The sequence below is a fragment of the Geminisphaera colitermitum TAV2 genome (assembly GCF_000171235.2).
Taxonomy (GTDB): domain Bacteria; phylum Verrucomicrobiota; class Verrucomicrobiia; order Opitutales; family Opitutaceae; genus Geminisphaera; species Geminisphaera colitermitum.
Genome location: NZ_ABEA03000161.1, coordinates 1 through 57671, shown reverse-complemented (window position 1 = coordinate 57671; position 57671 = coordinate 1). Strand labels below are relative to the sequence as shown.

Annotated in this window: 50 protein-coding genes, 1 tRNA gene and 1 pseudogene (1 of these 52 running past the window's edge); 21 read left to right on the top strand and 31 right to left on the bottom strand. The window is 62.1% G+C overall.

Translation table 11 applies throughout. From position 1 onward, the window contains the following. The 13 genes from OBACDRAFT_RS18195 to OBACDRAFT_RS18135 form a co-directional block, all read right to left on the bottom strand. A protein-coding gene (locus OBACDRAFT_RS18195; RefSeq protein WP_043588093.1) for an InlB B-repeat-containing protein crosses the window boundary here: on the bottom strand, positions 1-1412 show its 5' portion. It extends 1750 nt beyond the left edge of the window; only the first 1412 of its 3162 coding nucleotides appear in the window; its start codon is at positions 1410-1412; its stop codon lies beyond the left edge, outside the window. 13 nt (positions 1413-1425) lie between these two features. Continuing rightward, positions 1426-2382, bottom strand: a complete 957-nt coding sequence (locus OBACDRAFT_RS30870) for a hypothetical protein (protein ID WP_043588092.1) — start codon at positions 2380-2382, stop codon at positions 1426-1428. Then, positions 2382-2627: a hypothetical protein gene (locus OBACDRAFT_RS18185; RefSeq protein WP_043588091.1), complete on the bottom strand. Its 246-nt coding sequence runs from the start codon at positions 2625-2627 to the stop codon at positions 2382-2384. The genes OBACDRAFT_RS30870 and OBACDRAFT_RS18185 overlap by 1 nt, the downstream gene beginning before the upstream one ends. Then, entirely contained in the window at positions 2624-2911 is a 288-nt protein-coding gene (locus OBACDRAFT_RS18180) for a hypothetical protein (RefSeq protein WP_043588090.1), read from the bottom strand. Before OBACDRAFT_RS18180 ends, OBACDRAFT_RS18185 begins: the two co-directional genes overlap by 4 nt. A 135-nt stretch (positions 2912-3046) precedes the next feature. Continuing rightward, entirely contained in the window at positions 3047-3286 is a 240-nt protein-coding gene (locus OBACDRAFT_RS18175; RefSeq protein ID WP_043588089.1) for a hypothetical protein, read from the bottom strand. Positions 3287-3385: 99 nt separating this feature from the next. After that, positions 3386-3622 carry a hypothetical protein gene (locus OBACDRAFT_RS18170; RefSeq protein WP_043588088.1) on the bottom strand — a complete coding sequence of 79 codons (237 nt, stop codon included), beginning with the start codon at positions 3620-3622 and terminating at the stop codon, positions 3386-3388. Positions 3623-3675: 53 nt separating this feature from the next. Next, the gene (locus OBACDRAFT_RS18165; protein WP_043588086.1) at positions 3676-3897 is read right to left on the bottom strand and encodes a hypothetical protein; all 222 of its coding nucleotides are present in this window, start codon (positions 3895-3897) and stop codon (positions 3676-3678) included. Positions 3898-3968: 71 nt separating this feature from the next. Then, positions 3969-4535: a hypothetical protein gene (locus OBACDRAFT_RS18160; RefSeq protein WP_052362217.1), complete on the bottom strand. Its 567-nt coding sequence runs from the start codon at positions 4533-4535 to the stop codon at positions 3969-3971. 2 nt (positions 4536-4537) lie between these two features. Continuing rightward, complete coding sequence (locus OBACDRAFT_RS18155; RefSeq protein WP_043588085.1) at positions 4538-5314, bottom strand: hypothetical protein; 777 nt, start codon at positions 5312-5314, stop codon at positions 4538-4540. A gap of 49 nt (positions 5315-5363) precedes the next feature. After that, a complete protein-coding gene (locus tag OBACDRAFT_RS18150; RefSeq protein ID WP_043588084.1) occupies positions 5364-6194 on the bottom strand; it encodes a hypothetical protein in 831 nt (276 codons plus the stop codon). 2 nt (positions 6195-6196) lie between these two features. Continuing rightward, complete coding sequence (locus OBACDRAFT_RS18145; RefSeq protein WP_043588083.1) at positions 6197-6562, bottom strand: hypothetical protein; 366 nt, start codon at positions 6560-6562, stop codon at positions 6197-6199. Between the two features lie 3 nt (positions 6563-6565). Beyond that, the gene (locus tag OBACDRAFT_RS28475; RefSeq protein WP_157837167.1) at positions 6566-6841 is read right to left on the bottom strand and encodes a BTB/POZ domain-containing protein; all 276 of its coding nucleotides are present in this window, start codon (positions 6839-6841) and stop codon (positions 6566-6568) included. Continuing rightward, positions 6838-8811 (bottom strand): portal protein, encoded by a 1974-nt coding sequence (locus OBACDRAFT_RS18135; protein WP_043588081.1) that lies wholly within the window; start codon positions 8809-8811, stop codon positions 6838-6840. The genes OBACDRAFT_RS28475 and OBACDRAFT_RS18135 overlap by 4 nt, the downstream gene beginning before the upstream one ends. Positions 8812-9016: 205 nt before the next feature. Between OBACDRAFT_RS18135 and OBACDRAFT_RS18130 the strand changes: the two genes are divergently transcribed. The 6 genes from OBACDRAFT_RS18130 (at position 9017) to OBACDRAFT_RS18105 (ending at position 16468) form a co-directional block, all read left to right on the top strand. Beyond that, positions 9017-10075, top strand: coding sequence for a hypothetical protein (locus OBACDRAFT_RS18130; RefSeq protein WP_043588080.1), 1059 nt, complete (start codon positions 9017-9019; stop codon positions 10073-10075). 56 nt (positions 10076-10131) lie between these two features. Continuing rightward, a complete protein-coding gene (locus OBACDRAFT_RS18125) occupies positions 10132-11619 on the top strand; it encodes a phage capsid family protein (protein WP_043588078.1) in 1488 nt (495 codons plus the stop codon). A 79-nt stretch (positions 11620-11698) separates the two neighbouring features. Next, complete coding sequence (locus OBACDRAFT_RS18120; RefSeq protein WP_043588077.1) at positions 11699-12238, top strand: hypothetical protein; 540 nt, start codon at positions 11699-11701, stop codon at positions 12236-12238. Positions 12239-12280: 42 nt separating this feature from the next. Continuing rightward, the gene (locus tag OBACDRAFT_RS18115) at positions 12281-13222 is read left to right on the top strand and encodes a hypothetical protein (protein ID WP_043588076.1); all 942 of its coding nucleotides are present in this window, start codon (positions 12281-12283) and stop codon (positions 13220-13222) included. A gap of 2 nt (positions 13223-13224) precedes the next feature. Continuing rightward, positions 13225-16071: a hypothetical protein gene (locus OBACDRAFT_RS18110; protein ID WP_043588075.1), complete on the top strand. Its 2847-nt coding sequence runs from the start codon at positions 13225-13227 to the stop codon at positions 16069-16071. A gap of 13 nt (positions 16072-16084) precedes the next feature. Then, a complete protein-coding gene (locus OBACDRAFT_RS18105) occupies positions 16085-16468 on the top strand; it encodes a hypothetical protein (protein ID WP_043588074.1) in 384 nt (127 codons plus the stop codon). 348 nt (positions 16469-16816) lie between these two features. Here the strand turns inward: OBACDRAFT_RS18105 and OBACDRAFT_RS18095 are convergent, their stop codons facing one another. From OBACDRAFT_RS18095 to OBACDRAFT_RS18080, 4 genes are all read right to left on the bottom strand, one after another. Further along, on the bottom strand, positions 16817-25273 hold the full coding sequence (locus tag OBACDRAFT_RS18095) for a hypothetical protein (RefSeq protein WP_043588072.1): 8457 nt from the start codon (positions 25271-25273) through the stop codon (positions 16817-16819). A gap of 24 nt (positions 25274-25297) precedes the next feature. Then, positions 25298-26350: a hypothetical protein gene (locus OBACDRAFT_RS18090; RefSeq protein WP_157837165.1), complete on the bottom strand. Its 1053-nt coding sequence runs from the start codon at positions 26348-26350 to the stop codon at positions 25298-25300. A gap of 45 nt (positions 26351-26395) precedes the next feature. Beyond that, positions 26396-28123, bottom strand: coding sequence for a terminase large subunit (locus OBACDRAFT_RS18085; protein WP_043588070.1), 1728 nt, complete (start codon positions 28121-28123; stop codon positions 26396-26398). Positions 28124-28394: 271 nt separating this feature from the next. Beyond that, entirely contained in the window at positions 28395-28832 is a 438-nt protein-coding gene (locus OBACDRAFT_RS18080; protein WP_157837164.1) for a hypothetical protein, read from the bottom strand. A 435-nt stretch (positions 28833-29267) separates the two neighbouring features. Here OBACDRAFT_RS18080 and OBACDRAFT_RS29005 point away from each other — a divergent pair, with 435 nt between their 5' ends. The 7 genes from OBACDRAFT_RS29005 (at position 29268) to OBACDRAFT_RS18050 (ending at position 32799) form a co-directional block, all read left to right on the top strand. After that, positions 29268-29762, top strand: a complete 495-nt coding sequence (locus OBACDRAFT_RS29005; RefSeq protein ID WP_198529938.1) for a hypothetical protein — start codon at positions 29268-29270, stop codon at positions 29760-29762. Further along, positions 29752-29928 carry a hypothetical protein gene (locus OBACDRAFT_RS29000; RefSeq protein ID WP_198529937.1) on the top strand — a complete coding sequence of 59 codons (177 nt, stop codon included), beginning with the start codon at positions 29752-29754 and terminating at the stop codon, positions 29926-29928. The genes OBACDRAFT_RS29005 and OBACDRAFT_RS29000 overlap by 11 nt, the downstream gene beginning before the upstream one ends. Then, positions 29925-30119, top strand: a complete 195-nt coding sequence (locus OBACDRAFT_RS18070; protein ID WP_043588068.1) for a hypothetical protein — start codon at positions 29925-29927, stop codon at positions 30117-30119. The genes OBACDRAFT_RS29000 and OBACDRAFT_RS18070 overlap by 4 nt, the downstream gene beginning before the upstream one ends. Next, positions 30116-30397 carry a hypothetical protein gene (locus OBACDRAFT_RS18065; protein WP_043588067.1) on the top strand — a complete coding sequence of 94 codons (282 nt, stop codon included), beginning with the start codon at positions 30116-30118 and terminating at the stop codon, positions 30395-30397. Before OBACDRAFT_RS18070 ends, OBACDRAFT_RS18065 begins: the two co-directional genes overlap by 4 nt. A gap of 2 nt (positions 30398-30399) precedes the next feature. Then, positions 30400-30666 (top strand): hypothetical protein, encoded by a 267-nt coding sequence (locus OBACDRAFT_RS18060; protein ID WP_043588066.1) that lies wholly within the window; start codon positions 30400-30402, stop codon positions 30664-30666. Positions 30667-30744: 78 nt separating this feature from the next. Continuing rightward, complete coding sequence (locus OBACDRAFT_RS18055; RefSeq protein ID WP_157837163.1) at positions 30745-30963, top strand: hypothetical protein; 219 nt, start codon at positions 30745-30747, stop codon at positions 30961-30963. Positions 30964-31008: 45 nt separating this feature from the next. Then, positions 31009-32799: a hypothetical protein gene (locus OBACDRAFT_RS18050; RefSeq protein WP_043588064.1), complete on the top strand. Its 1791-nt coding sequence runs from the start codon at positions 31009-31011 to the stop codon at positions 32797-32799. A gap of 288 nt (positions 32800-33087) precedes the next feature. Here OBACDRAFT_RS18050 and OBACDRAFT_RS18045 read toward each other — a convergent pair whose 3' ends face one another. Further along, on the bottom strand, positions 33088-33393 hold the full coding sequence (locus OBACDRAFT_RS18045) for a hypothetical protein (protein WP_043588063.1): 306 nt from the start codon (positions 33391-33393) through the stop codon (positions 33088-33090). An 88-nt stretch (positions 33394-33481) separates the two neighbouring features. Continuing rightward, positions 33482-33571: transfer RNA gene (locus OBACDRAFT_RS18040), tRNA-Ser, on the bottom strand. Positions 33572-33752: 181 nt separating this feature from the next. Between OBACDRAFT_RS18040 and OBACDRAFT_RS18035 the strand changes: the two genes are divergently transcribed. Continuing rightward, positions 33753-34916 (top strand): alginate lyase family protein, encoded by a 1164-nt coding sequence (locus tag OBACDRAFT_RS18035; protein ID WP_052362216.1) that lies wholly within the window; start codon positions 33753-33755, stop codon positions 34914-34916. Positions 34917-35054: 138 nt separating this feature from the next. Further along, positions 35055-35663, top strand: a complete 609-nt coding sequence (locus OBACDRAFT_RS18030; RefSeq protein ID WP_232767368.1) for an HAD family hydrolase — start codon at positions 35055-35057, stop codon at positions 35661-35663. A gap of 56 nt (positions 35664-35719) precedes the next feature. Here the strand turns inward: OBACDRAFT_RS18030 and OBACDRAFT_RS18025 are convergent, their stop codons facing one another. The 6 genes from OBACDRAFT_RS18025 to OBACDRAFT_RS18000 form a co-directional block, all read right to left on the bottom strand. Further along, positions 35720-37927, bottom strand: a complete 2208-nt coding sequence (locus OBACDRAFT_RS18025; protein ID WP_043588062.1) for a COG1470 family protein — start codon at positions 37925-37927, stop codon at positions 35720-35722. Positions 37928-38019: 92 nt separating this feature from the next. After that, on the bottom strand, positions 38020-38796 hold the full coding sequence (locus OBACDRAFT_RS25725) for a four helix bundle suffix domain-containing protein (RefSeq protein WP_052362215.1): 777 nt from the start codon (positions 38794-38796) through the stop codon (positions 38020-38022). A 75-nt stretch (positions 38797-38871) separates the two neighbouring features. Beyond that, positions 38872-40212: a DUF1501 domain-containing protein gene (locus OBACDRAFT_RS18015; protein ID WP_043588061.1), complete on the bottom strand. Its 1341-nt coding sequence runs from the start codon at positions 40210-40212 to the stop codon at positions 38872-38874. Continuing rightward, the gene (locus tag OBACDRAFT_RS18010) at positions 40124-41905 is read right to left on the bottom strand and encodes a DUF1553 domain-containing protein (protein ID WP_232767365.1); all 1782 of its coding nucleotides are present in this window, start codon (positions 41903-41905) and stop codon (positions 40124-40126) included. The genes OBACDRAFT_RS18015 and OBACDRAFT_RS18010 overlap by 89 nt, the downstream gene beginning before the upstream one ends. A 53-nt stretch (positions 41906-41958) precedes the next feature. Then, positions 41959-43158, bottom strand: coding sequence for a RidA family protein (locus OBACDRAFT_RS18005; RefSeq protein ID WP_232767363.1), 1200 nt, complete (start codon positions 43156-43158; stop codon positions 41959-41961). A 254-nt stretch (positions 43159-43412) separates the two neighbouring features. Further along, positions 43413-44249 (bottom strand): SOS response-associated peptidase, encoded by an 837-nt coding sequence (locus OBACDRAFT_RS18000; RefSeq protein WP_043588059.1) that lies wholly within the window; start codon positions 44247-44249, stop codon positions 43413-43415. A gap of 124 nt (positions 44250-44373) precedes the next feature. Between OBACDRAFT_RS18000 and pyrR the strand changes: the two genes are divergently transcribed. From pyrR to purN, 4 genes are all read left to right on the top strand, one after another. Next, positions 44374-44916: a bifunctional pyr operon transcriptional regulator/uracil phosphoribosyltransferase PyrR gene (gene pyrR / locus OBACDRAFT_RS17995; protein ID WP_043588058.1), complete on the top strand. Its 543-nt coding sequence runs from the start codon at positions 44374-44376 to the stop codon at positions 44914-44916. Positions 44917-45036: 120 nt separating this feature from the next. Next, positions 45037-45987 (top strand): aspartate carbamoyltransferase catalytic subunit, encoded by a 951-nt coding sequence (locus OBACDRAFT_RS17990; RefSeq protein WP_043588057.1) that lies wholly within the window; start codon positions 45037-45039, stop codon positions 45985-45987. A gap of 160 nt (positions 45988-46147) precedes the next feature. Continuing rightward, positions 46148-47449, top strand: a complete 1302-nt coding sequence (locus OBACDRAFT_RS17985; protein WP_043588056.1) for a dihydroorotase — start codon at positions 46148-46150, stop codon at positions 47447-47449. Positions 47450-47473: 24 nt separating this feature from the next. After that, positions 47474-48046 (top strand): phosphoribosylglycinamide formyltransferase, encoded by a 573-nt coding sequence (purN, locus tag OBACDRAFT_RS17980; protein WP_043588055.1) that lies wholly within the window; start codon positions 47474-47476, stop codon positions 48044-48046. A 115-nt stretch (positions 48047-48161) separates the two neighbouring features. Here purN and OBACDRAFT_RS26915 read toward each other — a convergent pair whose 3' ends face one another. Together OBACDRAFT_RS26915 and lipB are read right to left on the bottom strand one after the other, a co-directional pair. Continuing rightward, complete coding sequence (locus OBACDRAFT_RS26915) at positions 48162-49451, bottom strand: MFS transporter (protein WP_081722177.1); 1290 nt, start codon at positions 49449-49451, stop codon at positions 48162-48164. A 284-nt stretch (positions 49452-49735) separates the two neighbouring features. Next, on the bottom strand, positions 49736-50473 hold the full coding sequence (gene lipB / locus OBACDRAFT_RS17965) for a lipoyl(octanoyl) transferase LipB (RefSeq protein WP_052362214.1): 738 nt from the start codon (positions 50471-50473) through the stop codon (positions 49736-49738). 106 nt (positions 50474-50579) lie between these two features. Between lipB and OBACDRAFT_RS30080 the strand changes: the two genes are divergently transcribed. Continuing rightward, entirely contained in the window at positions 50580-50753 is a 174-nt protein-coding gene (locus tag OBACDRAFT_RS30080) for a hypothetical protein (protein ID WP_232767361.1), read from the top strand. Continuing rightward, positions 50692-52368, top strand: coding sequence for a tagaturonate epimerase family protein (locus OBACDRAFT_RS17960; protein WP_232767359.1), 1677 nt, complete (start codon positions 50692-50694; stop codon positions 52366-52368). The genes OBACDRAFT_RS30080 and OBACDRAFT_RS17960 overlap by 62 nt, the downstream gene beginning before the upstream one ends. 134 nt (positions 52369-52502) lie before the next feature. Here the strand turns inward: OBACDRAFT_RS17960 and OBACDRAFT_RS17955 are convergent, their stop codons facing one another. From OBACDRAFT_RS17955 to OBACDRAFT_RS26910, 4 genes and pseudogenes are all read right to left on the bottom strand, one after another. After that, entirely contained in the window at positions 52503-53423 is a 921-nt protein-coding gene (locus OBACDRAFT_RS17955; RefSeq protein WP_043588051.1) for a homocysteine S-methyltransferase family protein, read from the bottom strand. A gap of 42 nt (positions 53424-53465) precedes the next feature. Next, positions 53466-54293 carry an alpha/beta hydrolase family protein gene (locus tag OBACDRAFT_RS17950; RefSeq protein WP_081722176.1) on the bottom strand — a complete coding sequence of 276 codons (828 nt, stop codon included), beginning with the start codon at positions 54291-54293 and terminating at the stop codon, positions 53466-53468. A 157-nt stretch (positions 54294-54450) separates the two neighbouring features. Continuing rightward, positions 54451-56295 carry an SLC13 family permease gene (locus OBACDRAFT_RS17945; RefSeq protein ID WP_043588050.1) on the bottom strand — a complete coding sequence of 615 codons (1845 nt, stop codon included), beginning with the start codon at positions 56293-56295 and terminating at the stop codon, positions 54451-54453. Positions 56296-56764: 469 nt separating this feature from the next. Next, positions 56765-57528, bottom strand: a pseudogene (locus tag OBACDRAFT_RS26910) (IS5 family transposase). Positions 57529-57671: the final 143 nt, after the last annotated feature.

Sequence of the window (57671 nt, the reverse complement as noted above, 5' to 3'; positions counted from 1 at the left end):
GCATAGAGATAGCCGTTGCCGTCAATATTGTCACTCCCTCTCCCGGCTATTGTTGTCCTGACATACCTGATTGTCACCTTGTTTTCGTTGCCCTCCCCTGAAACAGGATACGCCTCAATGTAGTAAGGCGCGAAGGGAGCGTCAGTGACGGTGGTGGTAACGTAGGGGTCTAACACCCAAAACCGGAACAACTTGGTTGCGCTGGTGACGGGCTGGCTGATGACAAACGAGGCGGACAGAGTCATGCCCCCCGTAGAATAATACTCCAACAGATTCAGCCGCCTCTGCGCCGTCCGCATGTTGTCATAAGCTGGCTGCAAAGGCGTCTGCAACGTGCTGATGCTGTAACCTGGATTGGCGAAAAGGTATCCAGGCGCCCCGGTGTAGCCGCTAATGCCAAGTGCCACCCCATGATACACGTAGGACATGTCCTCGTTTTGGGCGATGGGCGTAGTGGACGGGAAGAGCGCCAGAGTATTCAGCGTCCCGTTGTGCGTGATGTCCGGCTGCACACTCCAGCCTTCGATAGGCGGATTCGGATCTTCCGGGTCCACCGGCGGGTCAACGCCACCGCCCGTGGCGTATTCAGCCACCAAGTTGCCGCCCGTCCCTGTCTGCGCCGCGATGAGCGCCGCCGACACCGGCACCGGCACAATCGGCCTCCAGATCACGCGCCCCGAACTGTCGCGCTCGTAGTCCGTCGCTGACATCCGGCAGTAAGACCACACCCAATTCGCCGGATTTGCCCCCGGCGAAAGCGCCTGCAAATCCGACACCTTCAGGTAGGCGCTCACCCCGCCGACGTAGCCCTTCGCCATCGCCCAAATTGAACGCTCGTCATCCTGCTTGACCATCCGGCGCGAATCGCTGCCACCGGTATCCATAAAATAACTCAACGGCTTCGGCCCCGTCTGGCTCGTGATGATTTCGCGCCCCGGATCGCTGGAATGGTAATACAGCGGAAGCACCGGTTGCCCCGCTATGCCGTAGTTGGTGGGGCTCCCCTTTAGTTCGTAATCCAGCCACAACCCCTCGACCTTATCGAGATTGAACGCCAGCCACTCGGCCTGCAATCCGCCGCCAGTGCCGCCGCCCGTTGACACCCACGCCTCGAATGCCGCCTTCATGGCGCGAGGATTCACGACGAGACTGTTACTCGTGCCTGCGATGGCCTGCGCCTCGGTCGCGAACGGAATATCCAGGCTCCCGGGCGGCGGGATCAGAGCGAGGATGGCGGCCTCGTTCGCCGTCCAGAAATTGGCGGGCGCGCGCAGCGTCCCGTCCGGGTTGATCATGACCGTTGTCCCCTGCGCCTGCGGAAACGTCTGCGCCATGACCGACGGCGGCGTCCAAAGTCCAAAGTCCGGCGTCCAAAGAACCAGAAAGCAAAAGAAGTGAAGTATGTTTTTCATGGTGTATCCAAAATCAGATTGCCGGTCCTGCCTTGATCTGTTCGCTCCCCGGCTCGCCGGAGACGAAAACCGGATGGAACGTCCCCGCCGTCTCGTGCTTGAGATGGAGCATGTAGAATCCGCCCGCATTGGGTCGGAACAGGTAGTTGCCATTCGGCGGCGTAGCGGGCGCAAACCCTGTCGCCTGGTTCGGATCGTGATCCTCCGGACCGAGCGCGAGAGCTTCCGCGCCCGTAGCTCCCTTCACCCACACCGAGTGAAACGCCCCCGTCGTCTCGCTCTTCAACTGGAAAAAGATGCCGTTGCCATCGATCTTGAATCGCACCGCTCCGTCCGGCGCGTTCGCTGGCACCGGGTTGGCTGTGTAGATGGCATTTTCCGCCCGGTCTGCGGCATCCTCCGCGCGATCTGCCGCCTCTTCCGCCCGCTCCGCCGCCTGCGAAGCCGCCCCCGACTCCGCATCCTCCGGCAAACTCGTGTCACCCTTGTAGAGGTCGTTGTGAATCTTGAAGGTGAAGACCAGCGAGGACGTTTCCCTCGACCCCTTCTTGAAGCCCACCTCCCCCAGCACGGAAACAGATTCCTTCTCCACCTCTCCCTCGCCCTCGCCATCCAAGTCAAACAGGCCATTGAGCTTGTTCGTGTTCAGGTTAAAACGCCCGCACCACGCGTAATCCGGCACCCACTTATCAATCTCCTGCTGCGTCGCGTCCTCCGGCAGCGGATTCATGAGCGTTTTGACCAACCCGTCATTGACCGCCAGATACGGGAAAGTTGCCGGATACTCCCCCGTGTTTTTGCAGCAAATCCACGCCGTGTCCGCGTCGGGGACATACTGCACGCCGTTGGCGTAAATCCGCAGCTCGACATCGAACTCGTCCGCCCGCTTGACCTTGATCATGTTGAGCGCGGCCATGCTCCCGGGTATCGGGACTATCGTTCCGGCGTCGGTGTCGAAATAGAGTTTCATTAGGGATTGCGGGCTGTCATGCGGTCCAACTGGCGCTTGATTTCGGTAGTGCGTTCGTCGATACGAAGCAGCAGTTCTCGGGAGTTTTGCCCCTGCTCTTCGAGGGCGCTGATACGCCGCGAGTGCTCGGCGATCTGGTATTGCGCGACGGCGAACGAGGAGAGTGCCCCGCCCACGGTCACCAAGAGGGCGAGCCAGACTCCGACTGGCAACTTGACCGGTGTTTTGTCTGTGATGTCGCTCATTTGGCAGGAGAGGTGTTGCGGCGTTGGGCGCGTGCGGCGGCGAGGTCGATCAGTTGCGTTTCAAGCGACTGGTAGGCGGCGGCGGAGTGCCAGATTTCGTCAACTTGGGGAGTGTAAATCCCCTCCTTGGTCTGGATCGGCTGTCCCGCTTGGAGAAATAAGGCCCGAGGCTGATAAATGGTTAAACCAGCCTTGTCCGCTAGTGAGACGCTTTTGCAGCCGATCAGCGGCAAGCTGGCTGCCAGTATCATGGCAAGCGCGAAGGCGAAGGATTTCGTTTTCATCGTCGTAATTGTCTTTCTGGATACGGCGGGAAAGGTCATACGCCGCGTTTAGCTTTTTGATTTCGAGCGTGATGAGAAATGCCTTCACCCCATTCAGCGCGAGTTCGAGGAGTACGGGAATGAAGGTCATGGAGGTCAGGCGTTCTTCGTCATTTCCGGTGCACGCAGACTGTTAAGCCTGCCCACTTCCTGACGGTAACGCTCAACCTTTTCGGAGAGGTCTTTCACCTCCGCCCGCAAGTGGCCGTTCTCGGTCTGGAGCTCGTTGACGAGTTCGCCGAGGCGCAGAGCGTTTTCGCGCAGGGAGGCGCAGTAGTTTTCGAGTTCCTTGCGCGGGAATTGTTCAAGTTGTCTCAGTTCGGTTTCGTCGCTCATGATTTTGGATTTGTTAGGGTGAAATTTGGACTCACGCAGGGCGCGGGGAGCGCGAAGGGGAATGATCCCGCCGTGTCTCCGCGTCCCCGCGTGAGGTAATTATTTGGCTTTGTATTTGGCGATCAGTTCGGCGACGTAATCGCCCCAAGAGAAAATCCACGCGACGGCCTTGTAAGCCTTCGATGAATACACGCGGTCGATAGCCGCATCATCCGAGGTGGAGGGCGACTGTTTCACGAACGCGGAAATGGCGGTGGCAAGCGCGTTGAACGCGACGCAGGCCGCGCCGTAGTAGCCAGCATAGGTGGCGAGTTTTTCAATGAGTTCAGGGCTCATGATTTTTGTATTTTGTTTTTGGTTACGTTATGCCGCTAGGCGGCGGTGAGTGATTAGCGAAGCAGCAGGAGAATGCCGAAATAGACGGCCCATATGATGGCGGATGCGGCAATGACGGCCATGCCGGTAAACACGGCCCATATACCGACAAACCAGCCAGACTGCTGGTAATCCCTGTATCCGGTAAACGCCCACAGGGAGAAGACGGCCAGCGTGAGTGCGGCGGGGATGAGCCACCAGCCGAAGGTGAGGGTGAATGTGAGTGCGGCGATCATGGTGTTATGTTTGTGGTCTGGATTTTGCGATTTTCGGACCGCTACGGTTTTTGCGGTCCACAAGCGGACCGCTACGCCTTGAGGCGTTTGTAAAAGGAGACCCATTGGGCCTCCGTGGTGAGAGGTGAGGCCGAGAGCTTGCGCCACATGACCCATGCTGGCGTGCCGCTGGCCCACACAGGCAACTCGGTCAGCCCGGCCGCCTGCATGATGCGCAGCCACGATGCCAGCGATTCCAGCGGCGTGCCGCGCAAGGGCGGTGTGAGAACAACCAGCCCCTGCGCCGTGAGCACTTCGCCGTAAGCGGCCTGCGCAATGGCCGTGCCGAGAGCTTGCAGTTCTACCGGCGTGAGACTCGCGGCGAACTTGCGAAGCTCCAATGACGGCAGTTTGCGCAGGTCAATCGGCGGCACCGCTGGCGGCAAAACCAGCGGCTCAACCGGCTTCCATTCAGGAATGGCGTCCACATCCGGCGGGAGTTCGACAGGTGTGGAAAGCTCGACATCGGTCCCAAAAATGGCGTCAAGGTCGGCGTCATTATCTACGCCAGCCGGTGGGAGGACGGCGAGCGCAACACCCGCCGCCGTGATGCAGAGCAGGCAGAATCCTACGATGTGGACAAGCGGGTTGGTGCGCATGGTTATTTGACCTCTTTGAGGAGGGCGATCTGCTTGCGCAGTTCCTCGATTCGTTTGTTGGTGGCGGTGGTCTGCGCGGGCAGGAGCGAAACGGCGGTCTGCTCGTCACCCAACACCTTCAGCGCGGCGTCTTTGTTCGTGCGCGCCAGTTGCTTTACGTGCGAGTTGAACCAACTGACGTAGGTGTTGGCAGTGAGCCCGGTGCCGAGGTGCAGAGCATTCCATTGCGGGGCGAAATCGGCAGTGATGCCGAGGTCACGAGCACGGCGGAGAGCCGCACCATAGACACCCGAGTTACCGGCTTCGAGGGCGCGGAGTTCGGCGGCGGTGGCGTAGTATTGGACATAGAAATATCCTTGGCCGCCCTTGGCAATGGTGAGCAGCTTTCGAGCGAGATCAATGTCGGCGGCATTCTGCGCAAAGACCTTGGCGGTGACGCCGGCCTCATCGGTATTGCGAGCCGTGAGAACAGCCTTGATGATCCAAGTCGCAACGCCCGGATTGGAATCCGCAATGGAGTCAACGTCGGGGATGAGGGATTCGAGAGTGGCGGCGTTGGCGGCGCGCCAGTTGGCGATTGCGGTCTTGTGCTCGGCTTGTGCCGTGCGGATGGCGTCCTTGTCACCGGCAACTTTGGCGAGGGAAATTTTCGCGTTACCGGCGGCATAGAGATCGTTGTAGCTGGTGTAGCGGGCCAGACCCGTTTCAACCGGGGTGGCGGCGTTGACGAGGCTCGCGCCAAAGACGAGAGCCGAGATGATGAGGATATATTTCTTCATGGTGTTTTATGTATTGTTTGTTCAGATACCGGCGAAAGCCGGAAGGTGATTACGGGGTCGCAAGAACCGGAGAAGTGGCAGGGAAAATCGGATACCAGACCTGTTCGTAGTCGGTGGCCGTGATGCGCTGGTAGGACCAGATGAGAGGCGCGTTGCCCGGCCTGATCGTGGCGTCAATCGGCACGTAAACGATCACGGCAGGCACAACGCCGATGCGCGTTTGCCAGATCGACTGATTGGCAGGCTGCTTGCGCCAGCGCCGTTTGTCGGAGTTCCCCGTGTCGGTAAACCAGACGGAGGGAACCGCACCCACCTGCGACGTTACCGATGTGCGCGCCGGATCGGGTGAGTGGTAATAGAAAACCAAGTCGGTGAAGGGCGCGTGTTCGCCGAAATTGGAGAGCGTTGCCTTCAACTCGAAATCGTAGAATCCGGGACCAATCGGAATCACGAACACGAGGTAAGCAGGCTGCGGCGTGCGGGCATCCACGTAGGATTTTCTTGTAAGATGAGCGCCACTGGTCGGTTCGTTTGACGACCAGATGTGTCCGCCGCTCCCAACTGTAATCAGATTCCCTATGTTAAGTGAATCGATCGTGGCTGTTATGTTTCGAGCGATTTGGTTCCCGCTCGAATCGGTCCCATAAACAATGCTCGCGCTCGTCACCTTGTCCACCTTGCCGTCGAGTGAGGCGGAGGTGGCGACGCCGGTGATCGTCGTCCCGCTCGCCACCGTCAGCGCCCCTCCGCTCGCAATGGTGAGCGTGCTGCCGCTCGGCACGGTGGCGTGGCCCTTGAGGACGGCATCAGGGAGCGGCGTCGGGGCTGCGCAGGCCAGAACCGGGACGAGTGCGATAATGAAAAATGCGATACGTCTCATGGTTAGACGGTGGCGCGGTAGTGAACAAAATACCCCTCTCCTCCCCCGCCGGTGAGCAGGACGTTGAAGCCCACGTTGGTGAGTGCCTCGATGTGTCCGATGATGTTCGCCCCCCCCACCGGCGTCTCCAATGTCAGTGACACAACAGGCAGCACGCCGGCTGCGAAAGGATTCGGAAACGCCACGGCCAAGGCCATCACCCCGTCGGGAATGGCGATGCGCCCGGATTTCTCCGCTGACGCAGAGCCGCCTTTCACCATCTCCACGCGCAGCGCATTCTGGTCCTTGTTGATGGCGCCCTGCAAAACCTGCTCGTGGCTAAGCAATATCGCATCCCCTGTCAGTGCATTCTTTGGATTCCATGGCATGATTTATTTCTCCTTTGCTTTGTCCGCATCTGCGGCGTGCGTTGCTTCACGCCTAAGTTTTTTTTCCAACGTCCCGGCCAGTTCCACCGGATGCAGAACTTTGGCCGCCGCGTGCGCGTGCCGTATCCGCGTGGCAAGGACATCCTCGGTGTCGGGGCCCATCGCCAAATCCCGCATTTCATTCAAACCCTTGTCGAAACGCTCGCACACCAATACCCAGCCCGGATGCTTCACCAGGTCGCAAATCGCTACCAAGTCCCTTTCCGGATCATTGCTCACGGCTGACCTCCTTGCCCTGTGCCGTCATCAGGAGCGGGGGGCGGCGCGATGTTGATAATGGGTAACAAGCGGTCTCCGTTGCGCTCGCCAAGACGCTCCAGCATTTCGATATAAACGGGGCGTTTCACCATGCGAAGTAGCGGATCGGGGGTGAGGAAATACTTATCGACGATGGCCTCCACCCTCTCCGACTTTTCCAACTCCTGGGCGTTGTAACGCCGTGCCAGCACCAGCCGCACGTCCATCTCCACGTTGCGTATCTGATCCGCTGTGACGGTGCCCGTGATGATGTCATTGCCATCGGTGAAACGGTAGGTCTCCCTCGCATTTTCCGGCATCGTCGCCATCGTGATCTGCACCGACTTCAGCAGGTGCTCGCAATATCCCTCGTTGATGCGCCGGTTCCACCGCCGCGACGTGCTTTGCGACGCCTCCCGGTTGATCTCGATACCGGTTGCCGTGTTATTTTCGGGCAACGCCTCGTAGTCTCCCGTCCCCACGTCGGAGATGTGGAGCCACCGCTGCACAAACCAAAATACAAACTGGGCGATGTCGCGCGTTTTGAAATCCGCGTCGGGGAGTTTGGCGAAGGATACGAAATCCTCCATCTTCTTGTTAAGCTTGAGGTGATACACCTTCTCCGGGTCGAAAACCAAATCCTCCTCCTCCTCGACTGTGGCGTCCGGATTCACCCCCTTGAGAGGGTTGGCGTTCATCAGGTTTCGGTAGGCCTCGCCGTTGAAATTCTCGTCAATCTTCTCCTGATACTGCGCGACCTTTTCCGGGATGGACTTGCCCCACCAGCGTCTGCGCGTCCTGCCGACGGCGATGGTAGTGAAGGGTCGCTTGAAGTCCGGGCAAACCTTGGCTGTGAACTCGTAAAAAACCGCGCGCTCCGAATCCTCGTCGATAAAAATGACGAACTCCTGCGGCCCCTCCAGCCCCAGCACATCGCGCCGCCCCCAGCACTCGATGATCTTGCGCAGGGATTCCTTGTCGTCGTGCGTGGCATCCTCTTTCGCCTTGGATTCACCCTCGGTCTTCTCATCGGCGCCGGACTGGGTAAACTCACCCTTCACCTCTTCCCATATCGCCCAAGGGCGTTCGATCCACATGTCTTCAATCCATGCGATGTCCTTGTCGTAGAGCTCGGCGACCAACTTGGCATCATCGGGCGATGCGACATTGACGGGGCAAAGAAAACGGTCGCTCGGGACGATTTCGGAGCGGGAGCCGGAGTAGAGGATTTCAGAACGTTTAAGCCCGCCCGTCGGCAGTTGCCATCCCATGCGCGTCTCATCCCAAATCACAGTGGGGTCCGCCTCCAGATGCGTGCGTGTCGGCAAAGGCTCGGCGGGTGCCCCGCCTCCCGACATGGCGATTTGCGCAGCCTCCTCCGCCACCGGATCAGGCATCTCCACCCAGCGGTGCTCACCCTCGATGACAGGGTTGCCATCGGGCAAAAGCACGGGCTTGCCGGTGGCAAGGTCGATAAGAACGCGCCGGTCCCGGTCAACCCACACACGCTTGTCAACATGGTGCGTGGCCTTGAGAATGAGGGCGCGCTGGACGAGGGCGGAGGTCAGACCGTCGCGCAGAACCTGCGACGCGCCGCCCTTCGTATCCACCTTCCAATTATAGTAGTGGTTGTAGGCATCGGCGGTGATGTTGTCGCCCTTGCCAACGGGCTTGAATGCGAAGAACGGCGGCTGGTCGGCAAGTTCGTCTTCGGCCAGATTGAGGAAATAATCCACAATCATGCCGGTAAGCGGCAGATGGGTGTTGCTCTTGGAGAAAATGCTCCCCTTCACGGCGCGCGCTTTGGCGTCGTTCTCGTAGGCGAGCCAGGATTCGCTATCCGCCTTGATTCGCTCGTCATTGGTGGAACGCAGTGCGCGCACCTCCCCCATGCACCACTCGACAAGCTGGCGTTCTTGATCCTCGTTAAGTTGAAAATTGGTTTTTCGCATCTGGCGCGCGCCAGAACTTCACCCACCGGCCCTCCCTTCAGACAATCGGTTGACTGCCAAAAACGGGGTCTCCGAAAAAACAGCAGGCCGGGCGAGTCAACCGATTGGATTTGTTCCGCTCACGAAGGAAAAGCCGCATGTGAGCGATACAACCACACCTCCAGCCGCGGATCCTGTCCCGGCAACGGCTACCGCAGCAGATCTAATGAACTCCCTCGGCACTATGTCCGGCGGCGATCTCGACACTCTGCTCGGTTCGCCATCACCTGCTGCCCCCGCTGCCGCGCCGGTTCAGTCCGCGCCGCCGCCCGCCGCAACCCCTTCTGCACCGCCCGCGCCCGCCCCCGCCGCCAAACCGGCTGATGCTCCCGCGCCGGCGAAACCCGCAGACACCCCACCTCCCGCGCCCGCGGCTCCCGCGCCCGGCAGCGAAGACGATGGCCCGAATGCCGAACAGTTGGGGAAATTCAGACATCGCGCACGCGACTTCAAGGAAGCCGAGTTCCTGAAACAACTGCGAACGAAGTCGCCCGAGGAAGCCTATGCCGCCGTTTACGGCTCAGCCGCGCCGGTTCAGTCCGCGCCGCCCGCCGCAACCGCTGCGCCCGCCGCCAAACCCGCGACGCCGGATGCACCGTCCGCGCCCGATTTTGACGCGCAGACCAAGGCCGCTCAGGACGAAATCACACGGCTCGAAGCCGATCTCACCAAGGCCTCCGACGACGCCGACACCAAGGCCGTCGCTGACCTCACCCGCAAGCTCGTGACCAAAGAGTCCGAGTTGCGCGACATCGCCCGCTCCAAACGCGAAGCCGAACAATCGGCACTCGAACAACAACACTCCGCGGAACAATCCGCCTACCGGCAAAAGCAAATCGCCGCCCGCGACGAAGCCCTCAAACTCTATCCCGCCCTCGCCGACAAAACCAGCGAGGAACGCAAGGAGTTCGACCGCTACATCGCGCTCAAGCAAGGCGACGCCGATTACGAAGGCATCTTTGCCTCTCCACGCTGGCCCCTGATCATGGCCCGCGAATTTGCCGAGGTCTCGGGCAAGAAGCTCGGCGCACCCGCGCCCGCAGCCTCCACACCGCCCGCAGCACAACCCACTCCCGCAGCCGCCCCCGCCGCGCCGCGTGTGACCAGTGCCGAGGTTTTGACGCCCGGCGCGCCCGGCGGGACAGCCACCTTCACGCCCACGCGCGAATCTCTCATGGCCGACGTATCCAAAATGTCACTCGAAGACCTGGACCGCCTGCTCTGACGCCACGCGAGGCAAAAACACACACCGCTACCACGTAGCAAAAAACCACTACTAACATGGCTAATCTCGCCAACTCTGATCTTCCCAACGCGACACAGTATTCTCAACTCGTCGCCACCGACCCGAAAATGCGCGCCATTATCTGGTCGGAAAAAGTCGTCCGTTCCACCCAGCAAGAATCCATCTTCTCTCACTTCACCGGCGGCGACGGCTCCAACCAGCCGGTCGTCACCAAGCGTGAACTTGAAAAAGGCATGGCTGAGGAAGTCACCTTCACCACCATCGCCAACGTCAAAGGACAGGGCGTCCTCGGTGAAACCCTCCTCAAGGACAAAACCGAAAAACTCCACTTCGGCACCTACGGCATTCGCATCGATCTCATGCGCCACGCCGTCGCCTTCACCCAACTCCTCGGCCTCGTGCGCCTCCGCAAAAAGACGCCCATGCAGTTGAGCTCCGACATCATGAAAGACTGGTGGCGCCTCAAGCACGACGACGACGTGCAAATCTTCATGCGCAACCGCGCCCTCCTCATCTCCCCCGGTGTCAACCTCTTCCGCGTCAATCGCCGCGCCAGCCGCGGCGCGCTGCTCTCCACGGACACCGTCTCCACCACCGCCCTCGAAAACAGCAAGGGGCGTCTCATCACCAATGGGGCCAACCAGATCGGCGAATCCAGGGGCAACCTTGGCGGCAAGTCGCCCAAATACCTCTTCTTCGCGCCCGATTCATTCCTTCGCCCGCTCCGCTCCAACTCGACCTATCTCTCCTCGCTCCAGAACGCCGAGGTGCGCAGCGGCCTCAATCCGCTCTGGACCGGCACCTACCAGATGTGGGACGGCCAGATCATCTACCCGCACAACATCGCCACCGACGACTCGGACGGGCGCCAGGGCTCCCCTCTCCAGCCGATGGCGTTTGTCGGCACGGCCATCCCCGACGGCACGCCCACCGCCATCACGGGCGGCGGCGAAGCCTATGCAGCGGGCAATGGCGACTACTTCGCCTACTTCCCCGGCTTCCCTTGGAAGTATACCGACGCCGATGTCCCGCCCGCGGATTTAGGCACCCACTACGCGATGATCTTCAATCTCACCACCGACGGGAAATACGAGATCTTCAGCTACACCGCCGCCGGCATGGATGCCTCCGGCAAGCAGATCACCGGTGTCACGCGTGGCACTGCCGCCAACTTCAACGGCAATGTCATCGCCCAGGCCGCCGGGCGTTTCAGCAATGTTCACCCGTCCGGCTCCGTCATCGTCCCCTGCACGGCCAACGGTGTCCTCCTCGGATGGGCAGAGGACATGGGCGGATCCTCCGTCTTCCATGCCCGCGGCACCATCGACGCCAAGCCGATCTTCCACAAGGACGACTTCGAGGACGCCGAGGGCAACGCCCACCTCACCGCCGTCGGCGTCGAAGGCGTCCGTGGCTACGGCACACCGCTCGACACCATCGGGCGCGCCAAAAACTTCATCGTCATCGAGGCCGCAATCTCCCTGGCTAACATCGGTATCGACCCTGAACCCCACACCGGGTGACCCCGGCGTGGCATCATAACGCGCGCCCCGGTCCGACATGCTCGAACCGGGGCGCGTTTTAATCAACAACAGTATCCACATGAGCACTACAAAAAAGCCGCTTCCGATAAAAATCATCGTTGCCGACCAGCCTCAGAACGATCCCTGCCTCACCCACGAACACAACGGACGCCAATACCTCTTCCTTTGGGACAAGTCCCTCAAGGCTTACGCCTACCAACCCAAGTCCCCCGAGGAAATCCGCACCATTTTTACCGTCCCGCGGCAACTCTGCCCGTGGACCTTCATTCCCGTCCTCCTGATTGCGGACATCCACGACATTGCACCGGATATTCTCGCCGAAAAACTGGCCGAGATCGCAGAACTGTCGGGAAAACTCGAAGTCGCTACCGCCAGCCTGAGCGAGGCGACCGCGACCCTGGAAGCTGCCAATGCCCGCATCACCTCGCTCGAAACCGACCTCCAGAATGCCAGGGATGAAGTGGCGCGGGCGTCCCGCCCGCCCGAAGCCGCGCCGCCCCCGCCGCCGGACGAAGCGCCACCCCCGCCAAAACGAGGACGTCGCGCCACCGTGCCGCCCGCCCCCGCCGATCCGCCCACCGAAATCGCCGACATCTAAACCCATCCGCCCCATAAGCCACATGGGGCGCATCCTCCTCCCATGTCCGCTGGCGACTTCCTTGACCTCCAGACACAGCTTGCCGTCCTCGCTGGCCGCGCCACCGCCGCCGACTTGGACGAAGACCTCGACCTGTGCAAACAGGTCATCAACGAAGCCCTGCTCGAAATCTACCGCCCCGTTGACGGACGCGCTCCGGAATGGGCGCGGCGCTCGGTGCCATGCCGGTTTCGCCAGCCGCAAACCATCACGATCCAGCTTTCCGAGGGCGAGACCGTCGTCACCGGCCATGACTTTACCGCCGACTGCACCGGCAGCATCATTGCCATCGGCCAGCACTTCTACACCTACGCCGGCAAAGACACCGCCAACGTCCACCACCTCTTGCAGCCAGCGATGGAGGCCACCGGCACGCACACCGCCACCCTCCATCACAACGCCTTTCCCCTCCCCCCCGACGTGTCCGAAATACTCGGCGCTCCTGAAGTCTTCGGCTGGGGCCCGCTCTCGCCCATGACAGACCGCGAGACGGAAATCTACTACCGCTCCATCCAGCGCGGCGACTTCCATCCGTATCCGGGCACGGCCAACCACATCCGCGCCGACTTCGGCGGCAACGCCTACCCCTCCGGCACCCCGCTCTTTTACCGTGTCGAAACCGACGCCCTCCTCGAAGGCGCACCGGCCCTTCGCCGCCTCATCATCCTCCCCCTCCCTGCGCAAACCACCATCGTCACCGCCCGGGCCCAAGTCTTCCCCAAAAAACTCGTCAACGACACTGACCGTCCCCGCATCCTCGGCGACCTCATCGACCAAATCCTTCTCCCCATTGCCCGCGAAAAATGGGGCGTAACCTACAAAAAATACACCGGGCAAAATCAACAAGGCCTCATCCGTGAAGCCAACAAAGCCCGCGAAATCATCTCGGCGAGCGCCAGGCCGCAGAAACGATTCTCCGGCATCGCCCGCCCCGGCCTCCGCTAACCATGTCGCTGCTCCGTCCCAAAGGCCGCCCCCGCCTCGTCAAACTCCCCGACAGACGCCTCCGCATCATCCGGCTCTACGAAGTTCGCGGCGACGCTGCCGATCCAGCCAGCCTTGACACCGTCTTCCTCCCCTGGGGAACGCCCGACGTCAAATACACGCAATGCCTCCTCATCGAGCAACCCCAACTCGATTTCGCCCCGGATCAAGGCGTTGAACACGACCTCGCCCGCGTTTACGAAGAGATCCACCCCACCGACGAAACCCAAGTCGGCAAACTCCGCGAAATCATCGGCGAGGACGGACGCGATTACCTTGAGGCGCAGTTCATCCAATTTTCCACGGGACCGCGCACAGAAGGCGTTCGTGGCATAACCACCCCTCCGGGACGAACCGATGCCGTCATGTCGAGCGAAACCTGCGACAACGACGGCACACTCCGCCGCATCACCCGCCGCTACGCCATCGCCAGCGATGCCGTGGAGCCCCTGATCGACGGCGCGAACGAGACCGGCAGAGGCGACGACGTCTGGCAGGATGAGGACAACCGCCATCGCCGCAGGCGGACGTTCATCCAGAAAGCAACTGTCACCTACAACGAGCCTGTCGCCGGCACGCACCTCATCACCGTGGAAGGCGTGCACTACGTCAACACTGGCGAGCAACGCGGCGGCGGCGCAGCCGTGCGCACCATTACCCGCGAATTTCAGGAAGCCACCGCCGAGTGGACGCAGGTCGGACCGGCCATCCCGGCTACCGCAGCGGACGGACTCAAAACGATCCAGATCGTGCAAGTGCGCATCGGATACATCACCGGCGGCGACGTGCCAACCGTCGGCACCAGCACCACTCCAGACGGCGGCACCGACCTGAAACTTTTCCGGATCAGCGGCGAAGGCTCGTCCGTCGCCATCTCCCGCCGCGTCCTCACCTACAAGCAGCCGGGCATCCTGCGCACGAGCGACAACGTGCGCAACAACGGCAAGCTCACCCTGCGCGGCATCACGGCCTTCTGCATGATCCCGCCCACGCCCGAGGGCTTCGTCGCCGTCGATCAGGGCGTGGACGACCCCGGCGGCGCGCCCACGCGCACCTACCAATTTGCCCGTGGCGAAGGGCTCATCTCCCGCGACCTCGACACCGGCGTCACCGGCGGGCTGCGCGCCTACAACACCCGCTACCTATCCCCCTACGTCGCCCCTGCCGAGGGCGCGCAACCGCAGAACCCGACCCCGATGCCGATGGCCGGCGCACTCAAGGCCAGCGAGAGTTGGTCCGACTCCGATGGCTATGTCGTTTGGTCCACCCGCTGGATCGTCGGCGGCAAGATTGAGCTGACCGAGGACGAGGACGGCCGCAAAACACTCGAAGCCACCTACCTGTATTTTGTCACACCCGACAACGACGACTTCCCCGCCGTCGGCGACGCCTGCGAACCCATTATCGACACCGACACCGAGGGCGAGGAAGGCGAAGGCGCGGCCACCGCCCCCGACGGCTCCCCCCACCTCGCCGAATCCGAACGCTTCGTTTACGCGGGCCGCCGCGAAGGTTCCGCCTACGGATACAAAACGGTGACGCTTCGCTTTCAGGAAGCTACCGCCGAATGGACGCAGGTCGGACCTACAATCAGCGACTGGGAGATGAACGGCCTCGAACGCATGATTGTCCGACTCGTCGCCAAAGGCGGCACGGCACTGCCCGAGGCCGACGACATCACCATCGGATACAGCACCATCGACGGCGAAAGCGCCGAGCTCACCCTCGGAGGCGTTTCCCGCGCAGGCAGCAATCACGCCATCGCCCGCCTGACCCTCACCTACCTGCAGCCCGGCCTCGTCCGCCGTCGCACGCGCCAACTCCCCAGCATCGGCGGCCTCCGCGAACTCCTCATCGAGACCTTCCTATGGGGCCGCGATGAGGTCAACGCCTCCGGCATCGCCGATGCGGCGGACGGCGACATTCCCGGCATCCTTATATCGGACGACACCGACAACGTGCAAGGCTACCCCATGCGTCAACTCCGCTGGATGCAGACCGCCAACGGCGGCGACCCCACCGACGGCATGGCGCAAGAATTCACCGACATGGTGCAATTCACCTACCCCGGACGCGCTCGCCCCTACTTCTTCAAGCGCCAGTTCGGATTGAAGGCGGGCGACACCATTGATCCGCTTCCCGGCGGCGGGCTCGTCATCCAGAAAATGCCGATACACTACGACTTCAACGTGATGACCTCACCCCCGGTGCAGATCATGGTGAAGGCGACCGTCTCCATTCGCTACTCGGAATCACCGGACATGGAGGACAACCCCGAAGCACCCCTCTGGAACCCGGATAATTGGGCCATTCAGCAGCTTTCATATCTCTCAAGCGGCGACTCGCCGGTGCATGAAATCACTCACCTGAAAGGCTACCGCGTCTATACCGATGCCGAGATGGCAGGAGAAGGCGATCCCGGCGATGGCGGCATCCACTGGGGCGGAAACGGCGACATCACAGGAGGCGGCCCATCCCCCCAACCTTCCACCGTCCCCATCGCCGTCATCGACGGGCGCACCAGTGCCTTCGATCCTGAATACCGCGGCCACAACACATGGAGTTTGGGCAACTCGTTCGGCTTGTGGGACTCGCTTGGCTACCGCACCGGACCAGTCATAATCGTCTCGGGCGGTCCGCCCGCACCCGACAACAAAAAATGGACGCTCAGCAGCAAGCCAGAGCCCGCGTTCGTCGGTGAGGACGGCAAGCAATACTGGCGGCACACGGTAGTGACGTCCGAGATACCGAAGCAAACCCCCATTTTCCCGCTCGGCGACGACGCCAAGCCGCCCGGCGAAATCGGCTAAAGGAGACGAGAACATGGCCGAAGACACAGAAACCAAGACCAACGCGGCCACCCGACGCGACACCGAGGCGGCGGCGAAATCCACCCGACGCGACACCCTCTCGGAGGACTGGCGGGCGACTCGCGACGCCAGGCACGCCGCCTACGAAACCCGCAAATCCGCCCGCAAGGAAGCCAGATCAAACGCGACTGCGATGGCGGCGGCCATGCCGCAGTCCGCCCCGCAACTCCCCCCTCCCCCCGACGACGAACCCACCTACATGACGCCTTCGGCCCCACGCGGAGCCCTGCGCACCACCATCCTCGACATCGCCGATACCGAACTCGGCGGCGCTGGTGGCTACGGCTACGGTTACGGTAATGGCTGGGGCGGTGGCCGGGGCGGTTGGGGATGGTGACGGCTATTTTGTGCTTGTCTGCGATCGGTTTTAGACGAAGCAGAAGGGGATTATGATCTTTCTTACCAAAAACAGATTCCGGCAATTAACCTTCCTTCTCGTTTTGGGTATGTTTATCTGCACCCCGCTTGCCAACGCCCAAAACTCGACTCGCCCTCCCCAAACAGTGATAGTTCAAGGCGACTGGAAAGAAACGCGCGAAGAAGCGATAATAGACGCAAAAATCAAAGCGTTTAAGCTCCTCATTGAGGTGGAAGGCCTCACCTACAAGTGCAAGATACTTAGCACAAAAAGGAAAAGCGGAGTCTTCGCGATCAAGTTGGAAATGACGTGTGAATAGCACCGTCCCTAATCCGCATCGAACGGATTAAATCTCACCCCCGGCTGGCGCATCAATGCCGGGAGCATCGCCTTCGCCCGATCCCGCTCCTCCCGTGTCACTGCCGTGACCAGCTTCTCTGCCGACTCCGCCGGCAACCGCCTCAACGCCGGCACCAGCGGCCTCAACCGCCGTGCGATACCCCGCCCGCTGATCTGCACATAGTGCCGGTATTCCACATCCGTCATCTGCCGGTTGCCCAGCTTCGTGCTCTTCGACGGCACCGTGATGAACAGCTTTTTATCCTTCAGCACCTCGCGCAGTGGATCGCCTTCCTCCATGTGGACAAACCGCTCCAGCGGCGACCGCTCCACCTCCTCGCCCAGAATATCCGTTTTGACGCTCCCCGTTGCCCGCACAAACGGCAACTGCGCCCCCGTCGCACCCAGTGGCCCGTCCGTCTCGTAAACCTTCGGATTGATCGTCCTGTCCACCTGCCGCATCAAGTTCACGCCCGGCACCAGCGCATTTGACGGCACGCTCGCCAGAAACCGTGTCACCGCATCCGGCGACGCCTTCCCCTGCACCATGTCCATCAACTGCCCCATCCCCGAAAGCATCGACGTGTCAAAAATCACCCGCGAAGCCCCAAGCGTCGCACCGATGGCCCGCGCCGCCACCGTCTCCTCCTTCTCCTTCCCGTAACGCAACGCATCCAAATAACTGCCGACCAGCGCCAGCGGCACATTCAGCGGCGAATCCTGATAAGGGATGCGCACCTTCCCCAGCTTGATCGTGTTGCGCCGCCACCCCGCCCCCTCCAGTTGCTGGCGATGCCGGTAATCCGACGGCCCGCTCGCCGTGATCGAAAACCACGGCTCCTCATCGTCATCCCCCGAACCATACGCCAGCAAACCCAGCGACGTAAGCAGCACCGACCCCGCGATTGACTGCACCGCCAGCCGCGCCCGCTCTTCGGAGTTAAACTCCCTCCGCACACGCGAACCGTCCGCAGCCCTCTCCTGTGTCACCACGCCCAATCTGGCCCGGGCCAACCCCACCGGCGTAAAATTGAGCGCCGTGTTGAAAACGTTCGTCGGCACCTTCAGGAAAGGCAAAAATGCCTTCAGCACCGGCACGCCGCCGGGCTTGAAGCTCTCCGCCGCGTCGCTTACCGCGCCGGCCAGCACACCCGCCCAGCCCTCCGGCTTCTGGTTGTAGGTCGATTCCAAACCAAAATGGACGGCGCTCGCCAGCGTCTCGGTGCCAAGCCCGCGCACCCGATGCTCCTGCATCAAGTCAAACACCCGCTGCGAAAGATCATGCCCCGAGAATCCCTCCGCCTCCGCCTGCCGCCTGGCCCGCAACAACTGGTCCGGCGCGGTCCCAAGCGATTCCCGGACACGCTTCCGCAACTCCGCCCCCGAAAACTTCCCCTCCAGCAACTTCGCCACCGCCACCCGCATGTGCGCCTCGCGTGCCGAATGGTAAAAAATCGAGTCGATGGCCCGCATCACCCGGTAAACATACCGCAACGGCTTCGCCACCGCCTGCGACACCCGCCCCCCGGCATCACCGCGCGCCACAATCTCCAGCACATTGCTTCCCTCGCCCGTCTTCACATTCTCGCCGCCGCTCACGTCATTGTTCGACGCCGCCACCAGTTCCTTGCTTCCAAACCCCCGGCCCATGATCGAACGCGCATCCGCAAACCCCGTCCCGGCCCCCTCAAGATAACCCCGCACCGCATCTCCCGCACGCTTCGGATCGGCCACTGCCACCGAAGCCAGTTGCAACGCCCCCAGCATCGCGTTGCCCGTCGCATTGACCAGTTGGGTCGTGTATCCGGAAAGCAAATTCGCATACCAGAATGCCATCGCAATATCCACCCGCCCCACGCCACGGACCAGCCTCATTTCATCCAGCAAATCCAATTGCGCCCGCGCCTTTGCCGTTGAGTTCGGCGCCGTCTCGATCCGGTCCGCGATCACCGCGATCTTCTTCATCTGCCCCGGCGTCACTTCCGGCAATTTCAACTGCTTCGCCACCACATCGCGCATATCAGCGCGTGACAGCGCCCCCAGATTATTCAAAACCCCGGAACGCTCGATCACATTCAACACCCTCCGCGCCTTCGGAGTGTCGATCCGCTCCTTCATCTGCTTCAGCGCCTTCCTGCGCTCCTCGCCGAGCATCCCCTTGACGCGCTCCGTGAACTCCGCCGCCACCCGATCCGCGTCCGCGCCCGTCAACCCCGCCTGCTTCACCAAGTCAGCCGCCAGCCCTTCCGCGTGCACATCCACCCGCGTCATATGCTGCCTCGCCAAGTCGCGCACCTTTACCCGCATCGTCCGGTGCGCCTCGCGGATCGCCCGGTCAAGCAACGCATCCGAATACGGCCGCGCCCCGATGTTCGCCAGCGCCAGGTCAATCTCCCGCACCGCAGGCGACCCCTCGCCAAACTCCTTCACGAACGTCTCGCGCACCGTTTCAAAAACCTCGCCGTATTTTTCCCGGTTCGCCATCGCCTCGCGCAGCAACTCTACCGCCGGAGCCTCCGGAGCCTCCGGAGTCTTCGGCATCACGCCTTCCATTCTCGCCTGCATCTCCTTCACGATACGCCCGGCAAACTCCTGCAACGGCGATTTCGGCGATTTTTCGTCCGCCACCCGGTCAACCATGTCCACCATCTTTTGCGCCGCGTCCTCGCGATACTGCTGCCAGATCGCCTTGCTCACCTTCACTGTCCGCAACCCCTTTTCCGTTTCCTCGGCCGCTTTCCCGACTGCCTTGCGTGAAGCCTTGTTCAACTCGTCTGCCGCCCCGTCCACGGCCTCCGTTGCCGCCTTCCCCATCCGGTTGTTCTGCCGCGTATGGACCGCCTTCACATATTCCGCCGGCGCGGCCACCCGCTGATCCCGATACATGTGCGCAAACATCGCAATCTGCTGCCCTGCTTCCGTCGCAAGCGTCGGCTGCGCCGCGCCTGCCAGCCGGTTTAGCTCCCTCGTGATCCGCTCCACATCGGCGGGTGTCTTGGCATCCTTCAACTCCGCCGCGCGCCGCCCCATCAGTTCTCCGATGATGCCCACCCGCACATCGCCATTCAGACCGGAACCCCGATCCAAGGCCATCGCCTCCGCTCCGGCCTCACTTCGATCCTTGATAATCCGCTTGGCCTCCTTCGCCACGTCCTCCTGATGGCGCACATCGTATTCGATCTGCTCCACCGGCTGCCCGCGATCCCGCAGACTGTCCGGGAATCGGCTGAATTCCCTGCCCGGCCCCGGCTCCTTCTCCATCTCTGCCGCCGCCGGCGGCGTTACGGCCGGCGAACCCAAGACTTGACCCCGCCCGCCCTCCGTGTCAGGGTTTTGGCGGAATTCCTCCCGGCCTGAGCCGGAAGTTGTGTCGGGAGGCGTCGCTTTGGGTGCGGTCCGGCGTAGCCCATTGTCTTCAATATCGGGGTGAACCCAGTCCACCCGCATGTATTGCTGACGGCTTCGCGGAAAATCCCCCTTCGTGACGGGGAATTGCGTCGTCAGGCTCCCCTCGAACGGCCGTTGCTCCGCAATGCTTCCGTCCGGCCTGACAACCACCGCGTGATGAATCCCCCCCTCGTATTTGCGCACGAATACGCGGGTATTGTCCCGCTCGTCCACCAGTCTCACCTGGGCATTTTTCAATGTTTCCGGAACGCGCGGCAACCATCCGGCCTTCAACCGGTGAAGCGTGTTGCCCTGGCTCTCCCGGATCAGATGCCACACCCGGGCACTCATGCTCCCCTTGTCGGCCACCCTCATGTCGATCCCGCTGCCGTCGGCGGCCTTGACCGACTCCGGCCACGACTTGAGTTCGATGGCGGCCAGCTTGATGATCTCCGCGTTGGTGTTCGCCGTGTCGAGCAAAGGCTTTTCCCCCTTGTCCTCGACCATCGTGGCATCCGCCTCCCGCAACGTCTGCCCTACTGCCGGCGAACCCAGCATACCGGGCTTCCCCGCCGGATTCTCCTTCTCCCATGCCTGCAATGCCCGCTCATCCGGGAACGTCGAATGCTCGCGCAACCGCTCCCCCTTGATCGGGCTTCCGTCCTTGTTCACCCGCCACACCGTCACCGACCAGTTGCCATCCTCGCCGCGAGTAAAATCCACCACCTTGTCGAATCCGCCGCCGGCCCTAGGGATAACCCGGTCCGCCCTGAAAAAATTCTCCGCCCGGTCCGCGTCAGACAACCCTTTCGCCTTCTTCGCACGCGGCTTCTTCGCCGGTTTGGGCGCAACCTGTGGCGCGGGCGTTTCGCCCGCTTCTGTCTCTGCTGCTAGTTCCGTTTGCCTCGCCTCAACCACCGGTCCCTCTTCCGTTGGCACCGTCGAAACCATGTTCCCGGCCTCCGGATCATCCGTGACAATCTGACTATTCGCCCCCCCGACCGCATCTGGATCAAGCGTCTCGTCGGCATCGGGCAGATTCTCGCGAATCCGGTCAACTGGCGAAAAATCCTCATCAATGGGCCGGTTTTCAAGGATTGCCCGCACCACGGGCCCCGGCGCAAACTCTCCCTCGCTCGCGGCAACCTGGGCAACCGGAGACTCCGCGGCCCCTTCAGTGGGGATTGAAGGAACTGCGCTCTGCTGAGCCGGTTCCTTCTTTGATTTTATGCGTTTCCCGTCCTCCGAAAACCCCATCACCTCCAGAATCTTGCGGTCAAGCTCCGCCGTCGTGATGTCCTGATTTTTTGAATACCACCTGCGAACCAAATCCCGCACGGCAGTCAAAAACCGCTGCAACTTCGTCCGCATCTGCGGATTCATCTGATCGGTGTCTCCGCGAATCACCCGCGCAAACTGGAACGCCACCCACTCCGAACGCGCACTGATGTCGCCCTTCAACTCGGAGCCCTTGCGCCTATCGCCGGGATTATACTCCATCGCCGACGCCTCACGCTGCGCATCCGTCAGCGATTCCCATTGATTCTGTGCAAACTCATTCCCGAGAGCGAATGCCTCCGCAAAATGCCCCCCCTCATGCACAACCGCTCTCACCATATCCTCGCCTGTCTTCACCCGGTCCGTGTTGATGTAGAGCGTGTTCGTCTCCGGATTGTAGGCTGCCGCGCTGTCCGGTGTGGCGCTCCCGGTTTCTGCCTTTGTCCACTGCGCGTTGTCCAGCGTGTGAACCTCCATTTGCTCGAACGCCTCCGGATTCGCCCGGTGCAGGCGCGGCGCGAAATCCAACAAAAACCGGCTCGCCCTGTCGGATCCTTTCATCCCGACCGCCTTCACCAGCGTCTTCACGAAGTGCGCCGGCTTGTTCTCCCCACGTCGAATCGCCGGCGCAGGTTGTGGCGCGGGCGTTTCGCCCGCTTCCGGGGATTGGGTCCGGCGTCCAGCGTCCGGCGTCCCTCCTTCCGTCTCCGGCGTGGTGGAAATTGGCGCAGGAACCTCGCCGGTTTCAGCACCGGACCTCGGGTTGGGCGCGCTCCCGGCTCCGCCGGCGGGCCCCTGCACAGAAGATTGCGACGCCGCAGGCGTGGCCTTGGTTTCAGAGGCGGCTATCTCCGCCGACTTCGCCGGTTCCGCAGCCGGAGCGGTCGGAGATGTTGCCTCCCGCACCGTTGCGCCCTCGAAGTATTTTCCAAAAGTATCGGGAGTAAGCGTCGCCTCGCGCCCGTCTTCCCACCTGACCTTTAGCGCGCCCGTTTCCTCATGCCTGCCCAAAACTCGGAAGTCGCCCGCCCTGGTTGCCACGATGTCGCCACGCTTCACCGTGCCTGCCAATTTTTCTCCACCCGGCTCGCCTCCCATCTCCGCCCGCAACTCATCATCAACCTCCGGTGAAAAATCCTCGTCGCCCGCGGGCGCGGCATTTCGTCCGTTCACTTCGCGCGCACGGGTAAATGCAGCCATCTGGTCTTCCTTCGACGGCACCGCCCCCGCCTCATACTTCGCCAGCATCGGAAACATCTCCGACGTCTTCTGCCGGGCCTCCGCATCCGTCGCACCGGAAACAGTCACCGTCTCCACCCCGCCCGTATCCGGATTCTCGATACTCCAGTTAAGCGTAGTCGGGCCGTTCTTCGGATCAGGCTGGGCGTTCGACCTCGTGGCGCCGCCCTCGCCGCCGCCATTCAAAAACCCGGCGCCGCCGCCCATCAGCCCAGCAGTAACAACCGCCTGTCCGACCGCCTCGCCAACACCCTTCATCAACGGACGCTCAGGATCGACCGGCTTTGCCATCAGGTTTGATGCGACCTGTCCACCGCCCTCCTCGACCGCCTCAGACGTCGCTTCGCCGCCGGCGCCGCCCACGGCCCCTGCCACGCGCTTGCCCAGCGTCTTCTTCGCAACCTCCTTCGCTTCCTTCTTCGCGCCCCCCCCCACCAAGGTCTTTTCAATCGTCTGAGCTCCCGGCAAAAACTTGGTAAGCCCGGATATTCCGCCAGCCAGAACCGCTGTCTTTCGGGCCTCAGCCAACCCATACGCCAGCTTCGCGCCATCCAGTGAAGCCCCACCTTCCATTAACTCGGCGATCTCTGGAATCTGCTTTGCCCGCCCCTCCGGCATCGCCTCCAATCGCTGCATGAAATCCGCGTAAAAATCCCCGGCCACGTCCGCGCCCTGCATCGCGACCTCGGCTCCGACCGCGGCACCAACGCCAATTCTCGCCGCCCGCGTCGCCGCCGCCAGCTTTGCCGCATCCGTCACAGCCTTTCTCAACAAAAGCTTTTCCGCTCCGACGCGGGCCGCCGTGCCAACACCGCCGGTCCCGACAAAATTCGGAGCCTGTTCCGCCAGCACATTCGCAAGGAGTGCCGGATTCGATGCCGTTTCCCTGATATACGCCCACGCCTGACGATGCCACCCCTCTTCGGAATCCACCTTTTGCGACCGGGCCCCCTCAAGCATCCGCGCCCTATCCGACTTCTTGCCCTGCCAGAACTCCATGCCCTCCTTGCCCGTCCTCGATGCGGCATTATCGAAATCCCCCGTCGCCAGCCCGTAGATGTCGCCGACCATCTTCAGCAAGGCGTTGCCGCCGCTCGCGAACGACTTCAGCGCATCCGCTCCGGTCCTTGCCAGCGTCCCCCAAAAACCTTCGCCCCTGCCCGCAAGCTGATCCATCAACCCGCGCTTTTCCGCCAGGGTTCGCGAATACACCGCCCGCATGTCAGCCAACGATTTTTTGCGTGCGTCATTGGCGCCCGGCATTTCCACGTCAATCCCGGCAATGCGCTTTTCCAGCCTGCGCACGGAATTCCACAACGTCGCGTCATTCACCGCATCCTCGCCGCCCTTCTCCCCGATCACGTCGTCAATCGGGCGGCCATCCACCGACTTCACGCCGGATTTGCGCAGGCGATCAAGCTCCATCACCTCGGCGTCGATGCCGACACCTTCGCCATTCTCGATACGCTGCCCCACCTTCGCGCTCAGTGCCGACGACACAAGATCGGCGCTGCCGTCCGCAGTCTTGCGAAACGCCTCCAGCGGATAGTCTGTGACAATGGCCGTCCCGTCCGCCTGCCCGTCAACCTCCCGACGATACCCTTTCCTCAATTTCGTAGTCTTCTCATTTGGGCCTATCCGCTGGCCGGAATACACCGGCAATCCGTCGTCAGGATCCGCCAGCGTCGTCACTTCTGCCAGCGCGGACTTGTCGATCGGAGCCTCGCCACGCACCGCTCGCTCCGCGTTTTCGGCAACCACCGCAGACTCCACGTTGTCACCGGACACACCATAGGTGTCCGTCAAAATTTTCCCATAGGACTGATTTGCCCTGCCGTAAACCTCCTCCGCCCGCTTCTTGTCCTCCAGCATTCGCTGGCGCTTCTGCTTCAGCGCTTCGTATTTCGGCGCGAGCGCATCCAACTCCGCCCTCGCCGCCTTCGCTTTTTCAGTCGGCTGTCCGCGCTCTGCCGACGTAAACGCACCCTCAAGAAAACCAACCGTCTCGCCTGCGTCCTTTTCCAACTGCGCCATCTGTCCGGCCAGCGGCCCCGTGTCGATCTCGCCACCCTCGCCATCGTCCTGAAACACCAGGTCCTTCCCCTCGCCTTTTTTCCACTGTTTCAGCGAATCCTCGTGAAACTTGACCACCTCGCGCAACTTGGACCGCTCCGCCCGCGCCACCTTCAACTGCGGCGGCTCAATCCGCATCGCCGGCAACTCCGCCACGCTCGCATCCACCCCGGCCAAATCATCCGGGTCCACCTGCCCGCTCGTGCCAACCCTCGGCGCACGAACCCCCGCCGCACGATTCGCCTCCGAGTCCGCCGGGAAAACACGCCCGGCAATATCCCGGTCCACATCAAGGCCGCGCGCCTTGTAGGCATCCGCCCGCACACCCTCCTCCTGCTTCGTCGTGAAATTGCGCTGCTTGCGCACGGCCTGCGCAGCTCGGCGAACATTCCGGCGCGCCATCTTGTCGGCATACGCATCCGAAAAAACATCCTCCCCGTCGAGATCATCCAAAGTCGTGAAGTCCATTCGTGAAAAAATAGAAGTTGCGAATCACCGACCTGCCGCCGCCATCCGCTGGCGCGCGCGCATTTCCTCGGTATCCCCGCCGAAACTACTGAACCATTTCCCAATCGCGCGCCCGGCCCTGTAAATCGGTTCCGGGTCAAACCGTGTGCCGCCAGCCGCAGGCCTGCGAGACTTCGCCGGCTTGTTTGCCATTAGCGAATCAGGCTCCTCACGCGGGGCATCAAACAACGCTGCCGCGCTTGCCGGACGGCTACCGGGCAACAGTTCCGGCAACGCCGCAAATGTCTTCTGAGCACCGGGCAAGCCGGGATCATCAAATGACCGGGGTGTCGGCACCGGCGACGACGTGGCCGGCAAACCCGGAACGGACGGCGCCGCTGACACCGCCGCCGGAGCCGCCGCCGTCGGCGCAACCTTTGCGGGATTGGCAAACGCCTCAGCCGCCGTGCCGTTCGCATGCCGTCCGAACCCGCCTGAAAATTCACGCGCCTCCTCCTGCGAATCGAAACGCTGGCGCTCGCCAAATTTGTTGAATCCGGTCCACTTGCCATCAGACCCTTGCCCGACTGCCCATGACGGTTCAGCAGATGCCCCCCCCGCATCACCTGCCTTCTGCGCGGCCTGCGTCCCCGGTCCGGCGTCCGGCGTCGCAGACACGACAGGCTTTGCCGGTTGAATATTCCCGTCCATGTCCATGAACGTCCGCCCCTGATTCGTCACATTGTAGCGCGACCGGATCGAGTCGAATTGCCCGTCCGCTCTGGCCCTTGCCACATTCACATCCCTGACAGGCGTCTGATAACGCCCCGACATGTCAGCATCCAACCCGCTCCCTCCGCCCACGGCCAGCCCCCTCGACTGCGCCGACAACTGCTCGTAGAGCCTGCGTCCCTCGCCCGGGTCGTAGCCCGTGCGTGCGCGCTCCGCCTCCGACCGGGCGGCATCCTCGGCAGACAGCATCCGTCCGCCCCGTGTGATCTTTCGTCCGTCCGGCAACCTGCCTCCGTCGAAATCCGTTTCCCAGCCGTAACGTTCGCGTTTTTTGTAGGCTCTTTCTTGGTCTCGTCTTGTAATCATGCCAGCCGTGATGCCCCCGGCGGCCTCCACCCGCCATCGGTTGTCTCAATACGAACTCCACCCCTCGCGCCGGTTCACATCCTCCACTCGCACCGGCTTCCGCTTCCGCTCCCGGTAGAGCGTCGCCATCGCCCGATTCCACAATGCAATCGCCAGCATCATCACTCCGTCATCGTGCTTCCCGCTCATCGCACGCACCGTCCCGTCCTTGTGTCGCACGAACACCGCAAGCTGCTCCAATATCCACATGAACGGGCACTCAAATGTCGGATTCTCCTGTTTCCACTCCGCGATCAACCCGGCCAGATTGTCGATGATCGTCTTCTTCGTCGCCGGGTCCGTCCGCCACCCTGCCATCCTGTCCACCGTGCCCGCCGTTTTGTTGGTGGTCGTCCGCTCAAACACCGGAATTTCCAGCCGCTGCAACTCCTTCACGTGGTAGATGCCGCAGTTGTTCACCTCGGGAATCACGATGCACCGCCCGTAGTAGATCGACAGGCACGCCGCCACCAGCGCCGCATACTCCGATTCCAGTCGCGACCAATGATGCGCCACAATCCGGGGCGGCCACCAGCGCCCGTTCGCGTCCCGATACCCGTCACGCAGCACCCCGATCGAGTGGTAATCAGGGTCCGCCTTCGGCCCCGACTGCTGCTGGTCCCGTCCGGTGCACGTGTCCATCGACACCAGATAACGGCACCCCACGCGCGGCTCCTCGATGATCTCCACCGTCCCCTCGCCATCCGGCACGAAGCTCACTGCCTGATTGTTCTGCATCGACAACTCCCCAACCGTCGGACGAATCGCACCCCACAACTCCACGAACTTCTGCACCGTCGCCGCCTTGAACCGCAGCCGCGCATTGAGCAGGAAGCACTCGACGTCGTTCGACGGATACTCTTGGCGGAACTTGTTCGGGTCGTTCTGGCACTTGTCGGCGATCTTCCACCGCCGCCAGTTCAGTTGCTCCAGCGTGACGTGATAGCGTTCAATCTCCTGCTTCTCCTCATCATCCAACTCCAAAGAAAACGCTTCCCTCTCCGCCGCCGATGCGAACGGTCTGGCATGCTCGGGGAACTCGAACCACGCTGCGAAAATCCGGATGTAGCCATTTTTCTTGTTCTGCCACATCTCATAAAAAATCCCCGTTGGTCCGTTTGGCGTGGTATCCAGCATGCCGATGCTCATCGGCCCCTCGTCATACCACGAATTGAAGAAGCCAAGCGCCGGGTCTTTCCCCTTGATGACCGGGAAGTGAGCCACCTCTGTCGCATTCGCTACCTGGATCGTTCCGCCCGCGCCGGCACGCGCTGATCCGGCCGTCTCCTTCCGATACATTGACCCGCTCGGCAACACGATCTCGTCCGCCAGATTGCCCGGCTCGCCGAATTTCGGCATCGGCCCATAGCCCCACTCGAATTTGTCATGCTCCGCGAGCGTGCGGAAAATCTCAAACACCTTGTCTGACGTCCCGGTCTTGTCTGCCATCAGCGCCCCGGACAGCCCCCCGTGATTCATCATGTGGTGATAGGTGATGGCAGCCACAATGGTCGAAAGCCCCACCTGCCGCGGCTTCAGACCCAAAATCTTGCACGGTTTCCCCTCCGCCATGCACTTCCGGTAGGCTGCGAACATCCGCTTTTGCAGGATGTTCGGCTTCCGCTTGGGGAGGATTTTGCCCTCCTTGTCCTTAAGCACCGCGAACAGGACAAACCACACCTCCGGATCGACCCGTGCCAGTGCCTTGATATTGTCCTGTGTCACGTCACCCATCGGGATCCTTTCACACTTGCACACCTCTCCATGTCGTTATCTGTATTGCTCATGTGATTTGTGGAAAAATGCCCCTTTTTGCTGATTTGAAGGCGTTTATAGCGCGTTATACGGTTTCAACTCGGGGGTTGGTGCGGTATAATCGCCGTAAACGCTCTTCGTTCCGAAAGGGGTAGAAAAGAGGTTTCGTCGAAATTGTTTTCGCATAATACATTGATTCTAATCGTATTCTAAAATAATAGCCTCTGACATTTACTCAGGTTACAAACCCTCAAATATCCACAACCTCCACATTTGCAGATTGTTGAGAAATCGGCTTTGTCCACGTCTCAAAAATATCCTGGAGGTCGATGCCGGACTCCTTGAGCGTCTTGACCTGCTCCTCTTTCGACATCGGCTTTGCTGTCTCTTGGGGAGTGGTGAGGTGGATATCGAGGAGGTTGGCCGGCATCCCGGCCTTGTATGCTAGCATCAGCCGGATCGCCGCCATCCGTGAGGCCCGATCCGGAATCCACGTGTAGTTGTTCTCGCCGCCCTTGCGCTTCGAGGTCTGACCGATCGCGGGCGTCCCTGTGGTCTCGATCTTTTCCTTCCACTTCGCGCGCGGAGCCCGGACGGTGATCTGCGCGTGTTTGATGCAGTCGCGCAGCTCGGCCAGGCACATCTCGACATCATCCTCTGTGATAAGCCGGGAAAGCTCCGCAATCACTGCCCTCTCGCGGTCAGCCGGCGACGCTGGTGCGAGAGCCAGCGAGTGCCCGGCATCAGCCGGAGGCGGAGTGATTGGTTGGCGAGTGGAGCGAGGCATACCCCACGCAAATGCCCCAATCCCGACGGACTCCAATCCGTTGCCACCCCCACCTTCCGTATCTTCCCACCCCTTTCTGGTGGTATTTGGCCGATCCCCCATTCTTGAAATTGCGGGTATTAATTCAAACTTGATTGTCCCCATACCCTAACGAAAACGGAAACCTACCCACCAACGGAAACACTCCGTAGTTTGTTAAAACACTACGGAGTTTCCGTTGGGGGTTTCCGTTAGGGTTTTCGTGAGTTTCCGACAGTTTCCGTGAGTTTCCGTTAATTTGAAAAAATACGTTATTTTATTCTTGATTTAATAACGTATTCAAACAAGATGGACACCATGAACCCAACAATCACACCCAAAACAGAGGAGGCGGAAACAAGCCGCCTGCTCTCCCCCGAATTGCTCGCCGAAGCCCGCGAATGGCTGGATGAGCTGGTCTGGCGCGATATGCCCGCCATCGAGGGGCTCACCGATGCCGAAGTAGAGCATGGCATCGCTCGGCATTACGATGGCGGCATTCCCGGCTTCATGCTGGATTTCTCGCCGAACGAGGCAGTGCGCAGCCAAGCCAAGGCGTTGTTCCCCACTCCTGATGTGTTTGCTGCTCGCGCAATCGGTGAGCTCACCGACGAACACATTGCCTATGCTGGCGACCCTGCTCGTGGTGAATATCGCGGATTCGCCGCCCTTGGAGACCTAATGGACCACAACCAATTCCTACTGAACTGCGGCTGTCCTGCGCCAGATGGCACACAGGAACGCCTCGATCTGATCAACGATTATGCCGCCGCCATCACCACTGCCATCATCGCTCACTACAATGCCGCATAACCAAACAATAGAAGACGTGCTGACCGATTTCACCGCATCGGATTGGCTTAAGACCGCGCTTCGTGGGGCACTCACGCGCGACCCCGTTGACGCTGCGAATGACGCCGAAGTTTTGGCGCAACTGTTATCAAAACGAACACAACCAACTCTGGAGGCCAACCAATGAGCCGCTTCGACAACTTCACGCAGGCCGAGTTGGAGGTTTTGCTCGATGCCCTCCAAGCCGCCGATCCCACCGAATACCCACATTCCGAGAAATGGGATACCATCCGCTGGGCACTGCACAAAGAGGCCGGCGACAACGCGCGCGCGGCCAACACTCAATCAGGCAGCCATCTTCACCCATCCACGCCATGAGCACCGACATAACCAACATCGAACACGCAGTCCGCCAACTCAACCAATCCGAGAAGGGCCAGATGGCGTTGTTCTGGCTCCGCATGGCCTGCGACGACCTCGTGGGCCTCGACATTGAAAACCAGCGCGCGGTCGCCACTCTCGTGCAAGGCGTCTTCGACTATCCCGGATCAGCCCGCGACGAGATCAAGGGAAACGCCAGCCACAACCAGCTCTGGACCGCCAACCGCACCACGGTTGACCTTGTGGAGCGCGCAGTGAAGGAAGCCAGCCAATAACCATGACCGCCCAACTCGACATGTTTGCCGCCATGCCGGCATCCCTGCCACCGTGGGAAGATCCTGAGAAGTGCAAGGGGGCGACAATCTGCCCCTGCACGGATCCCGACACCGGCAGAACCTACTACTCGATTTGCTGCACCGACGCGGACCGCGAAGTGCTGCAAACCTATCGCCGGGAGACGCGCTCCGCCGCGCTCGCACTGATGGAACAGATCAAAGCGAAGCTGGACCAAAACACCCAGCGAGAGCTTGCATTTGGGGACTGATTGTCGCCTCTTGAAAACATGGAAAATAAATCAAGACACGGCGGAAGCCGCCCCGGCGCAGGTCGCAAACCATCTCCATTGAAAAAACAGCGCGTCAACCTCATGCTCACGCCCGACACGCTCAACCGTCTCTACACGGAGACACGACGACAAGGCCGTGCCGCCGACATCTCACCCGTGATCGAGCGCCTTGCTAAGACCCTGCCGCCAGCCCTCCATCGCTACCAGCAGCCGCGCGGACGCAAGCCGAGGATCAATCCAGCATCAGTCGAGGTCTTCGAGGATTACATCGACTAGCCAACCGGTCGCAATCTCTGCCCTGTCCGCATTGGCTTGCACGTCATGCAGACATTTCACGTTCGCCGATTTCTCGGCATCCGCAACAGCGTCGAAACCTCAGACCAGCAGCGAGGATCCATGCGCAAGGCCGAGGGCATCATCCTCACTCCCTCCGGCGCCATCATCGGCGGCCCCTCGTGGACACCCGCCATCTCTGACATCCGCCCGAAAATCGACCAGGCACTGGCCGGGAGGGGTGTGGTCGGCAAAACCCACCTCGTCATACTGACCGGGACCGCGCACACGGTCCTTCTCGCATGGGACTCCGCCGCTCGCCGATCTCGCGGCGCATGGCTCGTCGGTCAAGGCAATGGAGGCGGCGGGTATTCGGTCTCTGCGCCTGACATCGGACTCAACGCCACGCCCGGCCTGCGCTGGTATGGCTCATGGATCAACGGCAACCTCTGGCTCGGCAATGGAGTCGATCCAAACCTGTGTTACGCTGGCGGCACGCTACGCGCCCTCGGCTCCGGCGTGCCCTCATCCGATACCGACCATCCGGCGAAAGTCCACTTCCCTCCATGTATCCAATGGGTCACTACTGCCGATAAAGTGATCTACGGAGCGGGCAATGCCACCGATCCGCTCAAGGTATGGGCCACCGAACGCGCCACGGCGCTCTATCCGAATCTCGAAGGCATCTATTCGCTCGAAACATCCTGCACCAGCATCGCGCACACACGCGCAACCCGCATCACGGCCCTGCAAGTGGACATCACGGCTGTCCGCGTGCATACCGACGCCGGCGTTATCACTCTCTCCGGCTTCGAGGACGGCGCCGACGCCAACAAGACGCAGCAAACCCCCACGCAAGCCCCGTCAGCCGCCCTCTCCCCCAACTGCGCATCCGACAGCGAGGGCACTATCGCCTACTACTTTGCCGCCGATCACGAAATCTACCGGGAGTCCGGCGCAACCCAAGGCGGCTACGGCCAGAAACGCAGCCGCGATCTGCCCATCGCCACCTCCAGCGGCGCGGGCCTCTGGTCTGCCGCCATGTCATCCGCCCCAGCCGACGCCGGCGATTACCAACTCATCTACGACCGCGACAACGCACTCCTCTTCGTCCTCGCCCCGCTCGCCAATGGGACACGCGCCATCTACGCCTACCACGAACCCGACGACGGCCCCGGCGCGATCACCGGGCCGATCCGCCTCACCGATGCCGCCGACCTCATCCTTCAGCGGAATGGAGCACGATCCCACCTCGTAGCCATCACGCGCCAAGGCTCGATTCTCACGGCGGACCTGTCCGAACTCCGCGAACGCGACACATGGGAAATCTCCGCCTACTCCGCACCACTGCCAGAAGAGAGGAAACCCGCCGCCAGCGCCCCCGCTGTCATTCCCGGACTCCCCAAGGTCTCCGTTGACGACACTGCCAACGCCTACGCTCACGACATCGACGGACGTATCCTAGTGATGGATACACCTTGGTCTGAATGGCAACCCGCCCCCCTTCCTTCTCCCCGCCTCCACTTCGCCAACGCCACCGTCGCCATCCTCGAACTGTCTAACGAAGACATGGGCTCGCCCGACCTCGTGAAAGAATTTCTCCAAGTCCGCCTCCAGTGGCAGCGCAACACGCCCGTCTACGTCGGAATCTACGCCGAGAGCGAAGGACGTCGCTACGGACGCTGGCATGGCACCCGTTATCCCCGCGAGGAACAACTTGCCGGGCTCAAGCTCGCCGGGCGTCGCATCACACTCCGGCTAATAGTCGTATATTTCAACGACCTCAATTTTCTGCTTCGCTCCCTCTCGATCGACTGGCTTCCTGCGTCCGAGGATTGAGTATCTGCGCAACCGCTTGTAAACGGTCTCCTCCGTGCACATGCACCCGGCGGCAATCACCTTCACGTCGAGCCCGCGCATAGCCATGCCGACAATAAACGGCTCATTGACGGAAAACTGAGCCATGCGCCGCCGCTGTGCTTCACCATCCAGCATCTCTGTTCGCAGCTTGGCTCGATAGCATTCCGTCCTTGGGGAAGAAGGCTCGGCAGTGACACCAAGCCTGGCGCACATCCGCCGCACCTCGTCGGCATCAAGGCCAAGCTGTGATAGCGGGGTAATCATGGCTCAATAATTCACGCTCGCCTTCCTGAACAACTTGGTCGGGGGCGGGATGATGATCCCCTCCATCGAGATTGTTTTGTCGTCGCGCGACAGGTTAATTGAGACCTCGACCGTGATCTTGCCGGACAGATTGCCCGTCTCCAACGCATAACCCTGCACACGCGGAAGGGCATCTCGCAGAAAATCCGAGAATAGCTGTCCGCCCGTTTCGATGATCTTATCCTCGGCCAATCGGAAGTCCTCGATAATCTGCTTCAGGCGATCTATCTGCTGCTTACGCTGCTCGACAACCGATTGGGGGGCGTTCATGAGCGAAAAGAGGTAGAAAAGGGGTAACTCTGTCAACTACCAACAAAAAAACCGACCCAAAAGGACCGGCTTTATTTTCCTAAGTTGTTGGCGGAGAGGGAGGGATTCGAACCCCCGGTTGGCTTTCACCAACACCTGATTTCGAGTCAGGCGCGATCGACCACTCTGCCACCTCTCCGGGCAAACAGGGGCGCGAACGTAGCTGCCAGCGACTAAAACAAAAGCCCAAAATTTCCATCACCGAAGTTTCTTTCTCATGCCGGTTTACCTGTCCTCAATGCGGCCCGGCGCGCCAGGGTGGGTTGACCCGCCCCCCATCATCTCCCACGAATCCATCCCCACTCGTCCTCACCTCACACATGGCCACCTCCGTTTCGACTCCCCGCACCCTCATCCACGACGATTCCATCTGGCTTGCCTTTCAGTCCGGGACCCGGGCCCGCCCCGAATCCGCCGCCATTCTGAAAGCCGAGGCCGATGCCGCGCTCGCCCAGAAACGCATCACGCTCGTGGACAAACCAAAACCCGCCCCAAGCGGCGACCTTCACGACTACGTCAGCCAGGCGCCTTACTGGTGGCCCGACCCCGCCCAACCCGACGGCCTCCCCTACATCCGGCGCGACGGCGAGGTGAACCCGGAATACCACGCCTCCGATCGCACCACGATGGAACAGATGTGCGCCGCCCTCTCCGCCCTCGTCCTGCATTCCAAGGTGGACGGCACCGGCGACCACGCGCATCACGCCGGACGCCTCCTCCGCGGCTGGTTCCTCGACCCCGGCACCCGCATGAATCCCCACCTGCGCTACGCCCAGCGCATCCCCGGCATCTGCGACGGACGCGGCATCGGCATCATCGACACCAACGCGCTTTGCCTCCTGCTCGAAACCGTCACCCATCTCGACTTCAACGAAGACTGGACCCCCGCCCACCTCGCCGGACTCAAGGACTGGTTCGCCGCCTACCTCGACTGGCTCCTCACCAGCGACCACGGACGCGACGAATGTAACGAACACAACAACCACGGCACTTGGTATGACGCGCAAGTGGCGTGCTACGCGTTCTTCTGCGGATGCGACGACGTCGCCCGCCGGCAGATCACACAATTCAGCCTCGACCGCATCGCCCGACAGATCGCTCCCGACGGCAGCCAGCCTCACGAACTGGCCCGCACCCTCTCGTTTTCCTACTCCACCTTCAACCTCATCGGCTTCGCCCTCCTTGCCCGCATCGCCCGCCATTTCGAGATCGATCTGTGGCGTCATGCCATCCGCGAATCCGGCAGTCTGATCGCCGCCATCGACTGGATGCTGCCGTTTCTACTCGGCGAACGCACCTGGACCTGGCCGCAAATCGACACCTACAACCCGACCCTGGCTCCGCTCCTCCTCAGTCTGGCCGCCCAAGGAACCGGCGAGACGCGTTTTGCGCACGCCTACGACGCACTGGCCCAAAACCCGTGGGACCGCGTCGCCGCTCTGAAACCCGGCGTGCGCACCTCACGCCAATCACGTCCCCGATGACGCGCTGCGCGACGTTGAAACGACTGACCTCGATCCCGTGGGAATGCGGCAAGCGATGACGACAGAAGTCCAACCCCCGCCGGGGCCGCCACGGAAATCACCATTGCCAGTCGCCGCGCCGCTCAATGGGCTGCGAGCGTGAGCATCCAATTCGACATTCCCGACGCCGACTTCGCCGGCTACATCTTCGATCTCGACGGCACACTCGTTAATTCCATGCCCGTCCACTATCTGGCTTGGAATGAGGCCATGCGCAGCGCAGGCATGCCTGGCTCGCTCAACGAAGATTTTTTCTACTCGCTCGGCGGCATTTCCACCACCGGCGTGGCCGAGATTTTCAGCAAACACTACGGACTCTCCATCGACCCGCACTCTGTCGCCAAGCAAAAGGAAAAACTCTATCTGGATAAACTCGACGCGCTCGAACACATCGCTCCGGTCGTCGAATTCGCCCGCAAGGTCGCCAAAACCCACCCCGTCGCCATCGCCACCGGAGGCGGTCCCGAAATCGCCTATCCGGCGCTCGATGCCGCCGGTCTGCGCGACCTGTTCTCCATCGTTGTCACGCCGCTCGACGTGCCCCCCGGACGCGGCAAACCCGCGCCTGACATCTTTCTCGAAGCCGCCCGCCGCATGGGCGTGCCTCCGGAAAAATGCCTCGTGTTTGAAGACGCCGAGCCGGGCATTCGCGGCGCCATCGCCGCCGGGATGCAATTCGTGCGCGTGCCCAGTCGGAGTAACGGGTAGCGAGTAGGTTAGGCGCCAAGGAGCGGCGGCATCCTGCGACTCCTGCGTAACTTCAGCTACTCGCTACTTCCCTGAACGATGCGGAAGGGGAGCGCAGGGGCCGTGGCGGTGATCTTTTGGCCTTTGCCGCGCTGCGTGCCTTCGATGATGAGCACGCCTTCCTGTCCAACGCGTTTGGCGTCGGTGCAACGGATTTTTATCACGCCATCGGTCTCCGTCGCAGCGACGGGGGCGGCGGTGGGGACAACGCCTTTGCCGCCGCGCGTGGCAGTGACGCGAACGGGGGTGTTGAACTTTTGTTTCCCTTCGCGGAGCACGCGTATCGGGATTTCCACTTCAGTGTTGATCGGGAGTTCGAGCGGTCCGGCGTCGGCGGGACGCGCGAGTTCGACGCGGAAGGGCGCGAGCGGGCCGACCACCAGATAGCTCTGCGCCACGGGCACGGTGTGTGTGTAAAAAAACGCCTGCATCAACTCCTCGGCGGCGTTGACGTCGTGACGGACGCGTTTGGTTTTTCCGTCGTTGGCGGGATCGGGAATATCGGCCTCGGCGGAGAAGCGCGGTTTGTAAACGCCGGGCTCGGCGGTGGGCGGAACGGCAAGGGTGAGGGTGGCGGCGTTTTTGCCGGCGGGGATGGTGGCGCCGTCGAGCGCGAAGCCGGCGGGAAGTCCTTCGAGGTGCAGGGTGATGGGGCCGTCGAAGCCGTCGATGCGGAAGGCGCGGAGTTGCACGACGACGTTGCCCCCGGCGGGGACGCTGAGGTTGTCGGGCAGGACGCGGAGTTCGTAGTCGGGCTGGGGGGGGGCGATGCGGAGTCGGTAGGCGTATTCAGGGCCGCCCTGATCCTGGGTGTCTTCGATGAAAACGTGATACTCGCCATCGGCGGGAGCGGTGAAATCAATGCGCGGATCGGCGTGGTGGGTGACGAGGCCGTAGCGTTCGTCCTTCACGTCGTCGCTGAAGGGGGGGGCGATGCGGCGGGGCTTGGGTTTGCCGGCTGCGAGGGCGGCGGCTTCGGCGGCGTTGGCGGCTTCGTTGAAGGGTTTTGGCGGGCCGATGCGGAGTTTGGCGTCGAGGGGGGAATCGAGTCGGCGGGCCATGACGTCAAGGACGAGACGTTCGCCTTTTTGCGCGGTGAAGGTGAAGCAATCGGTGTCGCCGGGTTTGTCGATGCGGCCGTTGATGACGACGGGCGGAGTGACGCGCTGGGCCTGGCGGGGGTTGTTGTTGGGTTCCTTTTTTTCCAAAACTTCGGGGAGCGTGCCGATCTCGAACAGACGGCGGTTGGTGGGACCGAGCGGGTTGGTGTCGTCGCCGATGAGGTGCGTGCCGGCGGGCTGGCCGGTGAAGTCGCGCCGCCACTCCGCCGTTGTACCCGGAAGGTTGATACCACGTGCCGTCAGGGTGGCGGGGCCGGGCGCGGCACCGAGGGGGAAAATGTCGGTGACGAAGGGGAGGCGGCCAATGGTGAGTCGGTAAACGAGGTCTTCGCGTCCGCGCGAGAGGGCGTCCCATATCTCGACGATGTAGTCGCCGGTGGCGGGGACGGTCCAGAGGAGCACGGGGTCGGGGTCGAAGCGGAAGTCATCCACTTCGGCGATTTTTTTGCCGGTGGCGGCGTCGTGAAGCGCCATGCGGGCCTGGAACCAGCCGGGGACGGCGTCGGCGAGGTAGGGTTTGATGGCGCGGGCGCGGACTTGGATGAGGAGTTGCTCGCCAGCCGTGGCGCGAAAGCGGAAGTGGTCGCGGTCGGCGTTGGTGATTTGTCCGTTGATGGTGAGGGGGGGGGGGGGGAGGGCTTGGGCGGTGGCGAGGGTGTCGTTGGGCTCTTTTTCCAAGACTTCGGGGAGGCGTCCGATTTCGAAGCGGAAGCGGTTGGAGAGTCCGGCGTCGGCCATGATGCGGAGGTCGCGGGTGCCGGGGGCAGCGTCGGGCGCAACGGTGAGGCGGAGGCGCGCGGTCTGCGAAGCGACTTCGTCGCGCTTTTTGGCTTCGTTGATTTGCGCCTGCGTGGGTTGCTTGACGGAGAGGACTTCGCCGGTGACGCCTTCGCCGCTGATCCAGACTTCGCGGGCGCCGTCGAGGGATTTGCCGCCGAGGGAAATTTCGAGGGTTTGCGCAGTGGGGGAACCTGCAGGATAGAGGTACTCGATGTAGGGGGCCGCAGTGAGTGTAAGGCTGAGGCTGAAGAGTAGCAGGCTGAGGGCTGAGTGTAAAAGGTTGTGCAGCCTGCGGGGGGGGGGGGGGGGGGGGGAGGATCGCATAGTGGGTTGGGCGGGATGGGCGAAATGGGTGGAATGGCGAGAATGGCGGGAGAGGGGGCGACGTAAATCGATGTAAGTCGAGTTAAGGCGACTTAAGTCGGGTTGGCGGGAGGGGGGATTTCGCGGATGCCTTTGCATTGGGGGTAGGCGGTGCAGCCCCAGAATTCTTTGCCGGCATTGGGGCCGGTTTTGGCTTTGCGGCGTTTCATGGGGGCAGAGCATTCGGGGCAGTTCGGGGCGGCTTCTTGTTGGGCGCGGGCGTCCACGCGGATGGCGGTGAGTTTTTCGCGGAAGCCTCCACGGGTGGCAAAGATTTCTCCCTGCTTTTCCATCTGGCGCATGATGACTCGAATGGCGCGGGTGAGAATGAGCAGGAGGCCATTGGCAGCGATGGTGGAGTCCTCAGTGTCCAGCCATTTGGAGAATTTTTTCTTCTGGGCAAGGAGGTGCACACAGGAGTCGTGGACGAAGTCGGTGCCGTAGGTGGGTTTGTCGAGTCGGATGGCAAGGACTTCGCGCGCGTCAGGGGAGTCGCGATGCCAGGGGACTTGGTTTTGGCGAAGGAGCCAGTTTTCGTAATCGCTTTGGAGTTCGGCAAGGCTGGCTCGGGCTACGTCGGTGAGTTTTAGTTCGGTTTCCTTGGAGGTGGAGGAGCGGGCGGAGGCTTCGACGAGGTTGGCTTTGCCGGAGCGGGCGGCTTGGGTCATCTGGTCGTATTGGCGTCCGGTGGGGTCAAGTTGGCGGGTGAGGAATTTTTGGCAGAAGTGTTGGGTGCCCAGTTGAGCGATGTTGGCGAGCACCCAGGCATCGAGTGTGCGGAAGCCGCCTGATGGGTCGAATAGGTTGGGGGCTGGCGGGGAGGCTGGCATCGTTCGGAGGGGGGGGGGGGAGGCGACTTAAGTCGATTTAAGTCGACGTAAATCGTTTTTAGTCGAGTGACGCGGTTAGGTGGGGAGGATTTCGTCGAGGGGGTTGGCGGGCGCAGTGGTTTGCGGGACGACGGGGGCGGAGACGCCACGCGGGTGCGGGAGTGTACCCGAAGGATCGATACCGAGCTGGCGGTAAATGCTGGCGGAGAGGTCGCCGGGAGAAATGACACGCTTGATGACTTTTTCACCGCGGAAATCGGTCTCGCCCACCACTTCGCCGCCGCGGAAGCCGCCTCCGGCAATGGCCCAGGAGAAGGCTGCGCCGTAGTGGTTGCGGCCTCCGTTCCAAGGCGGGTCCATGAGGAACTTGGGGGTGCGTCCAAATTCGCCGCCGCAGGTGACAATGGTGCTGTCGAGCATGCCGCGCTGGGCGAGGTCGGTGAGGAGGGCGGAGAAGCCGCGGTCGAGGTCGGGCATGAGTTTCTTGTAGCGGTCGGCCTGGTCGCGGTGGGTGTCCCAACCGCGCATGTTGACGGTGACGTAGGCGACGCCGTTTTCGACGAGGCGGCGGGCTTGGAGGCAGGCGCGGCCAAATTCGCTTTTGCCGTAGAGTTCGCGGACGGCTTCGGGTTCTTGCGAGATGTCGAAGGCGGCGCGGGATTTGCCCAAAACCATTTCGCGGGCCTGATCGCGGTAGTAGTCGTCTTCTTCGAAGAGGTCTTTTTCGGTGTGACCGAAGGCGTCGAGGTCGGCGAGGAGGGCGGCGCGGGTTTCGAGGCGGGTGCGTTCGGCGTCAGTCGCGGGGTCGCTGAGGTTGCCGGGGACAAATGTGCGGTATTTGGGACCGAGGAAGCCGGCTTCGGAGAAGCGTCCGATGGCGACGGGAACAGTCATGTAGGGGGGGAGCGAGCGGCCTTTGAGCAGGCCGGCCTCCTCCATTTTGCAGGCAACGACCGCGCCCATCGATGGGTAAACAAAATCGGCGCCGGGGCGGGTGCCGGTTTGCATCATGTAGGTGGCGGTCTCGTGTCCATTGGTGTTGTGGGAGAGGCCGCGCAGGAGGCTGTATTTGTCGGCGTGTTTGGCGCTGAGGGGGAGGAGTTCGTTGATCTGGATGCCGTCGATGTTGGTGCCGATGGCTTTTCGCCAGGGGCCGGTGTAGTCGGCGGGGGCCTGGGGTTTGGGGTCAAAGGTATCGAGGTGCGAGGGGCCGCCAAAGAGGAACAACTGAATGACTGCCTTGGCGCGGGCGTTGGGCGCGGGCGCGGCGCGGAGCCAGGGCGCGAGGGCAAGTCCGCCGATGGTGAGAGCGCCGATGCGCAAAAAATCACGGCGCGTGACGAGGTCGAAAGCACGACGATAGGCGGCGTCTTCGTCGTGGTCGTGGTGCTGGCAGAGGGGGTCGTGGGCGTGCATGGTGGGAAAAACTGAAAGCCTGAAGGCTTTGGTATTCAGTGGTTGTAGAGAAATTCCTTGGTGTTGATGAGCGTCCAGACGACATCCTGCGCGGCGACGAGCATCGGAGGTGTTTTGGACTTGGCGGTGGATGTCGCGGACGACGGGGGGGGGGGGGGGGAGCCAAATGCTCGACGACGCGGGCGCGTTCGGCGGGGGTCGGATAACGGGAGAGAAGCGCGAGGTAGAGTTCGTTGGCGAGAGCGGCGGGATCGGCGGCGTGTTGCTTGACGAGAGCGGCAACGCCACCGTTGCGTTTCTCGATCTTGGCGTTGAGCGGCTTGGAATTGAGCAGGTAAAGGGCCTGCGCCATTGAGGGATTGAGGTCGCGTTCGTAGGCGTAGGAAGTGTCGCGCGCGGGACGGCCAAATGTCTCAAGAAAGCCGGTCGTCACGCTGGCATCGGGATTTTGGACGGCGTGAAAATCGTCGGGCCAAAAGGCGTAGGGCTCGGGGATGCGGCTGGAAAACGCTTCGTAAGAACCGGTGAGCGAGCCGATGGCGTCAGCCAGCAATTCGGCGTCGAGACGGCGCGGCATGTAGTGCGACCAGGCATCGCGGTCGGCGCGGTTGGTGGCATTGCGACGGCTGGAACGTTGATAGGTGTCGGAGGTGGCGATGAAGCGAAGGAGCGAACGGAGGCTGTAGTTATTTTCCACTACATGGCGGGAAAGCAGCGCGAGCAGGGCTGGATCGACGGGCGGGTTGTCGGGGCGGACGTCGTCAACGGGTTGCGTGATGCCGCGTCCAAAGAGGGCGGCCCAGGTGCGGTTGGCGAGGTTGGCGGCATACCAGGGGTTGTCGGGCGCGGTGAGCCAGTCGGCGACGATCTTGCGGGGGTTTTGCGTACGCTTGTCGTAGGCGGGCGTCGGTGCGGCGGAAGGTGCGGCGGGGGGGGGGGGGGAGGGGAGACGGGGTTCGACAATTTCTTTTGTAGTGGAATTTCGATACACCGGCCAGTTGCCGGCAAAGTATACGATTTCCTCCTTCCATTCGTCGGTGCGCTTGTAGCGGACATCGGTGAAGAAGGCGGCAAAACCCTCGGCCTCCGGCGAGCCGGGGACGAGGCGAACGCCCATGAACACGAGCGCCACGCTTTCGGCGATGGCGGCGGGGGTGCGTTTGTGGAGAGCGCGGTAAAAATTGACGGGGGGCTGGCGGAAGTTGCTGCCGGATGTGAGGAGCAGGTCGCGCGTGATATGGTCAAAGGGCGTGTTGGCCGCGAGGGCGGCGCGGAGCCAGGTGTGGTAGGCTTGCACGGCGTTGGGCCAGAGGTTGCTGGGAAATTCGCTTTTGATGCGAAGGACGTCGCCCCAGCGCATGGCCCAGTAATCGGCAAAGGCGGGTTGCTCAAAAATCCAGTCGATGAGCTGCACGCGTTTGATGGCGGAGGGGGCGGGGTTGGCGAGAAACCGTCGCGCCTGCTCGGCGGTGGGCAGAGCGCCCATGAGGTCGAGGCAGGCACGGCGGAGAAACTCGGCGTCGGTGCAGAGCGGCGAGGGCGTGATGGCGCGCGCGGCAAGGCGTTGGTTGACGAGGTCGTCAATCGGGTGAGGCGCAACGGACGCGGCGGCTGAAAGGCTGAAGCTCTGAAGGCTGAAGGCTGAAATCAGTAAGAGCCAAATTAGCTTGGGGCGGTGTTTGCGGGGGTTCATTGGGAACGAGAAGCGGGGGGGGGGAGGGTTTAATTTTTCAGTCTTTCAGCCTTTCAGTCCTTTGCTTTCCAGGCGTCGAGTTCGATTTCAAAAAGCAGATCGTCACGGCAAATGTCGCAGTGCGCATAAATCCCCGGGATGGGCGGCAGGCCGAGGGCGGCGCGGCGGGCCTCGAAACGCGGCATCCACGAGATGTCCGGGAAATAAAGGATGGCGCGCGAAACATCCGTCCAGCCCATGCCGCGCGATTCGAGAATCGCGGCGACGACTCGCAACGAAAGGTCGATTTGCGCGTCGAGGTCGCCGACGTGAGCGGTGCGCCCGCCCGGCTCGATGCTCGCCGTGCCGGAGACCAGCAGATGACGCCCCCCCCCCTCCCCTGTTCCGCCCGCACCAGCGGATTCGGCGATTTCCACGGCGCGGCTGAACGCGCTCTTGTAGTCGTTGGCCGGACACTGGAGCGGCGACGGAACCAGACTCACGTTGACAGCGGCAACATCGTTGCGTGAGCCGTTGTGCGAGCCGTTTTTCGGCGCGACGGCCAGCGCATCAAGCATGAGGGCGGCGCCGACGGCGTTGGCTGCGCCAACCCCCGTGCTCGCCGGGACAAGCGAACCAAAAATGGCGTTCTCGTTAAAAAACGCCGTCCGCACCCGGTTGAAATCTCCGTACCAGTCAAGAATGCGGTTGTTGAAAAACCACGTGCGCACCAAGTCCGTCAGCGCGAAACCCTGCGCCTCCAACGTTGCCTTGAGCCGCCGCCACACGCCAGCCGATTGGTCGGCGCACGTCGCGCCGATGTCGGGCGGCGTCAGCGCCCCGAGCAGCAGGTAGCGCGCGCCCGGCGTCTCCCAACGCGCACCGCGCACCGCGCCATTCTCATCCAGCACCCGCGCAAATGCTCCCATTGGCAGGGCCAGCACACGCGCGCTCTGCAAGTTCCCCGCCGGCGTGTCATGCCGGGCCAGATACGTGACCGGGAAATGCAGCCCCACGCCGCGATGCAGTTGCGGGTCGCCAAACACATTGCCCTGCACGGCGGAGAGGCGCAGACGCCGTGCCTCCTGATGCAAACGTGTAAACAGCATCCCCAAATCTTCGCCCGCCCGCGCATTGGCCGACAACGACACCAGGCCTCCGCCCAGCCGGGCAACAAAAACGTCATCGCCCGTGATTGAGGCCGCGACCGGCAACGAGGGCGATGCAGTTGCGGCAGATTGAGACGAAAGAGGGGCGGTGCTGTTTAATGCCATGACTATGCGTTGTTATAAAATAAGTTTTCCAAATGAACCAGATACCTGCGCGAAAAACAGAGCCCAATTGACCTCCGTTCCGTTACAGGCGTCAACTGCCGACTCGACCAAGACGCGCACAAGAACTTTTGGTTTCATTAGTTACGAATTCTAATCTCCCCGATAAAATAATTTGCAACAGATTGACCACCACGCGCCGGTATGCGGCCCCATTCGGAGCGCCCCGACGAAGGTGCGATTGCGCTGACTTTATTTCAAAACACCAGTGACATCTGCGCGTCGGCACCGCCTTCGCCCGGCGGTGGCGCGTCCAGACACTCCGGGCCCTCGAAACGTGCATTGTTGACTCGCGTGGACACCCGGACCGCCGCCGTCATCGCCTCGTCCCAAGGATGCAGCAGCGATGTCAACGTTGCCATCCGTGACATCGGAGTCACGCGCGGCTCGAGCCACTCCTCCGCCTCTGTCGCGCTCAACATCACCGGCATCCGATGGTGAATCGGAGCCATCACCGCATTGGCCGCCGTCGTGATCATCGTGCAACTCTCCAGCGCACCGCCATCGGGCGGACGCCACGAGTCCCACAGTCCCGCCAGCAAAAACGGTTCGCCATCGGCGCGTTGGAACAACCACGGCAGACGCGCGCCGCCACGCCGTTCCCATTCGTAAAAACCACTCGCCAGAATCACGCAGCGCCGCTGGCGCAGTGCATCGCGGAACATCGGTTTTTCCGCCACCGACTCCGCCCGCGCATTGACCGGCGACGCTCCCCTCCCCTGCCCTGATCCGCCCGACGACCTTGCCCACGACGGCACCAAACCCCAGCGCAACCGCACCGCCTCGCGCACGCCGTCACGCGTGCCGCCATCGCCGGTTGCCGCTCCCTGCGCTGCCGCACTCCGCACCGCGAGGATGCGCGAACCCGGCGCAATGTTATAGCGCGACACGAACTCCGTTGCGCAGTCCCCCTCCCCCCCCCCGTCCGCCTCCGTCCTCGCCGTCTCCGCCGCCAAGCGCGCCTCCAGCGTGGCTCCGAGCCTCGCCAGCAACGCACGCGCATGATCGTTCATCAGCAGGAAACGGCAACACATGGTGGAAATGCAACCGAGTCAGCCCACGACACCTCACCGACACCAGCCACATTTGCACGGACGCGGGATACGGACCATTTTTCCCGCTTTACCCGCCTGCCCGGCAGGGACAAAACCGCACCTCGTGCCTGCAACCAAAGCAACCCTCTCCGCGGACGACCTCCACCAAGCCATCGACCGGCTCGCCGGTGCCATTCGCGCCCGGCACCGCCCCCCCCCCCCCGGCCAACAACAACGAAAACTCGTCCTCCTCGGCATTGCCAACGGTGGCATTGAACTCGCCCGCCGTCTCGGCGCCCGCATCAAGACCGCCAAAGTCGGCACCATCGACATCTCCTTTCACCGCGACGACATAGGCCGCCACCCCATCCCCAAGGAATTCACCCCCACCCTCATCCCCATCGACATCGACGACGCCAACGTCGTCCTCGTTGATGACGTCCTCTTCACCGGCCGCACCATCAACGCCGCCCTCAACGAACTCTTCGATCACGGCCGCCCCGCCCGCGTGGAACTCGCCATCCTCATTGACCGCGGCGGACGCCGCCTCCCCATTGCCGCCGACTACACCGGCCTCACGCTCGACGTCGCCGACACCGACAAAGTCGTCGTCAAACTCGGCAAGACCGACTCCGTCGTCGTAAAAGCTGAAGCACTGAAAGCCTGAAGGCTGAAACAAGCAGCCAACGCCCAACGCCAGCTCAACGCCCTCCCCCCCCCCCCCCTCACGCACACCTTCTCACTCTCCTTCACTCCCGCCAACTTCAGCCTTCAGCCTTTAACCACCATGTCCTGGACCCGCCGCCACCTGCTCAACCTCGAGGAACTCACCCTCGACGAAATCAACCAAATCCACGCCACCGCCGCCGCCTTCAAAAAAATCCTTGGCCGCAGCGTGAAAAAAGTCCCCGCCCTGCGCGGCAAGACCATCGTCAACCTCTTCTTCGAGCCCAGCACGCGCACCCGCATCTCCTTTGAGATGGCCGCCAAGCGCCTCTCCGCCGACGTCGTTGCCTTCGACTCTTCCACCTCCTCGACCACCAAAGGCGAATCCCTGCGCGACACTGCCGAAAACATCCGCGCCCTCGGAGCCGACATGATCGTGCTCCGCCACTCCGCCTCCGGTTCCCCCCTCTACCTCTCGCGCATCCTCGACATCCCCGTCATCAACGCCGGCGACGGCGCCCACGCCCACCCCACCCAGGGCCTGCTCGACACCTTCACCATGCGCGAGCACCTCGGCCACGACCTCCGCGGCCGCAAGATCGTCATCCTCGGCGACATCCTCTTCAGCCGCGTCGCCCGCTCCAACATCCACGCCCTCACCAAAATGGGCGCGCACGTCGTCCTCGTCGGCCCCTCCACGCTCGTCCCCCGCTGGTTCGAGGCCATCGGAGGCATCACCGTCTCGCACGACCTGCGCAGCGCGCTCGCCGACGCCGAAGTCGTCATGCTCCTGCGGATACAGCACGAACGCCAGACCGCCGCCATGTTCCCCTCGCTCGGCGAGTACACCAGCATGTTTGGTCTCAACAAAACCCGCGCCTCCTGGCTCAACCCCCGCGCGATCATCATGCACCCCGGCCCCATCAACCGCGGCGTTGAGATCGACAGCGAACTCGCCGACGGCAGCCGCAGCGTCATCCTCGAACAAGTCACCAATGGCATAGCCGTCCGCATGGCCGTCCTCTACCTCTGCGCCGGCGGCCAGCCCGAACACGTCCTGCAAACCAATTAGGAAGTCGAAAGTAGGAATTAGGAAGTCCAAGCCACCCGAAGCACTCCGCTGCCGAAGTCTGTTTTCCCAACTCCTAACTTCCACTTCCTCATTTTCCCCGACGGCGAAGCCTCCCACTTTCTAATTTCTAACTTCTACTTCCTAATTTTTAATTCCACCCATGCCCACACTCTGGATACAAAACGCCCGCGTCATTGATCCCGCCGCCAAGCGCGACGCCATTGGCGACCTCTACATCGTCGATGGCAAAATCGCCGCCACGCTCTCCGCCGCGGACAAGAAAAAAGCCAGGAAAATCGACGCCGCCGGCCTCGTTGCCGCGCCCGGCCTCGTGGACATTCACGTCCACTTCCGCGAACCCGGCCAGACGCACAAAGAGACCATCGAGACCGGCTCCCGCGCCGCCGCCGCCGGAGGCTTCACCAGCGTCGTGTGCATGCCCAACACCTCGCCCGTCGCCGACACCGCCGGCACCATCCAGCTCATCAACGACTCCATCCGCCGCACCTCCTGTATCAAAGTTTACCCTACAGGCTGCATAACGACCGGCATGAAAGGCCAGGCCCTCGCCCCCATCGGCTCGCTCAAGCGCGCCGGCGTCGTCGCCATCACCGACGACGGCGACTGCGTCCAGTCCAACGAACTCATGCGCCGCGCCTGCGAATACGCCCGCATGTTCGACCTCCCCCTCATGGACCACTGCCAGGACCACTCTATGACAAACGCAGGCGCTGTCATGAACGAAGGCGTCATGTCCACCCGCCTCGGCCTGCGCGGCTGGCCCAACGCCGCCGAAGACATCATCGTCTCGCGCAACGTCATCCTCGCCACCTACACCGGCGCGCGCATCCACATGCAGCACATCTCCTCGCACAACGCCGTGGACATCATCCGACGCGCCAAGACGCGCGGCGTGCCCGTCACCGCCGAAGGCACCCCGCATCACTTTGCCCTCACCGATGCCTGTCTCGAAACTTACGATACACGCTTCAAGATGAATCCCCCCCTGCGCACTGAGGACGACCGCCTTGCCATCATCGAAGGACTCCGCGACGGCACGCTCGACATCATTGCCACCGACCACGCCCCGCACACCGACGACGAGAAGGACAAGGAATTCGACTACGCCCCCAACGGCATCATCGGCCTCGAAACCTCGCTCCCCATCTCGCTCGAAATCCTCCACCGCCAGAACAAGTTCAAGCTTGCCACCGTGATCGACCTCATGACCCGCAAACCCGCCGCCATCGTCAACCTCCCCGGCGGCGCGGGCACGCTCGCCGAAGGCTCCGCCGCCGATCTGGTGCTCTTCGATCCCGACGAAGAATGGCTCTACGACAGCAACAAAGGCTTCAGCAAATCAGGCAACAGCCCCTGGCACCGCCAGAAACTCCGCGGTCGCGTCAAAGCCACGTATGTCGATGGCAAACTCATCTACGACGGCAAAAAAATCCTTCGCTGACCCTCCCCCCCCCCCCCCCCCTCCATGCGTATCGTCATCCTAGGTTCCGGACGCGGTTCCAACGCCGAAGCCATCCTCAACGCCCAGCAAGCCGGGCAACTCGGCCGCGCCCGCACCATCCAAATCATCTCCGACCAACCCGACGCCCGCATCCTCACCCTCGGCCCGCGCTTTGGTGTGCCCGCCACCTACATCGACCCCGCGCCCTTCAAAACCAAACTCGATGGCGAAGGCGAACAACGCTACATCTCCGCCATCCAAGCCTGTTTCCCCGACCTCGTCGTCCTAGCCGGCTTCATGCGCGTCATCAAACCCGGCTTTCTCGACGCCTTTGCCGGCAAGATCATCAACCTCCACCCCAGCCTTCTCCCCGCCTTTTCCGGTCTCGACGGCATTGGCCAGGCCTGGCGCCGCGGCGTCAAGATCACCGGTTGCACCGTCCATTACGTTACTGCCGAAGTGGACGGCGGCCCGATCATCGACCAGACCCCTGTGCGTATTGAGGAAACCGATACACTGGAAACCCTCACGCAAAAAATCCACGCCGCCGAGCACGCCCTCCTCCCCGCCGTCATCGCACGCCTTTCGCTCCGATAGGGCGAACCTCTGGAGAGCGGGTCTCCCGACCCGCCGACGGCGCGAAAGCGCCGCCCTTCCGATTCCGGATGGCGCGGCTGCACCAGTTCTGTCTAAAAACAAAAGCCGTTGCTTCTCATACCTCCAAATCCAACGGCGCAGTCTCGACCGCCTTCGCCGCTCTCGCGGTTCCTGCCGTCGGCTTCGTCCTCGGCTTGGCAAACACCGCCGCCGCCACCGCCATCACTGCCGCGCACAAGCCCAGCGCCACACGCGGCCCCCACGCCGACGCCGCCAGCCCCGTCAGCAAACTCCCGATCGGTGCCACCCCCTGCGCCGTGGCAAAAAGCCCCATCACCCGACTGCGCTTGTCGTCCGCCACCCGCGACTGGATCAGAGTATTGCACCCCGCCATCACCAGCACCACCGACGTGCCGCTGATAAAATACCCCACATACGCGACCCACACCGACGGGCTGACCGCAATCACCACCGAACTCAACACCACCAGCACCGTTCCCCGCACAATCCACGGACGCAGTTGCTCCACACTCGTCCGCGTCCCCAGCACCAGCGCGCTCAACAAGGCCCCCGCCCCAATCGCCGAATAAAAATGCCCCAGCATTGACGCATTCCCCGCAAACACCCCGCCCGCGAAGACCGACGCCAGCGTGCTCGCGCCAAACCCCGCCAGCCCGTTCACCGCTACCAGCAACAACGGCCTGCGCAACCCGCCCTCGCCCGCCACGTAGGCCAGCCCCGCGCGAAAATCCTCCCACGGCTTCGTCACCCGTTCGCGCGGCGGACGCGGCTTCACCCGCATCATCCACAACCCCGCGAGCACCGGCAGGTAGCTCACCGCGTCCACCGCGTAACACACCCCCGCGCTCCAGCGATTAATCAAGACCCCCGCCACCGCCGGCCCGAGCAGGCGGGCAATGTTGAACATCGACGAATTGAGCGCGATCGCATTGGGCAAATCCTCGCGCTTGTCCACCATCTCTGCGACGAACGACTGGCGCGTGGGGAACTCAAACGCGTTGATCAACCCCTGGAAAAAACTCAAGCCCACCAGCACCGAGATCGTCATGTTGCCCGATAGCGTGACCGCCGCGAGCGCCGCCGATTGCAACATCGAGCCCACCTGCAACCCGATCAACAACCGCCGCCGGTCCAGCCGGTCGCCCGTCACCCCGGTGAACGGCGCCAGCACCAGCAGCGGAATCTGCGTGGCAAACCCCACCAGTCCCACGTGAAACGGACTCGCCGCCAGCTTGTAAGCCAGCCACATGGACGCCGTCGTGGTCATCCAATTACCCATCAACGAAATCGCCTGCCCCGAAAAGAAGAGTCGATAATTGCGCGACTGAAACGAACGCAGAAACGAAGAGGACGAGGCGGGCCGGTGGTCGGAGGGTTTTTTCACAAGTGATGTTCTAAAAATTGCACAGAAGGTAACGAAGATAACGAAGACAAATAATTAAGGTGGAACTTTTGTTTTCGATAACCAATTGAAAATAAATAAATTACAACACGCCGTCCTCTCTGTCTTTATCTTCGTTTTCTTGGTCACCTTCTGTGCAAAAATGATTTTTTAGAACCTCCCACAAGTGGTTGGTTCTTTTTCTGAACCACTAATTCATACTAACAGTTACTCATCTGAGAGGCAGGAAGGTGTGTTTTTATGAGTGTTCATCAAGCTCTCGATTTTCACGGCGTTTGCTTCGAGGGGTCAGGCTCGCCAAGCAGAAACCGCGGCCACAACGCGCGAAACTCGCCGGCGAGCAATTGTCTCACCGCCTCCATGTCGTGCTCGCGGCCCAACTCCGCCTGCAACGACGTCACCGAGCCATCCGTCGCGGAAATCCCGCACGGCACGATCCCCCCAAAATGCCGCAACCGCGTATTCACGTTGAGCGCAAACCCATGATACGCCACCCACCGCTTCACCGCCACGCCGATGGCGGCGATCTTGCGCTGACCGATCCAGATGCCCGTCTTGCCCTCGCGCCGGCTGGCCACCAAACCCAGCGCCCCCACGCTGTTGATAAGCACCTGTTCGAGAAACCGCAGGTAGGCGTGCAAATCCTTGCGCGGCGACAGACTCACGATCGGATACCCCACGATCTGACCCGGCCCGTGATAAGTGATGTCGCCCCCGCGGTTCGTTTTGACGACCTCGATGCCCTCCGCCGCCAGCGCCGCCTCCTCCCACACCAGATGCTGCTCCGCCCCGCTGCGCAGCCCGATCGTGTAAACCGGATCGTGCTCGGTAAACACCAGCGTGTCTGCGGCCACCCCCGCAATACGCCGCGCCACCCATTCATCCTGCGCCCGCCAGGCCGCCTCGTAACGCGTGCGCCCCCAATCCACGACCTCCACGACCGGCGCACCTGCGGATGCGGATAAACCTGAACCAGCCCCTTGGGCAACTTCTTGCAACGACATGCCAGCCACAGAACGCAAACCCAACCGACGCGCAACCATGCATCTGAAAACGTTTGGCGCGCGTCGCCATATGCAGTTAAAGTTTCCCCCTTCATTCTTCCTCGCCATGAGCTCCATCAACGAATTCCTCCTGACCAACAATCTCCGCATCGCCACCAACCCCTGCGTGAGCCCTGACTTCTGCCTCGACTGGCCCGCCCTCCGCACCCAGCTCGAAGATGCCGCCCACACTCCCCCCCGCCTCCATCGCCCCCGGCACGCCCTCCGACGCCCTCGCTGACGGCACTGCCCTCGCCGACGGACGCCACGCCTTCCCCGCCACATTCCAAAACCTCCTCACCCTCAAAAACCACGTCCAGCAACACACCCCCGCCTCCACCATATTCCCGACCGCCGCCGCGCAACTCGGCCGCTCCACCCTCGGCATCGGCGCCCGCTTCACGACCCTCCACTGGCCTGCCGTCGAATGGGCCATGAGCGCCCTCGAACTCGGCGTCACCGCCAACCAAAACTCCATCCCCCGCGAACTCGTTTACGACGTCAACGCGATGCTCGAAAACCGTCTCGACACCGTGCCCTTCCCCTTCATCGGCACCAACGTCCCCGAAGGCCACCAAGGCCAGAGCGTCGAAGGCATGAGCCACGGCTGCATCCTCTCCAAACTCAAAACCGGCTTCCACCGCCGCAACATCCCTTGGAGCTTCAACGCCGACCACCAGCCCATCGGCGGCAAATTCGACACCCGCGAAGACGCCCTCGTCGCCGGCTGCATCCTCGCCAGCTACATCACCTTCGACCTCTCCCCCGAACTCGCGCAAACCCTCCCCCCCCCCTCCCCCGAAGCCGCCGCCACCTGGATCGCGCAACACGTCCCCGCCGACATCGTCGCCACCACCAAGGCCCGCGTTGCCGCCGCCGGACTCAGCCTCAACGAAGCTGCCTTCGCCACCCTCCTGGCGACTGTCTGGCCCTCGCTCGAAAAAATGAAACGCCGCGACGAAAAATACCGCGCCGCCCGTATCCAACATTTCACGACCGACCTTGGCCGCGCCTACCTGCGCGAACTCTCCATCGACGAACTCCCCGGCCTCACCACGCCCGAGACCACCGCCATCATGCTCGCCCTCTGCGAAGCCCTTGGCATGAAAATCCACTTCGTTGCCCCCGCCTTCGGCTTCCAGAAAAACATGCCCTATCCCGACAACGTCGCCCTGCGCGCGTTGATCGAAAAACAATGGACCGTCTGCCGCGCCTTCGACGCCAGCATCGGCTTCCATTCCGGCTCCGGCAAATCCGCCGAAAACTATCAAGTCATGGGCTCCGTGACCGGAGGCCGCCTCGAAATCAAGACCAGCGGACGCTACACCTACGAAATGGGCCGCGCCCTGCACGCCTCGCAAAACCCCGCCGACCAACAACTCTGGGCCGACTGGCACCGCTTCACTGTCAACCTCGCCCTCCTCGGCGCCTTCAGCGACGACGAGACCGAGCGCAAGATGGCCCGCACCTTCATCATCGACGCCCTCACGCGCGCCGGCAAAGAGCACAACGTCTTCGGTTCACTCGAAACCGCCCGCGCCGCCATCGAGGCCCTGCCCGCCTCGCCGGAAAACATGTTCTGGTTTGAATACAACTTCCTGCACGTTCTCGCCGCCGACGGACGCGCCGAGAAGAGCGCCCTCGGCGACCACTCTCCTGCCGGCTACAAGCAGCGCGCCCGCTTTTATTCCATCAGTGACGAAGCCCGCCTGCTTTTCGCCAAGAACATTGCCGCCTACATCCTCTTCCTCGCCGAGAACACCGGCCTCGCTCCGAAAGACCGCTGCGCCGCCGCCGCGAAGTTGCTCGCCGGATACAAAACCCTCGCCGACCTGCTCGACGCCATCAGCCGCTAAATTGGCCTTTTTGCAGGGGCTCCGTTGTAGGGGCTTCGCTTGCGAAGCCCGCGCCGGCAGGATGCTGCATCAAATGACATTCGCGGGCTTCGCAAGCGAAGCCCCTACAGTTGCGTGCATAGTTGATTATGTGACTATGCTGCCGCCTGCCTGTTCATTGCGGCGGAGGCCGCGATGTGCGCGGGCGTTGTGCCGCAGCAACCGCCCACGATGCGAACGCCGAGTTTCAGATAACAGGCCGCGGCCCCGGCGAAATCGGCAGGAGTCGTGCGATAGCTGATCGCGTCGCCATCACGCACAGGCGAACCCGCATTGGGTTGCACGATGACAGGCCGGCCTTGAGCCGCGGCAACGAGTTGTCCGGCAAGCAGCGCGTAGTCGTCGAGCGAAAGCTCCGTGCCGCAATTCGCGCCGACAACCTGAGCACCCGCATCGAGAACAGCCCGCACGGCGGCGGGAACGTCGGTCCCCATCATGGTGCGAAAATCCGCGACGGCGGCCATGTGTTGAAACGTGAACGTTGCAATGACGACCTGCGCCCCCGCCTCGCGCGCGGCGGCGACGGCAAGCGCGGCCTCGACGGGATCGGACATGGTTTCGACAAGAATGGCATCGGCCCCGCCTTCGAGCAATGCGGCAGCCTGCGCACGAAACGCGGCGGCGGCGACGGCGGATTCGGTTTCGCCATACGGTTCGAGAATCCCCCCGAACGGTCCCATGTCGCCGAGCACCCAGGCGCGTTCGCCTGCGACCTCGCGGGCGAGACGGGCGGCGGCACGGTTGATCTCGGCGGCGCGGGCCTCATCAGTAAAACCGTGCGCTGCGAGGGCAAGCGTAGTGCCGCCAAAAGTATTGGTCGTGAGCAAATCCGCCCCCGCGTCGAGGTAACGTTGATGGACGAGTTTCACGCGATCGGGTTGCTCGATTACCCAGCGCTCGCAGGATTCGCCCGGTCGGAGTCCGAGTTGCTGGAGTTGCGTGCCAGTTGCGCCGTCGCATTGGAGAGGACGCGCGGCGAGCGTGGAGAGGAGTCTGTCAGTGCGGTTGCGAAGCATGGTGAATTGATGGATTTGGAATGCACTGCCCAAACTGGACAATCACGAACGACATACCCGCTCAATAAACTCCACGATCCGCCCCGGATTGCCCGGCAGTCCGTGCGGGTGATGCAGGCCGCCGGGTTTTACGATTTCCTCATATGGCGAACCCGCCGCGCGCAGCGACGCGGCGATGCGCAATGCGTTTTCGGATACAGGCACGGTCTCGTCCGCGTCGCCGATCACCTGAAGCACTGGAATGCGGGCGCTCGCAATCACACCGATGCGGTCCACCGGATTATTTGGATACGCCCGCGCCTCCTCGTCGTTGGAAAAACCGTAAACCGACAGGCACTTTTTCCAGTCGCCCGCACTGCCCGGCCCCGAACCAAAACCCGCCGGCCAGCTCTTGAAGTCCGCCACCGGATTGTCCGCATAGATGCACGCCACCCGCTCCGGAAACGCGATGGCGTAGTTGTAGGCAAACAGCCCCGCCCGGCTCAGCGCGACAAACGCAAACTTCGGCGCGAGCCCGAAACCTTGGGGTGAGTTGTCCGTAAGAAACCGATACGCCGCGTCGCCGTGCGCGATCGCCTTGGGACAGCCGTAGTGGTCCACCACGTTGAGGTAAACGAGGTGAAACCCGCGCGCCACCAGTTGCTCGTCCACGTCGGCAAACGCATTAAAAAACTCCGGACGCCACGCCCACGGTTTTCCCGGCAAGGGCGACGTCGGCACAACCACCTTCATTGCCCGCCCGTCCACCTCGCCCTCCACACCGGAAAAACCGCGCCACGCAAACGGCACTCCCCAAACGAAGCCGGAGGATGCGTTGACATCGGAGGAAGCTGGTTCAGGCGCAGGAACAGTGGCAGGGACGGTGGACATAAAACACGATTCAGCGAAGTGGCGCGGGCGTCCCGCCCGCAACTCTTAACCGAAGCGAAAACGGGCGGGACGCCTGCGCCACGCACGGAGCGGGCGAGACGCCCGCGCCACCATTCAATCCAAAATCCACGCGACCTCCCCCCCCCCCCCCCGCCGTTCAATGCAGAGGGAACATCCACGGCACCAGCAGCACGCTCACCACGAGCACCAGCACGGTAAACGGAACGCCGACCTTCACAAAGTCCCCGAAGCGATACTGACCGGGTCCGAGCACGAGCGTGTTTACCGGCGACGAAACCGGCGTCATGAACGCCGCCGACGCCGCCAGCGCCACGATCATTGCAAACGGCGCGGGCGAGGCCCCGACTTTCCCGGCCATGCTCAACGCAATCGGCGCCATCAACACCGCCGTCGCTGTATTGGAAACAAACAGACCGATCAACGCCGTCAGCACGAACAGGCTGGCCAAAAGCATGTGCGGCCCCGCGTCACCCAGCAGGTTCAACAAGCTGTTGACGGCGAGTTCCACCCCGCCCGTTTTTTCCAGCGCCAGAGCGAAAGGAATCATGCCCGCGATCAGGACCAGGCACTGCCAGTTGATCGACTTGTAGGCGCTGTCCATATCGACGCAGCGAAACGCCCCCATGAGCAGGCAGCCGATGAGCGCGGCCATCACGTTGGGCACGATGCCTGTGACCATCAGTCCCACCATGATCACCAGGCTCGCCAGCGCCCAAGGCGCCTGCTTCAGCGCCGGGGCCACTTCGTCCACCTCGGCCGGCAGGCTTAGCACGATGAAGTCGTGGGTCAGCGGTTGCAGTTGGCGGATGGATTTCCACGGACCGATCACGAGCAGCGTGTCGCCCATGCGGAGTTTTTCCTCAAGCAGCGTGCCGCCTTCCAGCGCCTTGCGCTCGCGGCGCAGCCCCACGACATTGAGGCTGTGTTTGGACCGGAATCCGAGTTCGAGCACGGTCTTGCCGATCAGACCCGAATCCGGCGGCAGGGCGATCTCCGCCATGCCGACCTCACGCGACTGGTCGGTGAAATAACTGCCGCGCAACGGCAGCGATTCGAGCTTCATGCCCTCGCGCAGTTTCGACAGATCGATGCCGATGGCATCATGCACGTCCACAAGCAGCACGTCGCCGGCGCGCAATTCCGTGTGGGCGTGCGGAGCGAGCAATTCACTTTGAAACTGCAACCGCGTCTGACGCTCAATGCCCACAATGTTGGCCTTGTAATCGCGGCGCAGATGGAGGTCTTGCAACATCCGCCCCACCAGCGGCGAGTCGCCGCGGATACGCAGGCGGTGTTCGCGTCCGGCCAGGTTGTAGTCCTCGATCAGATCGTGCAATTTGCGACGCGGACCGCCGTTGTGAGCCGGGTCGTTCCTGACCGTCAACCAGCGCCGGGCCACCAACATGTAGCCGATGCCCATCAGCAGGACCACAGCGCCGATCGGCGTGAAACTGAAGAAGCTGAACCCCGCAAAACCTTCGCGCTTCAGCGTGCTATCGACGACCATGTTGGGCGGTGTCGCCACGAGGGTCATCATGCCGCTGATAAGCCCGGCAAAACTCAGCGGCATCATCAGCCGCCCCGCCGGGATGCGCAGGCGCGCCGCCACGCTGAGCACGACCGGGATAAAAATCGCCACGATCCCGGTGGAACTCATGACCGAGCCCAACCCCGCGACGGAGAGCATCAGTAGCACGAGCAGGCGCGTTTCGCTGTTGCCGGCCTTGCGCACCAACCAATCGCCGAGCCGGTAGGCGATGCCCGTGCGGACGAGTCCCTCGCCGATCACGAACAGCGAGCCGATGAGCACCACGCCCGGATCGCTAAACCCGGCCATCGCCTGCGGCACCGTCAGGATGCCGCTGAGCGGGAGGGCAAGGATCACCAGCAACGCGACGACATCCATGCGCGGCTTGTTGGCGACAAACAGGACCACGCAGGTCAACAGCAGGCCGAGAACGATAATGAGATTGGAATTCACAAGGAAGATAGAGAAGTCGAAGTGGGAAGAGGTGGCAGACGGGAGGGACGGTTGTGGCAGAGGACGAGCCGGACGGCACGGCGTCCGATTTTGGCGAATGCGGAGCGCACAACGTCACACATTTACGAGTCGTTTATCTCGATCCAGAAAAAACAGGCCATGTCAGGCCTGTTTTCATAAGGGAGGTTCTAAAAATTGATTTTGGCCACGGAGGACACAGGTTGGCTGAGCCAAAGAATCCAAACGGTAACCGCGAATGAGCGCGTTTCGAGCGAAGCGACAGTCCGCCATAGAGCATTGTCGGTTCAATTTGTCGCAAGATTTAAGAGATCACGCAGAGGCACAGAGACGCAGAGAAAACCCATATTGCTGATTATAAGCAAATTAAAAATATTATATTTCCCTCCCTCTGCGTTCTCCGCGCCTCCGCGTGAGACAAAATAAATCGAAAATGCTCTAGAGCGTGTAGTCACGAGATTGAAGCCCAGAGGATGGCACACCTGAATTGGACGGCAGCGAGGAAAGAGGAGGCTCGTTTTGCGTATCGGGTTGCGATGCCGCGCCATTGCTTGAGTCGTAGGAATGCATTTTCTACCAGATGCCTGATCCGATAAAGATAAGGGTCATATTCGCGTTGTTCTATGCGATTGGTCTTTGGAGGAATCTGCGGGCAGATGCCTGCGGCCTGCGCCATTTCGATGATGGCGTTGGTGTCATATCCCTTGTCGGCGATCAGATGGTCTGCGGCAATGCCTTCAATCAACCTGCCAGCCTGTGTGCAATCAGCCGTGGAACCCGCTGTAACAATGACTCGCACCGGCATACCATGCGCATCCACGGCCAAATGTAGTTTGGTGTTTCGCCCCCTTTTGTCAGACCGATCGCCTCGTTTCCACCTCTGGCTCCCGCCGCATGCGGATGGATTTTGACATGACTGGCATCAATCATCAGCCACTCAAAATCGGGCTCGTTCATCAGTTCCGACAACAGGCGCTCCCAATGCCCCTTGTCTCTCCAGCGACAAAAACGCCTGTGCGTGTTGCTCCACCCTCCGTAATCCTCTGGAAGATCCCTCCAAGGCGCACCAGTGCGTAAAATCCACAGAACCGCGTTGAGGAACTTGCGGTTGTCCTCCGCCACCCCTCCCCACGCTCCTTTCCTTCCAGGTAGCAGCGGCTCCAGAACGCTCCAAACTCGGTCCGAAATGTCGTGACGGTGTTGATCTTTCGCCATGCTGACATTCTCCATCACAAAAAAACTCAGTCAATCTTATCTCGTGACTACACTCCCTAGAGAGGGGAGGATGCCGGGCGTGTGTGTGGGTGTGTGTGGTGGGTGGAGAGGAGGGTGTGTGTGGGGGGGGGGGGGGGCGGGGG

Coding starts and splice junctions, on each gene's coding strand:
- OBACDRAFT_RS30870 (WP_043588092.1), bottom strand. CDS start 2,382: ATGAAACTCTATTTCGACACCGACGCCGGAACGATAGTCCCGATACCC.
- OBACDRAFT_RS18185 (WP_043588091.1), bottom strand. CDS start 2,627: ATGAGCGACATCACAGACAAAACACCGGTCAAGTTGCCAGTCGGAGTC.
- OBACDRAFT_RS18180 (WP_043588090.1), bottom strand. CDS start 2,911: ATGAAAACGAAATCCTTCGCCTTCGCGCTTGCCATGATACTGGCAGCC.
- OBACDRAFT_RS18175 (WP_043588089.1), bottom strand. CDS start 3,286: ATGAGCGACGAAACCGAACTGAGACAACTTGAACAATTCCCGCGCAAG.
- OBACDRAFT_RS18170 (WP_043588088.1), bottom strand. CDS start 3,622: ATGAGCCCTGAACTCATTGAAAAACTCGCCACCTATGCTGGCTACTAC.
- OBACDRAFT_RS18165 (WP_043588086.1), bottom strand. CDS start 3,897: ATGATCGCCGCACTCACATTCACCCTCACCTTCGGCTGGTGGCTCATC.
- OBACDRAFT_RS18160 (WP_052362217.1), bottom strand. CDS start 4,535: ATGCGCACCAACCCGCTTGTCCACATCGTAGGATTCTGCCTGCTCTGC.
- OBACDRAFT_RS18155 (WP_043588085.1), bottom strand. CDS start 5,314: ATGAAGAAATATATCCTCATCATCTCGGCTCTCGTCTTTGGCGCGAGC.
- OBACDRAFT_RS18150 (WP_043588084.1), bottom strand. CDS start 6,194: ATGAGACGTATCGCATTTTTCATTATCGCACTCGTCCCGGTTCTGGCC.
- OBACDRAFT_RS18145 (WP_043588083.1), bottom strand. CDS start 6,562: ATGCCATGGAATCCAAAGAATGCACTGACAGGGGATGCGATATTGCTT.
- OBACDRAFT_RS18135 (WP_043588081.1), bottom strand. CDS start 8,811: ATGCGAAAAACCAATTTTCAACTTAACGAGGATCAAGAACGCCAGCTT.
- OBACDRAFT_RS18130 (WP_043588080.1), top strand. CDS start 9,017: ATGAACTCCCTCGGCACTATGTCCGGCGGCGATCTCGACACTCTGCTC.
- OBACDRAFT_RS18125 (WP_043588078.1), top strand. CDS start 10,132: ATGGCTAATCTCGCCAACTCTGATCTTCCCAACGCGACACAGTATTCT.
- OBACDRAFT_RS18120 (WP_043588077.1), top strand. CDS start 11,699: ATGAGCACTACAAAAAAGCCGCTTCCGATAAAAATCATCGTTGCCGAC.
- OBACDRAFT_RS18115 (WP_043588076.1), top strand. CDS start 12,281: ATGTCCGCTGGCGACTTCCTTGACCTCCAGACACAGCTTGCCGTCCTC.
- OBACDRAFT_RS18110 (WP_043588075.1), top strand. CDS start 13,225: ATGTCGCTGCTCCGTCCCAAAGGCCGCCCCCGCCTCGTCAAACTCCCC.
- OBACDRAFT_RS18105 (WP_043588074.1), top strand. CDS start 16,085: ATGGCCGAAGACACAGAAACCAAGACCAACGCGGCCACCCGACGCGAC.
- OBACDRAFT_RS18095 (WP_043588072.1), bottom strand. CDS start 25,273: ATGGACTTCACGACTTTGGATGATCTCGACGGGGAGGATGTTTTTTCG.
- OBACDRAFT_RS18090 (WP_157837165.1), bottom strand. CDS start 26,350: ATGATTACAAGACGAGACCAAGAAAGAGCCTACAAAAAACGCGAACGT.
- OBACDRAFT_RS18085 (WP_043588070.1), bottom strand. CDS start 28,123: ATGGGTGACGTGACACAGGACAATATCAAGGCACTGGCACGGGTCGAT.
- OBACDRAFT_RS29005 (WP_198529938.1), top strand. CDS start 29,268: ATGAACCCAACAATCACACCCAAAACAGAGGAGGCGGAAACAAGCCGC.
- OBACDRAFT_RS29000 (WP_198529937.1), top strand. CDS start 29,752: ATGCCGCATAACCAAACAATAGAAGACGTGCTGACCGATTTCACCGCA.
- OBACDRAFT_RS18070 (WP_043588068.1), top strand. CDS start 29,925: ATGAGCCGCTTCGACAACTTCACGCAGGCCGAGTTGGAGGTTTTGCTC.
- OBACDRAFT_RS18065 (WP_043588067.1), top strand. CDS start 30,116: ATGAGCACCGACATAACCAACATCGAACACGCAGTCCGCCAACTCAAC.
- OBACDRAFT_RS18060 (WP_043588066.1), top strand. CDS start 30,400: ATGACCGCCCAACTCGACATGTTTGCCGCCATGCCGGCATCCCTGCCA.
- OBACDRAFT_RS18050 (WP_043588064.1), top strand. CDS start 31,009: ATGCAGACATTTCACGTTCGCCGATTTCTCGGCATCCGCAACAGCGTC.
- OBACDRAFT_RS18045 (WP_043588063.1), bottom strand. CDS start 33,393: ATGAACGCCCCCCAATCGGTTGTCGAGCAGCGTAAGCAGCAGATAGAT.
- OBACDRAFT_RS18035 (WP_052362216.1), top strand. CDS start 33,753: ATGGCCACCTCCGTTTCGACTCCCCGCACCCTCATCCACGACGATTCC.
- OBACDRAFT_RS18025 (WP_043588062.1), bottom strand. CDS start 37,927: ATGCGATCCTCCCCCCCCCCCCCCCCCCCCCGCAGGCTGCACAACCTT.
- OBACDRAFT_RS25725 (WP_052362215.1), bottom strand. CDS start 38,796: ATGCCAGCCTCCCCGCCAGCCCCCAACCTATTCGACCCATCAGGCGGC.
- OBACDRAFT_RS18015 (WP_043588061.1), bottom strand. CDS start 40,212: ATGCACGCCCACGACCCCCTCTGCCAGCACCACGACCACGACGAAGAC.
- OBACDRAFT_RS18010 (WP_232767365.1), bottom strand. CDS start 41,905: ATGAACCCCCGCAAACACCGCCCCAAGCTAATTTGGCTCTTACTGATT.
- OBACDRAFT_RS18005 (WP_232767363.1), bottom strand. CDS start 43,158: ATGGCATTAAACAGCACCGCCCCTCTTTCGTCTCAATCTGCCGCAACT.
- OBACDRAFT_RS18000 (WP_043588059.1), bottom strand. CDS start 44,249: ATGTGTTGCCGTTTCCTGCTGATGAACGATCATGCGCGTGCGTTGCTG.
- OBACDRAFT_RS17990 (WP_043588057.1), top strand. CDS start 45,037: ATGTCCTGGACCCGCCGCCACCTGCTCAACCTCGAGGAACTCACCCTC.
- OBACDRAFT_RS17985 (WP_043588056.1), top strand. CDS start 46,148: ATGCCCACACTCTGGATACAAAACGCCCGCGTCATTGATCCCGCCGCC.
- purN (WP_043588055.1), top strand. CDS start 47,474: ATGCGTATCGTCATCCTAGGTTCCGGACGCGGTTCCAACGCCGAAGCC.
- lipB (WP_052362214.1), bottom strand. CDS start 50,473: ATGTCGTTGCAAGAAGTTGCCCAAGGGGCTGGTTCAGGTTTATCCGCA.
- OBACDRAFT_RS30080 (WP_232767361.1), top strand. CDS start 50,580: ATGAGCTCCATCAACGAATTCCTCCTGACCAACAATCTCCGCATCGCC.
- OBACDRAFT_RS17960 (WP_232767359.1), top strand. CDS start 50,692: ATGCCGCCCACACTCCCCCCCGCCTCCATCGCCCCCGGCACGCCCTCC.
- OBACDRAFT_RS17955 (WP_043588051.1), bottom strand. CDS start 53,423: ATGCTTCGCAACCGCACTGACAGACTCCTCTCCACGCTCGCCGCGCGT.
- OBACDRAFT_RS17950 (WP_081722176.1), bottom strand. CDS start 54,293: ATGTCCACCGTCCCTGCCACTGTTCCTGCGCCTGAACCAGCTTCCTCC.